Below are 57,671 nucleotides of genomic sequence, written 5' to 3'. Positions count from 1 at the left end.
TGTTCAGCCGTTGGTTGACGCTTAGACACGACTTTAACGTCTTCTAGGTTCACCATGCCTTGATCGCGATCTTGTATTAATAAGCCACCATTAACGCGTTTGTAATCAAGTGAAGTTGTTTTTGTATTCCACTCACCACATTCTAGTAAACGCACGTTTGCTTTAGCGGCAATGATGTCGCGTGCGGCTTGGCTCACTTTAGGGGCAATGATGACTTCAACAAACTGGCGGTCAACAATGGCTTGCGCCGTTTGTGCATCTAACTCTTGGTTAAAGGCAATGATGCCCCCAAACGCTGATGTTGGGTCGGTTTTAAATGCGCGGTCGTAAGCTTCTAATAAGTTAGCGCCTAATGCCACACCGCAAGGGTTGGCGTGCTTAACGATAACGCAGGCAGGGCCTTCAAATTCTTTAACGCATTCAAGTGCTGAATCTGTGTCGGCGATATTGTTGTAAGACAACGCCTTACCTTGTAGTTGAATCGCGCTGGCAACAGACGCTTCATCAATTTGCGTGTCAACATAAAATGCCGCTTTTTGGTGGCTGTTTTCACCGTAACGTAAGTCTTGTTTTTTGACAAACTGACTGTTGAAAGTACGTGGGAACGTTGAATCGTCATGACATTCGTCGTTACTGTGCGCAGGCACCATAGTACCGAAGTAGTTGGCGATCATGCCGTCATAAGCAGCGGTATGTTCAAAGGCTGCAATGGCTAAGTCAAAACGCGTTTCTAAGGTGGTGCTGCCGTTGTTGGCTTGCATTTCTGCAATCACGCGGCTGTAATCTTTTGCATTAACCACAATCGTAGTGTCTTTGTGGTTTTTAGCGGTTGAACGCACCATCGTTGGGCCGCCAATGTCGATGTTCTCAACAGCATCCGCTAAGGTGCAGCCTGGTTTGGCAACGGTTTCAGCAAATGGATACAAGTTAACCGCAACCAAATCGATTGGCTTAATGGCGTTTTGTTCCATGACGATTTCGTCAATGCCGCGGCGAGCAAGAATGCCACCGTGAATTTTTGGGTGCAGGGTTTTAACACGACCATCCATAATTTCTGGGTGACCCGTGTAGTCAGACACTTCCATTACCGGGATATTATTGTCTGCAAGTAACTTTGCAGTACCGCCCGTAGACAAGAGTTCAACACCTTGTGCATGCAGCGCTTGTGCAAACTCAAGGATTCCAGTTTTATCTGATACGCTTAATAGCGCGCGACGAATTGGTCTGACATTATTCATGTAGGTACAGGTCCGCTAGTTTGATTTTAAGGAGCTTTAGTAAAACAGAGTCAATTAAAGTCTGCTTTACCAAAGTCCCTCATAGTGTTTTTTAGATTGCTTAACACCGTCGAGGCTTACTGTGTTGTGATCAGGCGGGCGTATTTTATCGTAAACCGCTTCTATTGGGTGTTTTTTCTGTGTGATTTCACAATATTGAAATAAGAACAAAGGTACGCAAAAATAATCACCCAATAACCCTTGACCTTGGATTAAACTCCAAGGTTTATACTCAGGTAAAATTCAGATGACGATGGTGAATTAACATATGTATCGAATAGGCGAAATTTCAGCCTTGTATGACATCAAAGCTGACACATTACGATTTTACGAAAAACATGGTTTACTGTCGCCATCAAGCCGATCTGATGCCGGATATCGGTTGTATAACCACAGCGACTCCGAACGACTTAAATTTATTTTACGTGCCAAAGCGGTGGGTTTCTCACTTAAGGATATCGCCGATTTGCTATCTATTGAGGTTGATAAGTCTAATAGAGCCTGTGCCGATGTTAAAGGTTTAGTCGATACTAAGCTTGAGCAAGTAGAAACGAAATTAGCTGAGCTACAACATTTTGCGACATCGCTAAAAAGTTTATCAAATACCTGTTGTGGTGGCCCAGATAGCGCCGAGCATTGCTCGATACTCGAAGCGTTAGAGTCGTCAGACAAGCATATTATTGCTAAAAAAGAACATCATCATTTTGCTAATTTGGGTCATAAGGATTAAGTATGTTATTGACCAATTTCCTTCATTTATTTTTAGAGTCTGCCCCTTGGTTGTTACTGGGCTTAGTGCTGGCAGGTTTGTTAAAAGTATTTGTGCCGATGGCATGGATGCAAAAGCAACTCGGCGGTCATGGAATGAAAACGGTGGTGAAGGCGGCATTATTAGGTGCGCCTTTACCTTTGTGTTCGTGTGGCGTTATTCCGGCAGCAGTAGGTTTGCGTCGAGCTGGCGCCTCAAAAGCCGCGACAACCTCTTTTTTAGTGTCTACCCCAGAAACTGGCGTTGACTCAATTACCGTATCCTATGTTTTACTCGGGCCTTTTATGGCGATTGTGCGCCCGATTGCGGCGATTACCAGTGCGATAGTGGCGGGTTTATTAGTGGGCCGAGATGACGATGATGGTATTCCTGCGTCAGCATCTGCTAAAGCGAAAACAGCCACTGATTCATCAGTGGGTGCCAAGCAGGTGTCATCATGCTGCGCAGCTAAATCAACTGCTAGCTCAGACGCCAGCTCTGAAGCGACATCAACATGTAAAACAACCGCGGGTACAATGCAAAATGCTAGCGTAAAAATGACTGCGATTAAATCGGAACCCGTTAAGCATGAGTCTGTATTAAGCCCGATGGCGCCAGCGCGTACATTTTCAACTAATACTACAGAAGCAAAGCAGAGTTGTTGTGGCAGTAAAACTGCAGATAAACCTGCTGAGTCTGCACCTGCTGCGTGTTGCAGTACTACATTAAAAGACGATGTAAAAGACGATGTAAAAGATGAGACAAAAGCTAAAACCGTTACATCAAGTTGCTGCAGTAGCAAAGCTGAGGTGCAAGCTGAAGTAGCAGCAACAAGCAGTTGTTGCGCATCGACTCAAGATATGGCAACAGAGTTGAAACACAACAGTGTATTTAGCCGTGTGTTATCGGGTTTGCATTACGCCGCCACAGATTTAGTCAAAGACACCACCTTGTGGTTATTAGTCGGGTTATTTTTTGCCGCCATCGTGCAGACTTATGTGCCGGCTGACTTTTTAGTTAAGTGGGGTGATGGCATTCTGGCGATGTTAGTGATGGTCCTCGTGTCGATCCCAATGTATATCTGTGCCACCGCTTCAACCCCCATTGCTGCAGGATTGCTATTAGCTGGAGTATCACCAGGTGCTGTACTAGTCTTTATGATGGCAGGCCCTGCGACCAACATTGCAACTTTAGGTGTGGTAACTAAAGAGCTAGGTAAGCGTGCATTATATGGCTATCTAGGTGGCGTTATCGGTGTGGCGTTAGTATTTGGTGTATTGGTCAATTATCTAGTTGATACCTTTGGTTTTGAAGTGATGCCGCAGATTGGTGAAGAGCATGCCTTATTACCTCAAGGTGTAGTGGCGGTTTCTGGTATCGTACTAGCGGTGTTAATGGCCAAAGTATTGTGGGACATGATCCCAAAAGGCAATAAAGAGAAAGGTTGTTGCTCGTAATAAGTTAAACCAAATGTTAACCATAGCGAGTTAACTAAAGCTTTTTAGCTAAAGCTTGTTAACCATCGCGAATTAAGCACATAAAAAAGCCAGTGATAAATATCACTGGCTTTTTATTAGGCTAAAACATTATTAATTCACAATATAGTGTCAGTCGAAACGAGTACTGGTAAGCAATAACGCTAGTCAGAAAAGTGCTAGTTAAAAATAGCGTTGAGTTTTTCAGCCAATCTAATGCCAGCTTGCTGCAATCGCTGCTCGATAATGGGTTTATGGGTAAATACATAGTTAAAACGTAAATCGTCTTCACCTTGATAATTCTGTTCGAGCTGGTAAGCCCTTTGCCTTAATGCTTTCGACTCATCAGCCCATTGATAATAGCTTTGACCACTCCACATTTTGCGTTGTTGTTCGCTAATACGCGTTAAAAAATCACTGTACTCTGTAAAGCTTAACTGCTGCTGTTCAATTAGTTTGCTGTCCCACACAGTATGCAAATTTGTGTGCTCACCAAACCACTTGAGTTTAATTGTATTTCCACCTTTATCATGGCTGTGACCCACATGTAGTGGTTGATGAATGTCGCCGACAAAATGTACGTAAAATGCCAATGCTTGCCATTTCTCTTGTTGGCTGGCTTTAGGGTTTACTAATATTTTTTCAAATCGTTGCAAACTTTCGATGATATCGCCATCAGCATTGCGCTTAACCGTTTTCCACGACTCATCGTCTTCAATTGAAATGTAATGCCATGGCGCAGCGCGATCCCAAGTGTTGTCGGAGCGGATTTCATCTGCCCAAGTTGACATTTGCGCTAGGCTTTCGCCACCTGTCAGTTGGTTTATTTTCTGTTGAGCTGTCGGGGATAAATTGGCTTGAGCGATTTGGCCTACAATTCTGTGGCCTAATTGACCAAATGCTTTGGCAGGTAGGCTGAACGTTAAGGTGAACAATACACTGCCCACTAGCAATAACATGTTATTCAGTAAAACAGACGATTTCATAAAACTTCCAATTCATTGTTGTTAAGGCAATAACAGCGTCTTTAATGTGCCAGCGTATGAAATTATTGTTACATGACACAGACTTGAGTCGCGACTATATAGCAACAATATGACATTTATGTGTTACTCCAAAGTTGTTTTGCGGTTAATTTTTTCGTTTAAAAATGACATTAAAATGCAACATATCGTCCTTAGACTTCGCCCTGAAGTTTTTGCTCTATTGATTTACTAAGCCCGATAAACGGGTAACTAAACATTAAAATATAAAAATATTCAGGGGTTTGAAATGTTGCTTAATCATAAAATCAGTCGTCTCGCGCTCGCGACATGTTTTGCTATGGGAATTGCTTTACCTGCAATGGCGGCAGATACCGCATCTGATATTCGTGGTCAGATTATAGGTCCTGCTGGTAATGCTGTTACTGATGCAAAAATTACTATTATCCATCAGCCTACCGGTACCGTTACCGAAGTTCCTGTTTCTGCTAATGGGCAATTTACTGCCCGCGGTTTACGTGTCGGTGGTCCTTACATTATTAAAGTCGATTCTGATGTGTTTGCTGACACAGTTGAAGACAATGTCTACTTAGGATTAGGCGAAACATTCCGTTTTAACCGCACACTAGAAGCCACTTCTACGATGGAGCGTGTTGGTGTCGTTGGCAGTACAAGCTTTCATCGCAGCGCCGGCGGTAACAGTGACTTTGGTGAGCAAGATATCGCTAACGCACCCGGTATTAGCCGTGATTTAAAAGATGTGTTGCGCCAAAACCCAATGGCTGTTGTGGGTACCGACGGTATTTCAATGAGCGTGGCGGGCATGAACCCACGTTTTAACACTTTTGTGGTAGACGGTATTTCTCAAAACGATGATTTTGGACTTAATTCAAATGGCTACCCAACTCAGCGTTCACCTATTTCTATCGATGCAGTGGAGAGTGTAGCGCTTAACGTATCGCCTTACTCTGCTCGTAGTGGTGGTTTTACCGGCGCACAAATTAATGCAGTAACTAAGTCGGGCACCAATGATTTATCCGGGACTGTTTTTTGGGAAACCACCAACGACAGCATGGCGGGTGATGGTAAAGACCAGGACTCTGGTGACACCTTAACCCAAGATTTTGAAGAGACCACATTCGGCGGCACGGTTGGTTTTCCTCTGATTAAAGACACTTTGTTTTTCTTTGGCTCATATGAAAACTTTGATGCACCAACGTCGGCAGAGTGGGGGCCAAAGGGCGCTGGTTTTGCCAATGAGTCAGATGTGACCTCAGAAGATCTAATTCGAATAGAACAAATTGCTCAGTCTATATATGGTCTTGATAGCATTGGCGGTTACACCACCTCACCACAAGAAAAAGATGAAAAAATCTTAGCTAAAGTGGATTGGAATATTAACGACCAACACCGTGCCAGTTTTACTTATCAATCGACCATAGGTAATGTAACCAACAACATGTCATCAGGTGATTCGTTATTAAAATTATCAAGCACTTGGTATGACAAAGAAGAAACTTTAGAAACCTACGCGGCCAACTTATACAGCGATTGGACTGACGATTTTAGTACTGAAATCAAAATCGCTTACAAAGATACCACCACTAAATCGAAAACCATTGATGATTTAGGCATAGGTATGGTGTCGGTACAAACCTTCGAAAAGTCAGGTGACAAAGTCATTTTTGGCACTGACAGTTCTCGCCAAGCAAATGAATTAAATAACCAAAATCTTGAGCTACGTTTTGTGGGTGATTATTACCTAGGCGACCACGATATTGGCTTTGGTGCTCAGTACAATAGCGTTGAAATATTCAACTTATTTGCTCAAGATGTGTTGGGCAATTGGGAGTTTGATTCTATTGATAACTTAGCGGCAGGCGCCGTCGATAGTTTCCGTTATCAAAATGCGGCTTCGGGTAATCCAAATGATGTGAGTGCCAGTTTTAACATGGACACCTTGGCATTATTTGTTGAAGACTCATGGGATATTACGGCCGATTTAGAGCTCACGTTCGGTATGCGTTATGAAACCAATAGCATGTCAGATACTCCAGCCATTAATGAAAACTTTGTTAATCGATATGGGTTTGCTAACAACGAAACCTTAGATGGCCAAGATATTTGGTTACCTCGTGTAGGGCTTAAATACCTATTAAGTGATGATGTGACCTTATACGGTGGTGTAGGCCGTTACAGTGGTGGCTCACCATCTGTTTGGATTTCAAATAGCTTTTCAAATGATGGCAACAGCTTATTAAGCTATAACGAAGGTTGGAACCCAGTATGGGGCACTCCAGATTTTGGCAATGTTCCAGCAGATGCTCAAGCGGGTTTAGTGGGTGGCGACGGTAATGTTAATGCCATCGACCCTAACTTTGAGTTACCTTCAGACTGGCGTGCAAGTATTGGTTTTGACAGTACGTGGGATTTAGGTGCCTTAGGTGATAATTGGTTTGTGGGTGGTGAATTTTTATACATTCAAAAAGAAAACGACTTAGCATGGGTTGATTTAGCCCGTCGCCAAGTGAAAACCGATGCCACTGGCCGTGTGGTTTATGAAACCTGGGACCCATTAGCAAATAATGGTGCTGGTGGTAATACCGAGCGTTATGACCTCATGTTAACCAATGCTGAAGATGATGGCTCCAGTAAGACGTTAAGTTTGTCGATTGCCAAAGAGTGGGATATGGGCCTTAGCATGCGTGCAGGTTATGCTTATAACTCAGTTGAAGAAGGCAACCAAGGCTCGTCGTCTACTGCAACGTCTAACTATCAATATACCCCAGTACAATATGATCGTAATGGCACCACTATGGGCACTGGCTATTATGAAACACCGCATCGCTTCACCTTTAGCTTGGGTTATGACGTAGAGTTTGTTGCAGGCTACAACTCTAGCTTTAACTTATTCTACGAAGCGCGTGAAGGTAACCCATTAACGTGGACACTAGGTTCATATCGTGATGGCAATTTAGGTGACCAAAGCAAGTTTGCTGGCGCATCATATTATCTACCTTACATTCCAACAGGTGCTGATGATGCTAATGTTGAGTATGCTGGTGGATTAACTTATGAGGAGTTTAAAGCGGCAATTGATGAAATAGGTTTAGGCCAATATGCCGGTGGTATAGCACCAAAAGGCACCGACAACCAACCATGGATACATCAGCTAGACTTCCGCTTTACGCAAGAATTACCAGGGTTTACTGACGAGCATAAAGGTATTTTATACTTCGATATCAAAAACGTACTTAACCTAGTTAATGAAGATTGGGGCGTGGTTGAATACCAAAGCTTTAACAGCGCTAAGTTGGTTGATCATGACTACAATGCGGCGACGGGAGTTTATACTTATTCTGTTCCATTTGGCCAAGATGGTATTGAGACTAACAATTACGATACTTATGACATCAACAAATCAGCTTGGCAGCTTAAAGTGGGCGTGAAGTACAAGTTCTAATACTTTGTTAAGTAGAGTGCTGGTGCTGTATCTAGAGTGCTAATCAATAGGTTCCAAACAAAAATACCGAGCAATTAGCTCGGTATTTTTATGTGCTCAATATGGTTACATCAAGCTATTTATCCGCTAAACGACGTATAAATTATTTGATTTTACTGGCAAAATTTTCAGGTGAATTTTTCGACTGCTTAACCGCACGTTTCTCTTTTAAAGATAATGCCGGCTTTTTCTTCGCTTCTTTTGAATTATTACGTTCTTTGCTCATTTGTATGACTCCTAGCACGCATAATGCGTAACTAATAAATGGTAATTTTTGTTGTTAGTATCGAAGGTGCTAATGAATCAGCCACTTAGTACTTACTTAGCCTTTGAACAATTTACTGAACCAAACTTATCATTGATATTGCGAATTAATGATGTGCGAGAACTTACCTCTATGATCTAAATTAATCACCTTATTAAGTTGATACTAGCACCTAGTCAGTTAAAAATATCTATTTATTCTATAGATTATTTTGTGCTTAAAAACTCATCTTTAATTATGATTGCTTTGTTGGACAAAATCGGGGATCTCAAGTACACCTTCGCCCCAATGCTCAAACAAGGCGGCGTATAAAAACTCTACAAACACTCGGTATTTACGGGGTAAATATACGCGCTGTGGAAAACTCAGGGTGACCTTGGTTTGCATCATTGGAAAGTCTTCTAATATCGGTATCAGTTGCTTACTGTCGATGGCTTCTTGTGCAATAAAAACCGGTACCGCAGTAATGCCTAAACCTTCAATAGCAGCCTCTCGGGCAAAGGTGACATTATTGACTTTTAGCTGTGCAGGGGGATCGAGATCAAGCCATTGGCTGCCATCAAAAATACGCCAGCCACCATCAATGTGGGCCGACTGTAACTTAATTGCGGTGTGGAACATTAAATCTTGCGGTATTTGTGGTGTGCCATGACGCTTAAGGTAATTTGGACTTGCCATTAACAACCGGCTAGCAGTGACTAACGAGTAGCTTTGCAGCTTAGGATCACGTTGTTCGGTAATTTGAAATAGAAAATCGACCCCTTCTTCAATCACATCAATTTTACGGTTAGTCAGTTCTGCATCGATGGTGATATTAGGGTAAGCCGCCAGAAACCGCGCAAGAATACGACCTAAAAATAATTGTCCTAGCTCGATAGGGCAAATCACTTTTAAATTGCCTTTGATGTCTTGCTGGCTCGCACTGAGAAGATCTTCGGCATTTTGTAAATCTTGTAGAATTTTACTAATGCGATGGTAATAACTTGAACCCGCTTCAGTGAGTTTCAATGACCTTGTGGTGCGAAACAGTAATTGCACACCGGCATCGGCTTCTAGATCTGCGATTTTACGACTCACAGTGGCTTTGGTTATTCCCAGTGCTCTGGCTGCACCGGTAAAACTACCTTGTTCTACGACTTGCGAGAATATTTGAACGCGATTGAGATCCATATTGTTACACCTGTGAAACAGTGGGTTGAATTTTTACTATCTAATAAACTTAAGGAAACAGTAGTAAACTAGAGCAGAATAAATTAGGAGTCAAATATGTCTATCAATAAGCGGTTAGTGTTAGTGCCAGGTATTATCGTTGTGTTAGTTGTTGCAGGCGTTTATTGGTGGTCACAAGTTCGATATATCGAGTCAACGGACAATGCGTATGTTGAGGCTGATATTTCCAATATCAGTGTAAAAGTTCCCGGCTATATTGTGCAATCTGCTGTGGTTGATAATCAACACGTCAACAAAGGTGAACTGCTGGCTCAATTGGAAGACAGCCAATTTGTTGCCAAGCTAGCTCAAAGCAAAGCTGTGTTAGCGAGTACCCAAGCAAACTTGCAAACTCTAGCGGCAAAGGTTGATTTACAACAGGCATTAATTAATCAAGCGAAGGCTACCGTTGTGGCTTCACAGTCAGAGCAGTTAATTGCGCAACAACAATTGAAGCGTTCACAGAAATTAAAAATCAGTAATTACAGTTCACAAAATGATGTTGACCAACTTCAGGCAGGTTTCGATTCAGCATCGGCTCATGTCGATGAGGCGCAAGCTGCATTAGTGGCTAAACAGCGTGAATTGTCGGTATTTAATGCGCAATTATTACAAGTACAAGCGGATGTCGATCAGGCAATGGCCAGTGTCGAGTTGGCTAATATTCAATTGGTGGATACACGTGTTACTGCACCTTTTGCAGGGATTATAGGTAAGCGTGGTGCAATGGTGGGCCAGTATGTTCAACCAGGGCAAGCATTGTTTAGCTTAGTGCCAGATGCACAAGTGTGGATTACGGCTAACTTTAAAGAAACTCAAATTGAGCACATGCAAGCCGGACAAGCCGTTAAGGTGAGTTTAGATGCTTATCCTGATGATGTGTTTAGCGGATTTATCGACAGTTTAGCACCTGCATCGGGTTCTAAATTTAGCTTGTTACCCGCAGAGAATGCGACCGGTAACTTTACCAAAATTGTTCAACGTATTCCGGTGCGTATTCGTCTTGAACGTGATCAACCCTCATCAGCTATTGGGCGTATTTTACCAGGATTAAGCGCTGTGGTTGAAGTCGATACTGAGTCTGCAACCCAATCTCACGAACTCGCTAAGGCAACAGCTGGTCAAGCAATGTCTGTGACTGCAGGGCATTAATATGAGCCAGTCAGCCACTGAGGCAGATGTATCACCAGTCGGCCCTATGAGTACTGTGAGTGATAAACCGACGGGGTATCAGCGCGGTAGCAAACGTTCTTGGATAGCTGTTGCGGGCGGCTTAATCGGTGCCTTTATGGCTATTTTGGATATTCAAATCACCAATGCGTCGATGAAAGAAATTCAAGGTAGTTTAGGCGCCACTTTAGAAGAAGGCAGTTGGATTGCTACCGCTTATTTAGTGGCTGAAATGATTGCCATTCCTTTATCTGGTTGGTTAAGTACTGGGTTATCGACTCGCCGTTATTTACTGTGGACTACCGCTGCCTTTATTGTGGCCTCTATATTGTGCTCAATGTCTTGGAACCTTGAGTCAATGATCGCTTTTCGTGCCTTGCAGGGATTTTTTGGCGGGGCATTAATTCCGTTAGCATTTCGATTAATTCTTGAGTTTTTACCCGACAATAAACGCGCCATGGGTATGGCTCTGTTTGGGGTAACCGCAACATTTGCACCTTCCATTGGACCGACGCTAGGTGGTTGGCTAACCGAACAATTTAGCTGGCATTATTTATTCTATATCAATGTTCCACCAGGCTTATTAGTGATGGCGATGTTGGCTTATGGTTTAGAGCGCAAACCAATCATTTGGGATAAGTTAAAAGACGCTGATTATTCAGGCATTGTCACCATGGCGTTGGGTATGGGCTGTTTAGAAGTTGTGCTAGAAGAGGGCAACCGTAAAGACTGGTTTGGCTCTGATCTTATTCGTAACCTCGCCATTGTTGCCGCGATCAATATCAGCTTGTTTATTTGGATCCAGTTACGTAAAGCTCAGCCATTAGTGAATATTCGTCTGCTTGCGCAGCGAGATTTTGCCTTATCTACGGTGGCGTATTTTTTACTGGGAATGGCGTTGTTTGGGGCGATTTATATGATCCCGCTGTATTTATCACAAATTCATGATTATACCCCGTTAGAAATTGGTGAAGTGATTATGTGGATGGGCTTTCCGCAGTTGCTGGTACTGCCATTAGTGCCTAAATTAATGCAGAAGTTTGATCCGCGATATTTGGCTGCACTTGGGTTTGCTTTATTTGCGACCAGTTATTATATGAATAGCCATATGACCATGGATTACGCTGGCGATCAAATGATTGCTTCGCAAATAGTACGAGCGTTAGGACAGCCGTTTATTTTAGTGCCTATTGGTATTTTGGCGACAATGCATCTTCAAGCACATGAAAATGCCTCGGCATCGACAGTGCTCAATGTGATGCGTAATTTAGGTGGGGCTTTTGGTATCGCGCTGGTGGCAACGTTAACCGATAATTTGGCTCGAGTTCATTTGGCCCATATTAAAGAGACGTTGCCAGCAGTCAGTGCCCAAGCTTATAACTATATTCAGCATACCAGTTCGATACTGCAAATTGCGGGTTCTGATGCGGTGAGTGCTAACTCACAAGCCTATGCTTTACTTGCTAAAAACATGTCACAGCAGGCATATATTCAAGCCTATAATGATGTGTTTCTTATAATGGCATGTTTTCTATTGATTGCAGTTGTTGCGGTTTTATTGATCCGTAAACCCGTGGCGAAAAGTGATTCAGATCAGCCTAATGAAATGCATTAATCATGTTAGTATTATCTTAATTGATAGCAATAAATTAAGGTGAGAGATGACATTAACGTGGCTAGATGTTGGTTTTACTGAGCTGTCTTTAGAGCAGCTTTATGGCTTATTGCAATTGCGTGTAGATGTCTTTGTGGTTGAACAAAATTGTCCTTATCCTGAATTAGATGGAAAAGATAAACATCCGCAAACCAGGCACTTATTGGGAGTGAATGAACAGGGTGATATAGAGGCTTATAGCCGCGTGTTAGCGCCCGATATTAGTTACCCTCAAGCGAGTATTGGCCGTGTTGCCGTTGCAAAATCTGCCCGTGGTCAGGGCGTGGCCAATCAATTAATGCAAAGTGCCATAGCCATTGCAAAACGGCATTGGCCAACAGACAATATTCAGATTGGGGCACAAGATTATTTACGTCATTTTTATCAACAACTTGGTTTTATTGTCAATTCAGATGTGTACCTTGAAGACGGCATTGAGCATCTTGATATGTTGTTAATCTATAATTGCTAATTGCTAATTGCTAATTGCTAATAGCTAATAGCTAATTGGTATGAGTAGCGTTGGATTCAGAGATAATATAATCAACTCTGCGTTAAGCCGCTATTTCTTTGGATTTGGGTAGATTTTATTAAGGAAAAACGATGTCAGATTATGTAATTAATACCCAGCAAATTGTGTGTGTCGCTCAATTTGTGGCGAAAGCAGGAAAACGTGATGAGTTAGTGGCGGTATTGGCAAGCTTGATCCCTGATACTCGTCGTGAATCTGGCTGTATTCGTTATGAATTGAATGTCAGTATTGATGACGACAACAAAGTTGCCTTTGTGGAAAAGTTTGTCGATCGTGCTGCGTTTGATCAGCATTGCGCTAAAGATGCTATTGAGCATTATTTCCACAATGTAATGCCTGAGTTGGTTGAGTCACATCATGTTGAAGTGTTTAATCAAGTGATTGCTTAATTGGCGGTTGCTGTTAAGTGCGGCAATTTCGATAGCTGTAATTTCAAGTGCTGTAATTTCAAGTGCTGGATTTCAAGTTCTGGATGTCACGATTAGATTTGAAGCGTTAGAGCTCAACATTAGATTACAGATACAAAAATGCCAATCTAAACAGATTGGCATTTTTAATCATTTATACTGTTAAGCCGAAGCTTTTATATCAGAATGATTAGAAGTCGTAACGAGCACCGACAGTGAAGATGTTGTCATCTTCTAAATCAACAGTAGCTGTACCCACTTTATGGTCGCCTTCATACATAGCATAGTGACCATAAACTAAGGTTGACTTAGAGATACGGTAATCAGCACCCACAGTAATTTGAGTGATGTTTACGTCAGTACCAGTCGCTTCTTTAATATTTTTGTAGTAGCTACCAAAACCAGCTTCATCTTGACCGTATTCAGCTTTTAAGTTTACGCCGTTTAGGTTGTAAGATACGTTAAGGAAGAAAGAATCACCTTCTTGATCAGATGTTTGGCTTTCAGTGTTTTGGTATAAACCACCAAGCTTGAACTCACCTAGCTTAACTTGTGCCACACCACGATAAGCATCAATACCACCAATAGTATTATAAGCTGCAGCGACATAGTAAGGTTGTGCTTTAAGGCCTTTATCACCAATAGTTGCACTTAATGCATATTGATCATCATATGATTCTTTACCAGCATCATCTGTGTAGTTGTCTTCCATTAAATAAGTTGCGTTTAATGTAACTAAGCCACCAATCACTGGTGAATAGTACCAAATACCGTCAGCTTTACGTAACTGGCCACCAATCATACGATCGATATCTGCGTTGAAGTTACCAAATAAATCAATGCCACCTTCAGACTGTTTAAATACAGTATCGTTACGGCCGATTAACACTGTACCTGCGTCACTTTTTAAACCTAAGAATGTGTTACGCGCTTTAAATACAACTTCGTCACTGCCATTTTTGCCTTCAGTTTGAGTGGTATTTTCAACTTGGAATTCCATTTGGTATAACAGTTCAATACCGTTACCAAATTTTTCGCTACCTTTTACGCCTAAGTTAGAAAAGTTGTTTTCTAATACTGTGCCTTCTTTACCATTTTGAGTTGTTGCGCCTTTATCAGAATTAGTCACGGCTAAATCTAAACGACCATAGAAACTTGGGCCTTCAGCAAGTGTAGCGAAAGAAACTAATGTAAGTACAGATGCTACCGATGCAGAGATTAAGGTTTTTTTCATCTTTCATGCTCCCTAGAACGTTATGTTCTATATTCCATTTTTCATGGTTTTAGTTAGTGAAGTTTGTCGCAGATTCAATTCTGTAACAATCTGGTGCAGATTTTTACAGATTTGATACCTTCAGAGTGTGGCCTAGATCAAATAAACAAGGCCTACTTGAAATTTTGTGTATAAATCTGTGATAACTGCGACCATTTGTATAAAAAAATCACCATATGGCGTGGATCTACCTCTTTAGGGATATTCCTATTCGATTAAAAATAGGCTAGCGCACAACCATAAAAAGTTGCAGAATTGTATGTTAGCCCATGTTAATTTAATCATTGTGAATATTCGATGTTAATTTTTATATCTTTAGTCTAATAAGGTTATAAATTAAGCATATTTTAATGTTTGTTGTGATAGACACATTAGCGCTAGGACATAAAGACATTTAGCTCAATCTGCCTCTGCTGAGTAATAGATTGCTATCAAACGGCTCTTTATCCTGCTATCTAGATGGTATGGTTTACCATAGATGTAGGTACACTATTGACGTGTTAATCCTCCGGCCAGCTTGATCTGTTAAGCTGCAATAAACCGATTTTATTACTTTATCCCACATCCCATGTTTCATATCTCATATACCAAAACGAGTGAGCAGAATTACTCGCTATAAATACGAACATGTGATGCTTGTTATTAAACCAAAATGCACCCTTAACCAAATTCATCTAGAGTGAATCGTGACAAACGTTTAGCTTTGAGGATAAATCATATAAAATTGGCCGCGAAAATAGTCGTTAATTAGGGCGTAACCCATGTTGTCAGAATCTTATACTCATCGTTTTGCTGGTGTTGGCCGTTTGTATGGTCAAGCCGCACTAACGACTTTTTCGCAAGCCCATGTTGTGGTTGTTGGTATTGGCGGTGTAGGAACATGGGTTGCCGAAGCATTAGCAAGAAGTGGGATAGGGCAGATTACGCTAATTGATTTAGATGATATTTGTGTTACCAACACCAATCGCCAAATACATGCATTAATTTCGACTATTGGCCAATCAAAAGTTGAGGTTATGGCAAAACGCATTGGCGAAATTAACCCAGAGTGTGTGGTTAATGAAGTAGAAGATTTTATTACCTTAGATAATCTTGCTGAGTATTTTAAGCCGGCCTCACAAGGTGGCAATATTGATTATGTGGTTGACTGTATTGATGCTGTGAAGCCTAAAGCAGGTTTAATCGCTTGGTGTAAGCGTAATAAAATTCCGCTAGTGACCATAGGTGGTGCGGGCGGACAAACCGATCCGACTTTAATTCAAGTGACTGATTTGGCTAAAACAGTACAAGATCCATTATTGGCAAAAGTGCGCAACATATTACGCAAAGATTACAATTTCACTAAAAATATTCAGCGCCGTTTTGCTGTAGATGCGGTGTTTTCGACCCAACATCTCGTCTATCCTCAAGCTGATGGCAGTGTATGCAACACTAAAGAAAATGCAGAAGGCAGTATGCGAATGGATTGCGCCTCCGGTTTTGGCGCCATTACTATGGTAACGGGAACGTTTGCGTTTGTTGCGGTTAGTCGTGTGCTGACTAAATTAGCCGCTAAACCCGCTTAACATTGTAGTGTAAATTTGTCGGTTATCTCGGCACACTAATCACGAACATTGGCCCTCCTAGTGGTGACGTAGCAACATAACAGATATTACCCTTGAGCTGAGTCACCGCGTTAAACGCTGCCGCTAGCCCTAAACCTACTCCTCCTTTGTGACGAGCTGTGGTGAAGAAGGGTTCGAAAATATGTTCGACGATGTCATTAGGAATAACCGCGCCATTATTTTGAATTTCGATTTGGATACTGTCTGGCTCAGCAACGACATTGATGTAGATTTTCGCTTGCGAAACATCCTTAAACGCATGCAAAAAGGCATTTGATACCACATTAGTGATAGCTTGGCTTAATAAACTGGCATTATTATTAAGTTGCAACTGCTTATCCAAACTGGTGGTTATTTCGACGTCTTGCGGTGAAAATATCATTAATGTTGAATCAGTAATATCGCGTAATAGATTGCTCAAATTAAAGACGGTGTTTTTCTCGTGGCTTTGTTCTGCGGCAATAGATTTAAATTGTTGGATCAAATAACTGGCACGAGTGATATTACTGACGATTAACTGACTGCTTTGTTGGTATTGCTCTAAAATCCCATTAATTTGTTCTAAAGTGGCATCATCGCTATGGATTAATTTGATCAACTCTTCTATGTGAGACAATTGCGAGCTGGCAGCCGTTAAGCAAATACCGATAGGGGTATTAATTTCATGAGCTACGCCGGAAACTAACCCACCTAGTGCCGCCATTTTTTCTTTTTCAACCAGAACTTGTTGTGTTCGTTTTAACATTTGCAATGATTGTTCAAGTTCTCTGGTTTGTTCTTTTACCTGGCGCGCGAGCTCATCTTTATAGCTGCGTTCTAATAGCAGTAAGCGATCGCGATCTTCAAGTGCGTGCTGAAGATCGATTTTTGATTGGTGCAATGCTTGATAAGAGCCTCTTATTTGCCGTTGCATGGTATTAACCGCATCGGCTACCAAACTGAATTCATCAAGTTGCGGCTTACGATTAAAATCCAAAGGAGTAAAGTCGTGGTCTAAGCTAATATCATCGCAATATTGGCTTAGTTGACGAAGATGTTTGGTCACATTGAACCACACCAGAAGCAAGATAAAGCCAGCCACTAAGAAGGTTTTGATCGCGTTGGATAATAAAATCAGTATTGCTTTATCATACAAACGATCATATATGACATTTAGATCAGCTTGTACGATGAGTGTCCCAACAGGAATATGTTCATTATTGGTATAAATTAATGGGTATTGTTTCTCAATAACAGCCGTTTTCTTATATACACCAAAGTGCCATTCTTGATTCGTGTCATCACGGATAGAAATATAGTTTATGTCAGGTAATTGACTTAAACCACGGAGCTGCGTGTCGATTAAATGTTCATCTATTACCCATATACTGGCTGCCAGCACTTCTAAATTTACCGCTTCTATATTCGAAAAAACGCGATCAATTCTACTTACATCACTTTGATAATCACTTACGAGCTGATAAGCCGTCGTCACGAGGGTAATTAAAGAACTAAAGATCACGATAGAAAGCGTCAGTTTTCGAGCTATTGGACTTCGCAGTAACTGTTTTATGGATATCAGCATAGTTTCTTCATTGTGATTTATAAATAGGGAGGATCTACCGATGAAAGTATTTATTCTACAATGCATTTCGCCAGTGTTAGTTCGGGTTTCATACCTTGGTTCAAGCATAGCCTGATAGGCCATATATAGTATGAAAAAATAAATAAATATCAGCTAATCAATTATTTTTTCTGGCATATATTTTGCTTTGCCTTAGTAAGCTCAAAAATCTGACACTGCGGGTAAGCTATGATGAAAATGAAAGTAGGTTCAATAAAGTTATTGAATAGTAAGCGTTTGTTCGTAAGTTCTATGTCATGGCTTATTGTAACATGTGCTAGTTTATTGTTTGCGCCTAAAGATTTATTGGCGTTTTTATCGTTAGACCAACTCGTTAATCAATATGGTCAGTTTATTGGCTTAGGGTTGATTATGGGAGTGGCATATTTTTTAAGCCAGATTTTTGCCTTTGTCGTCGATGAGGCCATCGTATATTTACGTCAAAAACGTACCGTAGAAACTATTGACGCAAAAGTGAAACTACTGGACCCTGCTGAAAGAGCCTTGCTACGGGAATTCTTTTTACAAGGACAAACTATTTTAACCTTGCCACAAAATGAATTAGCGGTTAAAAATTTAGTTAATACCAGCATACTTGAAATGCTTGGAAACGAGCGTCACTATGCGATTCAAGGGCCAACGGCTGAATACAAAATTTCGATGCAAGCACGTAATTATTTAAATCGTGATGTACTCCGTTTACCAGCGGGTGAACCCAGTGCAGAAGAAATGAGTTACCTGATTAAAACGCGACCACATTTTATTAATGGATTGATTCAATCACGTAAGCATGCAGTGTAATACCAATCTCATTAAATATCTGTTCAATTCAGAGTCTCTCAGGTTTTTCAATTCAAGGCGTATTGATGTAGAAATGGTTGTTCCCTTTTTAATCGATACAACACAGAAGTGGAATACCTGAGAGACTCCATTCTGGCGGGTTTCAAAGTCCTTTATGCTTCGTTAGATGTTTTCAAAATAGAATCACTATTCGCTTCAATCATCTGCCTTGCCTACAACACTTTGAACTCCCGCTGAAAGATCACATATTTAATAGGATTGGTATAATAGCGCGGAAAATAGTGCTGTAGATGAATAAAAAAGATGGGGGCGTATAAAGCCCCCATTCTGGCATAAAAACACATCATGTGTTTTGTCGCCAATGTATCATTCACAAGGAAGTATCCATATTGGATATGAATAATAAGCAGTAAAAAACTTAACCTATTAAGAGACTCACTTAGTAGGTGCAGACTTCACAATAAACATCCACATTAGATAAGACATTATTCCAAAGGTACAAAAAATTACCATCATAGAAAGTAATCCTATTGCGTTACCAAACATTAAATCTAACCAAAATGCCATGATATTTATCCTTTAGGTTGTGAAGACGTGATCATCATAAAGTCAAAATAACGTCGTTATACTGATCTTGATCAATCTTCAGCCGTCATGATGTTAACTTAGTGTAAAATTGCTAATTAGCTCACAAAAAAACACAATCCATCTCAATAGAGGGTGATGAATGACTTTTGACCAATTGAGTGTTTTTTATAGAAAATAATAGGTAAAGGGCTTGCCATTATTAAATGCAACGGTATAATCGCCAGCACTTAATTGTCACAATGATTGTTACGACAAGTATTGTTTGGTTAGCATTAAATAGAGTACTTGCAGTTAGGATTAAATTACGAGTATTGTTTTGCAAAGATATTTGGATTTCTCAGATTACTTTGCAAAGCTAACATAGCTACTAAGTCTTTGCCTGAGTGATGAAATTGGTATACATGGGGGATTCAAAATCCCCTGCTTCGCGGCGTGTCGGTTCGAGTCCGACCTCAGGTACCATCATTTGAAAGCCCCGTCCTTAATTGAACGGGGCTTTTTTTATGCTTATAATTCAATGGTAAGTGATACAAGTTTGTTGCTGTAAGCCGTTAGAGTGCGAATGCATTCATTTAAGCTTGAGCTGATAGATTTTATCCAGCGGTTAAGTCTTTTATTGTAGATGTATTTCCATTTTCCATTACTGAACGTATGCCATTATCTCTACCTGAAGTGCTCGAATACATTTGGCTTGTGCCAATGATTTGATGATTAGCCGCTTTTAGGTTGAAATAAGGCTTATCGTTCTTTGCTGTTTCTTTAGCAAGGATATTTTGGCTGTGAGAGTTTTTATGCTGACTCAATACTATTCTTTACGCCACTTTTAACTGTTTAAAGTTCGCTTGTCAGGGTGACTTCTCCTTTTCTGTCTTTAACTCAATTTGAACTATAATGATGAATCATTATAGGGTTTCTTCGCATTATCTCATTCCATTTCTGTTTAAGATAAAATGGCTTAAAAATGTGAGTTGATTCATTTATAAGCTAAATTAATATCATATAAACAAAGTTTAATATAATTGTTAATATATTTAATTTTTAATAAAGCATTATAAATCAAATTGTTATGTTTATTCGGTGGTCTATCGGTATGACATTTTTTGTTTTTGCTCTTATACAGTATTGCGATTGCACATGTTGGGTATTAGTTTGACCTATCTTCGTCACTTTTTGACGCTTATAAGAAGGAGTTTCCATGCAAGCACAATTTAATGTTCAAATTGGTTCTTTTCGTAAAATCAATAAGATCCCGAATGCTTGGTCAAATGAAGACTACCTTCAGTTGATGGCTATTATGGGCTTAGATGATGGCCTAGAAGGAATGGAGGCTACTGAACTTAGAGAAATGTGCATGATGTCTCTAAATGATTTAGAGGCCAATGAAGCAGCTAAAATCATCTTGACGCATTTATTCAGTGAATTAACTGAAGGTAAAATTGATCAGTTAAGTAATGACATGATCGGTGACAGAATGTGGGAAGAATATTCTGATTGCTTGCTCCATGAAGGTTTTTTTAGCGCTTATGCCTTATTGAGAGAAGCATTTAATGGTGTTTTTGCCGAGCCTACCGGTGTTGAGTTTATGGTTAATGTCACAGCAACTGACGCTGCAGAGTTAACTATTTTTGATGCGTCATTACATGCCTCGATGGTACGTCTTCTCGCATCTGGGTTATCTCCTGATGCACTATTGCATCGATTATATGAAGACCAAATTACCGGGACACAATTTCCAGAAGCCTTAGGGATATTGTGGAAGCTAGAATTAGTATCAAATGAAGGTTTATCTCGTCAGTTTAAGATGGTGAGTTCAGACTTCTGGTTTGGACAATTGGCGAATGTAGAGCTGTTTGAAGCTTCTGCTCATGCTGATGAATCGGATGAAGATGAATAACTAAGGTTATCTAGTTTGATATTTTTACCCAATAAAAAAACCAGCTGATAACAGCTGGTTTTTTTTACATCATTTAGGCTATGCCAAATTAATGATTACTATTATGAGTGCTTACGACGACGTAATGCAGCTAATGGTAGTAATAGTGCAGTTAACCAACCCATAGAACCACCAGAAGATTGCTCTACTTCCTCGGTAACATTAATGGTTGCAGTACCTGGTGCACTTGTCAGCTCACCGTCAGATGCAGTTACTGTGAAAGTGAAGGTGTCATCACCTACTGGAGCAGTAAACAGAATTGATGGACCACCGTTGGTAAAGCTAACACTCTTACCACCAGTTTGAACCCAATTATAAGTTAAAGCATCACCATCGATGTCTTTACCGTTTGCTTTTGCTGTTACTACAAATCCACCAGCGCTATTCATTCCTGAAGGCGCAACCGTTGGAGCATCATTAACGTTATTAACAGTAATAACGACTTGTGTAGGCGTGCTCAAATTCCCTTCTTCATCAGTTGATGTATAAGAGAATGTATCCGTGCCAGTGAAGTCAGCTGTTGGTGTATAAGTAAATGCACCATCTGCTGCTAACGTCAGTTCGCCATTAGTCACTTTATCAACAAGAACAACAGTGTCTAATTTTCCAGCAGGAGACACATCGATTAAGCGTTGAGCCTTAGCCGTCATGCCATCACCCGTTACTTGAGTACGAGCTACTTTTTGGTCTGGCTTAGTATCATTATCTAATACATTACCTTCCATAGAAGTATCTTCATCAAGTGAAGGGGTGTCAGTTTGGCCGAAGCTAAACTCAGTAACCATTGCTTTATAAGCAAGTTCAACACTACCTGCAGTTGTTGATCTTACTTCAACCCAGTCATCATTAGTAACAGATGTGCCTGCACCGTTAAAGTAATGAGTTGTACCTATGCTACCACTGATGTTTTCAGCGCCAATCGTTACGTTAGCTGGCATACCAGGAATATCGTAATAATTGAATGTGACTTCTTCAGTATCGCCAGTTTTTAACCACACGCTAAAGCTATACTGATCACCTGAAGGATCGCCCCAAAGTTGCGCATCATTCCATTCAACAACTAAGAATGAAGCTGTTCCAGTGCTCACAACACCAAGAGAGATTGCTCCACCACCAGTATCGCCAACTGTACCATCACTTAAATCAAAATCTGACCAGAATGGTGCAAGGATATTATTTGGATTTGAGCTATCAGGTAGTTCTTTATTAGCATAAGTGCCTGCAGTTGAACTATTACCAGGAATGACTATGCCGTTATCCGAAATAGTGATTTCTGTATAAGTTTGTCCATTGTACTTATAAGCTGGAACTGTAAATACAAATGTAGTTTCATCACAACCGTCTAAACAAGCAGGTGTTTGACTTAAGCCAAGAGCGGTAATATTAGGATATGTACCTGTGCCACTAGTCGTGACCATTTCAGGTAAATCCATTGAACCAACCCAAGTGACTACGCCAGTGTTTTCATCAACAGATAGACCATTTTGCGAGGCGCCGTTCAGGACCACAGATACATCATCTTTTGATGTAAGCTTAGTGCCTTTAGGAGCCGTAGCCGTAAGAGTTACCGTGTTTTCAAACATAGTGTTATTCACAACAGATTTTATTGTGAAAGGATCAGCAACAGAAATATCAGTGTCAGTTGTAAAAGCTGATATTAATGATGAATCACTTGACTCTTTAGCGAGTACAGCCAATGGAAGATGAGCATTTTGCTTTCCTTCAGTGCTGCTAATCATCACATTACCGAATATCCAATCACCATATTCACTAAATGTTGAATCAACAGTGACAGTGAAGGTTGCTGATGCACCCGCTTCAAGTTCAAGTGTTGATGGTGAAATCATTAGACCAGCAGTACCAGAACTTGCAGAAAGCGCCCAAGATGATTTTTCATCACTCTTGTTGTAAACCGTACGAGTAAAGGTACAGATACCGACACAAGAGTCTGCTGCAATTGAAGGCTTATCAAATGTTAATACTGCTTTTGCTGCAGCATCAAGATCCATGCGACCCGCACCCATATCAAAAGGAGTAGCCGGAGTTGATGCATCATAATCTAAAATACCATCAATTGTAGATGTGGACGTTAATGCTGTTTTAATGTCAATTGATGACCAATCTGGATGTAACTGGCTTAATAAAGCAGCAGCACCCGCCACATGTGGGCTGGCCATACTGGTACCAGTAATCATGTTAAAGTTTTCTCCACCATCGTCTGGTGAGAAAGCTGATAAAATATCTGTTCCTGGAGCTGCTAGATCAGGCTTAAGAATATTTTCATTACCATTTGGGCCACGAGAGCTAGACTGATTAATTGTATCTGCTAGGTTGCTTGCGACAATACGTTTAATTTCAGAACCAATAGTACCTTGAGTCGCTGTATCACCCATTGAATCAATAATTGCCATGGCATCATCTTGTGAGATCATAGCAGAAGGGAATGTAATGCCTGGAACTGACATAGATATTGGAGCACCAGCACGGTTGTTATAAACAACAACGGCAGTTGCGCCGGCAGCTTCAGCGTTGGTCACTTTATCGCTAAAGTTACAAGTACCACGTGAAATTAGTGCGATACCATCTTTAAATGAATCTGCAGCGAATGGATCACAACCTTCAAAGTTTTCGGCATCAATATTGAGTGCTGAAATAACTGGAGCAGTAATATCCATTTCAATAATGGTATCAGATCCTGGAATCGCTAATAAATCATCACCACCAACATTGAAGCTGTTAGCAAAATAACGGCCAGTCGTGCTGTTAGCTACAGTGATACCAGATTCAATACAACCAGGACAACCTACTGATTTAGCTGCGTTACCATCGTTACCAGCAGCACTTACTACAACAACACCAGCAGCTTCAGCAGCTTCAAACATTGTTTTATATGGGCTGCTTGCTGGATCTGCACCGGCTCCACCACCCCATGAGTTATTGATTACGTCTGCACCGTCATTAACAGCATGCTCTAATGCTTCCATCAGCATGATGTTAGAACCGCTGCCACCAGAACAATCTTCTGTAGAATACAGCGCTTTATAAGCCATTAAATATGCGGCTGGAGCAACGCCTGATAATGTAACATCAACACCTTGGAATGTTGTTTCTACCTTGTTGCCTACAGCAGTACCGGCAACGTGAGTACCATGACCACCAAACCCTAATGGGCTCATGTATTCATCTGCACATACCGCAAATGTTGGTTGTGACCAACGTGCAACAATTAATTTGTCGTTACAAAATGAACTATCAACAGTTGAACAGTAGTCATCTGTTGGCATCATCCCTGTTGGCGCTTCAAAACCTTCGCCTGAGAACATTGGGTTTTCAGGACGAATACCACCATCAATAATGGCAACACGAATACCTTTACCAGCATTTTCCATGCCCTCAACAGCATTCCACATAGCTTCACTGTTGATTATTTCATGTGAAGCATCCATGTTAGTGCTGTACATAGCTTCAGGGTATACAGAGATAACCCCTGGAATAGCCATTATTTGTTCAACAGTTAACCCTTGGCCAACAATAGTGACACCGTTAAATAATGTTGTAAATTGACGTTCAACTTTAGCATTTGAAGCAACCTTTGAAAGGGCCTTTGTAAATGCAGCTTGCTCGGCCTGCAGATGAGACACATAGCTTTTAACTGGAGCTGATTGAATGTCTAATTTGCTATTTTTATCTTTAATCGCGGTAGAAGCATAAGTTGAAATACCACCTTGATATTTTGCAATAGCAGGTGATTCTAGTTCAATAATATAACGCTGAGGAGCTTTGACATCGTTAATTTTAACCGCAGGTTTTTTGTTATGGTCAGTAGAAAGCAGTTCAATGCCTGCATGGTTAGAGCTATATTGAGTATTTGCATAAGTAGCACTTGATATTAGTGCTGCCGAAATGGCTAGGGCTAATTTTGTCTTCACAACTTCTTCCTTGTTTTTAGACACCACTCAATTTGAGGGGGATATCGCTGTAACACGATGAATATTAAGTGATGGTGTTTATAATATGTTCAGTTTTTTGCTGCACTCTATGGCACATCAGTAGCATTTGTAGCACAAAGATTTAACAAAAGTAATACTGTAACTTAAAAAAACGGCAATCAATTGTTAATAAGTATGTGCAGGTTTGTGATTGAAGTTGTGTTATTCACTAGTGGGAGTTGACAATTTAGGGGTTGATGCAGGGCTTGAGGGCTACTTAGCCCTCCATGATCTAGGGCTTTACCGATCTTACGATGGGATTTTGTAGGCTGATAAGTGTTTCTGTAGACTGGATTTCATCAATAGACTGAATACGATTAATCAGCACATGCTGCAATCCATCGATAGATTGGCACATTACCTTTACAAATACCGAGTAATTTCCGGTGGTGTAATACGCTTCCACTACTTCTTCTAATTCATTTAGCTTGGCAATAGCAGCCGGATAATCACCAGCACTCTTTAAATTGATGCCGATAAAGCAGCAAACATCGTAACCGAGCGCTTTGGGATTTACGGTAATTTGTGCGCCAGTAATAATGCCAGCTTGTTTCATTTTTTCAACGCGAACATGGATCGTTCCAGCACTGACATTAAAACGTTTCGCCAGTTCCGCAAAAGGTGTTCTGGCGTCTTGCATCAGTGCGGTAAGTATATGATTGTCTAATTCATCACGTTGAAATGAGCTATCCACGGTATAAAGCCTAATAAACCATTAATTGGTCATAAATCTACGACTTTCATTGCATAATAGCTACTAAAATTAGCATGGTTATTAACAATGTTTAATTTTGTTATTGATCCGCCGTAGGGGCCATGAACGTGACGGGAGACTCAAAATGCATTACTTGTTGAGAGTAGGGGTGAGTTATCGATAATGCCGCGGCATGAAGGAGTAACCTAGGTGATAAGCTTTTTGCTAAAGCATCGGCATAAAATCCATCACCAAGGATAGGGTGGCCTAATGCCATCATATGGACTCGAAGCTGATGCGAGCGTCCAGTAATAGGAGTGAGTTTGACTAATGTTGACTTAGCACCATAGCTTACGACTTCAACTAACGTCACCGAAGGCTTACCAACTGTGTGGTCTACTTTTTGTTTGGGTCTATTAGGCCAATCACAAATTAGCGGTAAATCGACTTTAGTGATACTGGTTTTCATATGACCAGCCACTCGAGCAAAATAGGTTTTGGTTGTTTCTCTATCACGAAATTGACGTTTTAATTCTCGTTCAGCACTGCGTCGTAGTGCGACGACAATAACCCCTGAGGTAGCCATGTCTAATCGGTGTACAATTTGCGCATTTGGATGTTCAGCTAAAACCCGAGAATAAATACTGTCATGATAAATAGCCTCTCTTCCTGGAACCGATAGTAGTCCAGAGGGCTTGTTTGCGACCAGAATATCCTTGTCTTGATACACAATATCTAGCCAAGGAGTGGTGGGTGGGTTGTAAATGAAATCAGCCATAGTTGCTCTCGTGAGTCAATTCGCGGCAAAGATACCGCTAGGGCTTATGATGTGCAAGTATAGAATGGTATTGCTGAAAGACTAAAACGACGATTTAAGAGAATGCATTGCCGTTGACGTGCATGATGGTGAATGTCCACACTACAAACGCAAGTGGGATATGTACCAATGCATAAAAGCATTGATCAAGACGACTCATACCTTTTGCTTGCCAAATTAAAAAAAGGTGCGCACCAATGACAGTTGGAAAGAGTACTAATAATGGATAAAGTGAAAATGGGCTAGCATCGGTGAAAATGGCGTGACTCATCAACGCCCAAGCCACCATAAAAGCGGTAGTCAATGGCGGCATAGCAATGCGATATTGGTCTGGGTAAGGGAACATCCCGTGTCCTTAGAGTCATCTCTGTTGTGGTGTATTAACCTTTTATTTCTTTTTTGCTCTGGATCACTTTTCGATGAACTATCGAGTAATGGCGTAATCCAGCGGGTCCATGAGATACAATAACAGATAATAAAATAATAAAGATGACTAATTCAGAATGACACTGACTTATTTGAATAAAAAATCCTAGTAGGATGACTTTTAGTAAGGTTAACACTCCTTTGAGTTGTATTAGCCAGCGCCAATCTCTAATGATCTCCCAACTCATTAGTAATACACCGGATACGATTGCAATAAGCCAATAGTTAAACCACAGAGATAACTCAAGATTGAAGATAATGCCACCACCACTGCCCACTACACCAATAATGTGCAGTGCTCTGAGTGCAGTTTTGCTTATCCGTTCAATCCAAAATCGGCGGTTTGATACTGGCAAATTCTTTTTCTGATTCATAGTGTCGTTGCTAGGTTAACATTGCGGTAACATTAGCAATTTTACCCCGTTAAAACAGTGATGGGTACAGCAGTTTTTTTTATTTTCAATATGATTATTCAATTTAATTAATGAATGCCTTAAGTAGATGTTCTTTATCATGTGTTCTAGCTTACTAGGTATCTCTTAAGAGCGTCTCTACTCTAGATTATTTGAAGTAGAGTGAAATGAGAATATGTTGATGAACAAATGAAATCGACATTCGCTATGTTTAGTTTCCGGCTGTATCAAGGCGTCACGAATGTGGCTCCAGAGAACTTGGCTAAATCCGTGTTGATATGGGAAAGAAATGGATGAGGTTTATAACGCTAAAAGGATGTTTTTTGTGGGCGTTACAAGCAAACTATACTGCAGAGTGATTATTGTTGTCGTTGCTATTAACAAGGGAGAGTCTGGATCACAATTTCATCTTTATCCCGTGTGATATTGACGACAATAACTGTTAATTCACATACAATTAGCCTCTGTTTTGAGCGTGACTATTGCATTCAATAGTAGTAAACGATCGCGATAGCGCCATTAACGCATTTGGAGCCTTATGAGAATTGGATTTTTTAGCGCAAAGCCTTACGACATTCGCCATTTCAATAGTATTAACGAAACCTTTAAGGTTGATATTGAATTCTTTGATTACCGACTTTGCATGCAAAACGTAAAATTAGCAGAAGGCTATGAAGTCGTGTGCGCGTTCGTCAACGACTCTTTATGTGAAGAAGTGTTAGTTGAGTTGGAAAAAGGCGGTACAAAAATAATCGCCATGCGTTGTGCTGGCTTTAATAATGTCGATCTGATTGCTGCCGAGCGATTAGGGATGAGAGTCGTTAACGTACCAGCATATTCACCTGAGTCAGTCGCCGAGCATTCAGTGGCCTTAATGTTGACCTTAAATCGTAAAATTCATAAAGCTTATCAACGCACTCGTGATGCCAATTTTGCGTTGTCGGGTTTAGTCGGATTTAACATGTTTGGCAAAACCGTTGGGGTGATTGGTACGGGTAAAATTGGTTTGGCCACCATTAAAATTTTATTAGGTTTTGGCTGTAAAGTGATCGCCCACGATCCTTATCCAAACCAAGCGGTAATTGATCTTGGCGTCGAATATGTCTCATTAGAAAGCCTGTATCCTCAATGCGATATCATTAGTTTGCATTGTCCGTTGACCAAAGATAACCATCATTTACTCAACAAGGTCAGTTTTAGCCAAATGAAGCAAGGTGTGATGGTGATTAACACCAGCCGCGGCGGACTATTAGACGCTTTTGATGCGATGGAAGCGTTAAAAGATGGCCAAATTGGCTCGTTAGGGCTTGATGTATATGAAAATGAAAAAGGATTATTTTTCGAAGATAAATCAAATGAGATTATTCAAGATGATATCTTCCGTCGTTTGTCTGCTTGTCATAATGTGATTTTTACCGGTCACCAAGCCTTTTTAACTGAAGAGGCATTAAATGCGATAGCCTCAACAACATTAACGAATGTGACTCAGTTGACCACAGGGCAAACCTGTAATAATGAGCTATTTTAATTCGTACGGGTTAACCGGAATATTTACGAGTACATAGACTATAATCACACTCTGCCCAGCTTGATAAATCTTAGGCGTAGTGCAAAATAAATGGAACATTATGATTACAACAACTGAAATTCACGACATTAAAACGGCTACGGGCTTAATGCGTACCACGCTTTATCGTCCAGACACTAAAGGCCAATTTGCGACCATTATTTTCTACTCAGAAATATTTCAGCAAACCGCGCCTATTGCTCGCTCAGCGGCAATCTTAGCCGGTCATGGTTTTGTTGTATTAGTACCAGAAGTGTTTCATGAGCTAAATCCTATCGGAACCGTGTTGGCTTATGATGAAGTCGGTAAAGATAAAGGTAATGCAGACAAGTGGGCCAAGCCTTTGGAACATCATGACAGTGACACTTGTGCGTTAGTTGACTTTGCACGGGCACAGTCATTTTGCAGTGATAAAGTCGGCGCTATGGGTGTTTGTATCGGTGGTCACTTAGCTTACCGCACCGCACTTAATCCAGACATCAGCGGTGCTTTTTGTTTATATCCAACCGACATTCATTCAAACACATTACCTTGCCAAGAAGGCAATGATTCATTAACCCGTACTGGTGATATAAAAGGCGAGTTAGTGATGGTGTTTGGTAAGCAAGATCCGCATGTTAGTAAAGAAGGGCGAAAGCTTATTTACCAAAAGCTTGAACAGGTAAATGCAAACTTTACTTGGCAAGAGGTCAATGCACAGCATGCCTTTATGCGTGATGAAGGCGAGCGTTACGATGCTGCTTTGGCTTTGCAAATGTATTTACAAGCGGTGGCATTTTTTCATCGAGTATTAAACTAGTTTTATTGCATGTCTGCGTTGAGCTTAAGTACACATATACCCAAGCCACTTCAACATGCTCGCTTCAGAGCTCCCGTAGGATAACGGAACAAGGCAGTGATTGAACAGAATGGTGACGCTCTGTTTAAGATCACTATTTCTAGGTTCTAGGTTCTAGGTTCTAGGTCGCTTCGCGGCTAGATCCTATAAAATCTTAGCAGCGAAGCGGTCCCATCCCTGAGCGCAGCGTTCGCTTGTTATCGCTTGTTATCTCTTGCTATCGTGTCTGAAACAGCCCGTAGGCACGCTATTCCTAGACCCTTGAACTCTGTCACTTCTGGGCATGCACAATCTTGTATTTCGAGGTCGTTTGGGTATAAACCATCAAGTGGCTGCCTGGGGATTACTTTAACCACCGCGCTCGGTTTGCATTAATCTTCGCTTTAGTTTTGTTGCTTGTTGAAAGCGCGCTTGATGTTCGAGGTTCGGGTAATTTAATCACCGCTTTTTGTAGCATTAAGCTATTAGGGTAAGTCATTACATCGCCGATATCTCGTTTGATCAATACGTGAAACAAACTAATTTCAACAATAATGCCACTCATATCTTTTTCTTTATCAACAATTTTTATTCGATCGCCAATACGATACGGAAATGCAAAAAAGATTAATACACCAGCAGTGATGTTGCTCAATATCGACCATTGAGCAAATAGCGCCACGCCTAATACCGCAAAGGCTGAAGACACAAATAGCGACACCTCTTGATAGCCTAACCCTAATGACACCGCCATGACGGATATCGTCACAAAAAACAACAAATAAGAAATCAAACGGGTAATTAAACGGCTACGTACTTCACTGACTTGTTTCTTTTCAGCTTGCAAATGGATCCATTTATTAACCTGACGTTGGGCAAAAAAGAACACCGCCAAATAAATAAAGATCATCAATAAATGGTTAAACATGTCAATTCCCTATCTCGTAATGATAATAAAACATTGTGTTACATACGCTATTTGACGCGAACTTCGGCCAGCATTCTGGGGTATAATAGAGTTTTAAAGTAGAAAAATCTTGCTGTCGTATATTAAGCAAGACTCCTCACTGAGTGAAGTATGTCCGATTATAAAGTATTGCACGTCGACGGTGATAGATTTGGTGATTTTTGTGTACTCGACGATGGCGATTATCGGGTTTTATCATTTGGTGATAATGATGAACAAAGTAAAATGGATAAGAGCCAACCACATGTACCGCAACATACCTATGTTCAAGCCATGTTGGCTGTGTTGTTATTTTCGCAACCGAAAAGTGTCATTATTTTAGGCTTAGGAGGCGGGGCATTAGTGCATTCTCTGAGGCATTTTGATGCGGCAATTAAGATTACCGCCGTTGAATTGCGCCAACAAGTTATTGAAGTCGCTAAGCGCTTTTTTCAATTACCCTTGAGTAAAAAGCTCACTGTATTACATCAAGATGCGTATGAGTTTTTAGCCCAAGCAGAGCACAAAAAAGTGGATGTCATTTTTGCCGATATCTACAGTGACAAAGGCGTAGATAAACAACAACTGTCTACTCAATTTATTGAACAAACAAAACAGCTACTCAAAACCGATGGTTTTTTAGTGTTAAATTGCTGGAAAGAACACAGCCGTGATTTACAGTTACGTGACACACTTCATGCACATTTTAACCAAGTCTTTGCATGTTTAACTGGCGGCGGAAATTGGGTGGTGTTTGCCACTAATAAAGCGAATTGTTTTTCTGCTGCTAATAATAAGCAGGAGCTCCAAACGCTTTCACAAAAACTTGAAATTAATGTCAGTCGCGTACTGACAAGATTTGGTCCATGGGAATAATTCCCGCCTGTAAGTATCATTAAGCGAATACCGACCTATGTCGGTATTTGTTTTTTACGCTCTAGGATTTATCTAACCAGATAGTTCAATATGAAAAACCGATTAAGGTGATAGTTTTTATCCGTTATACTTAATTGATGTCGATCGCTATTATGACTACATCAGATGACGAGCACAGTTTGTTTGCCATCACCGAAACCATATTGGTATCGGGTTTAATGTAAATCTAAATGGAGCATGACATGACACAATCTATCATCAATAGCACTATCAAACCTTTCAAAGCAACTGCATTCCACAATGGTGCTTTCGTTGAAGTTACCGAGCAAGATTTATTAGGCAAGTGGGCAGTAGTATTTTTCTACCCAGCTGACTTTACTTTTGTATGTCCAACTGAATTGGGCGACATGGCTGACCATTATGAAAAGTTACAAGCAATGGGCGTTGAAGTTTACTCAGTATCAACTGACACTCACTTTACCCACAAAGCTTGGCATTCAAGTTCAGACACAATCGGCAAAATTACTTACCCAATGATTGGTGACCCAACTGGTGTTATCACTCGCAACTTTGGTGTAATGATTGAAGAAGATGGTTTAGCACTTCGCGGTAGTTTCGTTATCAACCCTGAAGGCCAAGTTAAAGTCGCTGAAATTCATGACCTAGGTATTGGCCGTAGCGCTTCTGAACTAGTTCGTAAAATTCAAGCTGCACAATATGTTGCAACTCACGATGGCGAAGTATGTCCAGCTAAATGGCAGCCAGGTGAAGAAACATTGGCTCCTTCAATTGACCTAGTGGGTAAAATCTAACCACTAAGTTTACCCTTAGGTTAGTAATATCATCTCCAGCTAGTCGGTGTTCCCCCCCCGGCACTGACTAGCACTTTTAAAATTATCGATTATTACCCATTTTTTAGGAGTTGTTATGTTAGATGCGAATGTAAAAAATCAACTGAAAACCTATCTGCAAAACCTCAAGCGCCCAGTTGAACTTGTCGTATCTGCAGATGACTCAAACAAAGGCAAAGAATTAACCAGCCTAGCCCAAGACATTATTGACTCATCAGACTTAGTTTCAGTCACGTATCAGCAAGGTCAGCGTACACCAAGTATGAGTGTGATTAACCCACAAGCTGCAACCAACATTACCTTTGCTGGATTGCCAATGGGTCATGAATTTACCTCCCTAGTGTTAGCGCTATTACACAGCGGCGGACATCCGATTAAGTTGGATGCGGATATCATTGAACAAATCCGCCAATTGCCTGGTGAATTCCATTTTGAAACCTATATTTCGTTAAGTTGCCAGACCTGTCCTGAAGTGATCCAAGCACTGAATATGATGGCGGCAATTAACCCAAATATTACTAACGTGATGATTGACGGTGCGCTTTTCCAACAGGAAGTGAGCGATCGCAATATCATGTCAGTGCCATCAGTATTTTTAAACAGCGAAGCCTTCTCTGTAGGTGCTATTAGCGTTGTTGAAGTACTGAATAAGTTAGATAAAAATGCTGCAGGCAGACAAGCTGAGCAGTTAAACCAAAAATCAGTTTTTGATATGTTAGTGATTGGTGGCGGCCCAGCAGGTGCTGCAGCGGCAATTTATTCTGCTCGTAAAGGGTTAAACACCGGTATCGTAGCGGAGAAATTTGGCGGCCAAGTTGCCGAAACCGTAGGTATTGAGAACTTTATTTCAGTGTCTAAAACCGAAGGCCCTAAACTAGTTGCTAACCTTGAAGCCCACGTTAAGGATTATGAAGTCGACATTATGCAAAACCAACGAGCGTTGAGTTTAGCTAAAAATGGCCTGCTTGATGTGACCTTAGAAAGTGGCGCAACGCTGCGCAGTAAAACGATAATTTTGGCAACTGGTGCACGTTGGAGAGAAATGAACGTTCCTGGTGAACAAGAGTACCGTAATAAAGGCGTAGCGTATTGCCCACACTGTGACGGCCCATTATTTAAAGGTAAGCGTGTTGCGGTTATTGGTGGCGGTAACTCTGGTATTGAAGCGGCTATCGATTTAGCCAATATCGTTGAACACGTCACCGTACTTGAGTTTGACAGTAAGTTACGTGCCGATGAAGTGCTACAGCGCAAAGCTAAATCAATGGGTAACATCACCATTATTACCCAAGCGATGACCACAGAAGTAAAAGGTGATGGTACCCGTGTAACCAGTTTGATCTACACCGATCGTGCAACAGGTGAAAGCAATACCGTTGTCTTAGCCGGTATCTTTGTCCAAATTGGTTTAGTTCCTAATACTGAATGGCTAAAAGGTGTGGTTGATATGACCCCTCGCGGCGAAATTATAGTCGATGAGCGTGGCCAAACATCTATCCCTGGTGTATTCGCCGCAGGTGATGTAACCAATACCCCGTTTAAGCAAATCATTATTGCTATGGGCAGCGGCGCAACAGCATCACTGGGTGCATTTGATTATCTGATCAGACATTCAGAAGAAGAGGATGTAAAAGCTGCATAGCAGATTGTAAGATTTGTTATATGTGGTTTTATATCAACCACCGAATAAAAATAGCCTGCATTTTGCAGGCTATTTTTTTGTATTTTCATTTACAACCTTACATTGTATGGATTGGTTGTTTATCAATAACGGATAAAGAAATTGATATATTAGAAAATTTTCAAGTATATTGAACTTAGGTCGATAGCCTTTACGTACACCTTTACGTACACCTTTACGTAAATATAAAAATAGATAGTCATTTACACATGAGCTTTATCTCGTTAGATAGTATTTTTATAACAATAAAATACTATCAGCTGTAGTGAATTGACTAAGGGTTGATGTTAAACGGTATCCGTCGCAACACAATAATAGCCTCAAGGATTGAGACTCGGTATCACGGTTCTCAATAGCAATATCTCTGTAGTTGTATTGATAAGCTCTACATTTGTTTTATCTTCATTTGATTATCGCTTGGGGGCGGAATATGAATTGGTTTAGTAACATGTCAATCTTCAAAAAGGTTGGATTGATTTTTGTTTTATCGGTTATTATTTTTGCCGTTAACCTTGGTATTAGCACCGTTGCGATTAATAAAAATCGCGACACCTTGTCTTTCATGGAAACCAAGGTGGCAAACCGGGTTGAACTTGCAAACCAAAACGTCATTTATGTACAACGCTTAGATGAGTTATATACCCAAGCGGTATCGTTTGCAGATGAAGATTTGCTCGAAAACGCCAATAAAACGTTTGTTTCACTTAACGAGAATTTAACCGACTTATCAACTACCGATAAGCAAGAGACTGCCGCTTTATCGCAATTATCTAACAGCCTCAATGAATACAATACCATGACACTGTCATTGGCAAGAGGCATGCTTGATGGCACGATCGATATGGCAGATGTGGGACAAATCAGTCAGAAAAAAGCTAAAATTTTCGATAAACTGACCAACGGAATTACTGTTTATAAAGCCGACAAAGTGGATGAGTTTAGCTCTACCATTAAAGAGGCTGGCGACCGTTCAGAACAAAGTTTATATCTTTCATTTAGTATCGGTATCGCATTATTGGTGTTTATGGCGCTTGCTACTATTTCGATTGCTCGTTCCATCAGTGGTTCTGCTGGTGATGTGGCAAGTTCATTGGGTGAGTTAGCAGATGGTAAAGGTAACTTGCGTCATCAATTGACGGTTGCAGGTACTGATGAACTAGGACAAGTATCAAGCAATTTTAACCGTTTTTTACGTTTATTGGCGGACTCTATACAACAAGTCGTCAGTGTTACCAGTCCATTATTAGACAGTGCGTCATCGTTAAAAGAACGTATGGCTGTTGCGACTAAGGCAACCAAGCAACAAAGCCACGATGCTAAAGCCGTGCATATGTCGATGGAAGAAATGCGCCACTCGGTGAATGACATTTCACACAGTGCACAGCAAGCGGCAGAAGCGGCACAAGTTGCTGAGCGAGAAGCTACAGAGGGCTTAGCTGTAGTACAACGTACAGTGAGAATTTCTCAAGAACTCAACTCAGGTATTGAGTTGGCATCGAACTCAATTCATGAGTTAGCTAAAGACACCGAAAGTGTCGGCTCAATTTTGAACGTGATTACCTCTATTGCAGATCAAACAAACTTATTGGCGTTAAATGCCGCCATTGAAGCCGCTAGAGCGGGTGAGCATGGACGTGGTTTTGCTGTTGTTGCTGATGAAGTTCGCGCACTGGCGTCTAAAACGGCAGACGCGACTAAAGAAATCCGTGGCGTATTAGAAAAGCTTAAAATCGCAGCTGAATCATCGGTGAGCACTATGGATGTGGCGATTACTAAGTCATCAGAAAACGAGCGTTATGCTAAAGACACCGGTGAAGTCTTAAGCTCAATTCAATCTAAAATTGTCAGTATTAATAGTATGAATACTCATATTGCTTCAGCGACTGAACAACAATCTTTGGTAGCTGCACATGTGGCGAATAATGTGATTGAAATGAATGCATCATTTGAACAAACACTGGGAATTCTTGCCGAAGTGCAGGGCATTTCAGAAGGGTTAGACGGTTTTGCTAATGAGCTTAACCACGCTACCTCACAGTTTAAATTGTAATATTGCTGACAATTCAGATCCAAATGTGAGTGGTACACGATAAAAAAACGCACAGAGAAATCTGTGCGTTTTTTATTTTATCCAGCACCAAAAAGCCTTCTGCTCCGCAGTGTTTATCCTCTCTGCCTGACGACATATGTTGCACATAAACAGTTTCTGGCTGTTTGCTGCATTGTTAGCCGCCATTTTTGAATTATTTAGCGTATTATAAAGCCAATTTTTGTGGGGGAAAATTGCCTCCAGCCTGCATTTGTTTTACTTTATTTAAATTGAATAAATAGACGTTATTTTTTCATCCGTATTTTGCTTCTTTGTCACTGCAATGTGAGCTGTTTGGAAAAGGATTATCATGCCAAGCTTGATTAGAATCGTGTTAATTAATACCCACCTACCCGGTGTGGTCGAACTGTTATTAAATGGTCACACTAATATTTGTGGTACCAATGCCTCTGGTAAAACAACCTTACAACGGTTAGTGCCGGTATTTTATGGCGAGTACCCTAGCCGTGTGGTGCCGTCAACGCGTGACAGTTTCGAACGTTGGTATTTACCCCATGACTCAAGCTACATTATCTATGAATATCAAAAAGATGATGGTTTACTTTATCAAGCTGTTTTAGCCTCGGCGGGTGACGGTAAAGGGGTAAATTACCGCTTTATTGGCCGTGCTTTTGAGTTAGAGCATTATATTAAGTCGCGTAATGGCGACACCATCATTTGTCATTCAATGGCAGAGTTGGGCCGTGAAGTAAAACGTGATGGCGTAGCCCATACAAACTTGTTAAACACTCGCGAGTTTCGAGCGATAATTCAGAACGATCGTAGCTTATTAAATACCGGCAGTAACCGCAATGAGCTGCGGACTTACGCGCGTCAGTTCTCGTTGTGTGACGGCGAACATAGCTTGCGTCATATCGAAAAACTCGCTAAAGCCGTGCACTCGAAAGAGGGCAAAATGGAAACGGTTAAATCAATGATCGCGGCCATTTTAGAAGAAGATGGGGTAAACCCACCGACGTCTAGACTGAATCCACAACGAGTAGAAACGTGGATCCGTGAAAGTCAGCTGGTGCAAGGTTTTGAACAAATCCGCCCCGAATACGAAAAGCTCGAACAAGAATTTAATCAGCTATTAAGCGCAGAGTTACGCTTAGCCAGTTTATCGCGCGGTTATCGCGCCGATGAAACCTTAGAAGCTGAGCGTCAAGATCGTAACCAAACTCATGGTAAAGAATTAAACCTCAAGTTGCGTTTATTAGATGATGAGTGGAAAGATGTTCGTGATGAGTTAAACCAGGAATTATCTGCCGCTAAAGGTGACGCTGGCAAGTTTGAAGATGAACTTAATGCCATTGAAGACCAGCATGCTGCTTTTTTAGATGCCGACATTGAACAAGCCAAAGCTGATTTAGATAATTTGCCTAATTGGCGCAGTGATGTTGAAAACCTTAACGAGCGTCATAAATTACAAACCGAAAAACACCAAGATATTGAAGCCGCCTTTAATGCCCGTCGTAGTAAAATTGCTGAGCAATTACATCGCGAACTTGAAACGCTACATCTTGAGCAAGACACCCAACGTGAAGCGCGTGATAAGCAACGTGAGCTTGCCAATGACGATATCGCTAAGTTAGAGCTGCAATGGCGCGAGCAAACCGATGCCGGTAAAGCTAAATTTAGCGAACAAGAATATCAACTTAAATTAACCGCTGCCGAGCTTAAGCATCAAGTTGATGGTGTGACTTACACCGAAGATGAAAAAATGCGTTTAGCGATTTTCGATGAACGCATAAGCCTAGCTGATGAAGAGCAAGAAACCTGTAATCAAAAGGTCGATCGTTTAACCACAGAAGAGCGTAAACAACGGGCCAAGCGCGACCAAGCTAACGAAGCGCTGCGTATATCGAGTATTCGCGTTAGTGATAGAGAAAATGCCAAAGAAGAACTGCACCATATGTTGTTCCCACAATCGCATACCTTGTTGGAGTTTTTGCGTAAAGAAGCCCACGGTTGGGAGCACACCTTTGGTAAAGTTATCGCGCCAGAGTTGTTACATCGCAGCGATCTACACCCAAGCCTAACCAAAGACAGCAGTGAAGCATTATTTGGGGTTAACCTCGATCTTAAAGCCATTGATGTTCCAGAGTATGCTGCCACAGAGCAAGATTTACGTATTCGTTTAGCTAAAGCAGAAGAAGCACTAAAAAGTGCGCAAGAAATGCATGCCGAAGCGGAAGATCAACTAGTTGCTATGAATACGGCGCTCGATAGCATCACCCGCGAACTGACCTTTGCCCGTACAGCGTACAAAAATAGCCGTGAAGACTTACGCCGTCTGTTTGACGAGAAGCGTAACGAACAACAAAAAATCAATCAAGCTGTGGCAGATCGTAAAGCCGATTCGAGCAAGCGATTAGTACAACTTGATAATGAACTTAAGCTGCTTAGCAATCAGCACCTTGGTTGGTTAAGCGAGCAAAAAGAGCAGGCGCTTGAAGCGCACATGGAAAAAAATGCCTATTGGCAAGAAGTGGTCGGCGCCATTGATAATCAATTAGGCCAGATTAAAGCCAATATCGAACAACGCCGTACAAATGCAAAAACCGAGCAAAAAGCAGGTGAAACCTGGTACAAAAATGAGCTTAAGTCGCGTGGTGTTGATGAAGGCACCATTTTGGCGCTTAAAAAACAGATCCGCGATCTTGAAGCCTGCATCAGTAATGCAGAACAACGCCGCAGTGAAGTGCTGCGTTTTGATGATTGGTATCAACATACCTGGCTTGTTCGAAAGCCTAAAGTGCAAACTCAATTAACTGATGTTAAGCGCGCTACGCTGGAATTGGAGCAACTGCTAAAAGCGAAAACGGCAGAAATAAAACACCGAAGAGACAGCTTAGAAACCGAACGTAAAGCCTGTGATGCAGCCCAAGTAGAGGCGTCTGAAAACCTCACAAAGCTGCGCGCCGTGATGCGCAAGTTAGCTGAACTCAAATTGCCGGCTAATAACGATGAAGCGATGGGCAGCATTGGCGAGCGTTTGCGCCAAGGTGAAGATTTATTGCTAAAGCGTGACTACTTAATGGGTTCTGTTAAACAATATGTTGAACACTTTGACTCGGTCATTGCCAGTAAATCTGGTTCAAGTTTGGCCGAATTTTGGGAGCGGGCCCGTGATGAGTCGAGCTTTGTGAACGACAAAGGTATTCGCCTTCTCGACTATCGCAAGTTAGTCCCACAGCTTGAGCAGTTACTCAATGTGATGGTGCCGCAATCGTTAATGGCGATTCGCGAACAAGGGCGTATTTTTGGTATCGACTTAACCGCATTCTATGATGTATTAACCGATATTGACCGCCGTATTGCCAGTCAAAGTGCGCGTATTACCCGTGAAGTGGGTGAAGAGCTATTCCTCGAAGGAGTATCAGAGTCGGCAGTGCGAATTCGTTCACGTATTAGCGAACTGGAGTTTTGGCCTGAACTTGAAGTGTTTGTTAAAGCCTTTAAAGCGTGGAAAGCAGATGGTTTCAGCCAACTACCGGACGAGCATTACACTAACTCAATGCGCCGTGCATTAGACATTATTGGCCGTGCAGCATTAACCGGCGGTATTGCGAAACTGCTAGAAATAGAACTGCGTTTAAAAGAAGGTAACAGCGACTTAATTATTCGTACCGACCGTCAGTTAAACGAGTCTTCAAGTCATGGTATGGCGTACCTTATTTTATGTAAGTTCTTATTGGCCTTCACCCGTTTATTGCGCGGCAAAGCCAATGTCACTATCCATTGGCCAATTGATGAGTTAGGTACGCTACATCACACTAACGTGAAGAAAATCTTCGATGCCTGTGAGAACAACAATATCAGTGTATTAGGGGCTTTCCCAAATCCTGAATCTGAAGTGCTAAGTCTATTTGCTAACCGTTACATCATTAATAAACAAACTAAAAAGCTGCAGGTCGTTAAACCTAAAGCCAACCCGTTAGCGGCCCGTTTATCGCAACGTAATACTAAAACCGAAATGCCTACGGCGGAAATGACTCGCGCTGAAACTGCTAAGGAGCACATCTAATGTCTGAATCGACTGAAACTATCTTAGTAGGTACTGGCGCATTAATAGAGCAATTGTTGCGTGGTGAGTTTATTTGCCGAGTGACCAATGAAGACGGTTGGCGGGCATTAAAAAACAACAGCACTCGCGACAGAGTTGAAACCTACCTTAACCAAATTAATCGCACCATTGCCAGTGCTGGTGAGGGTGAAGTCTTTTTTTGTGGTTATTTGCAGCTCGGCGAAGTTGAGCGCAAAGTTATTTCATCGCAATTTAAAGATATTTGCTCAGGCCTTATTCCATTAGTGGAATGGCTGGTATTAGTGCAAGAAGCCAGTGGCCAAGATGCACCGCTGAGCGAAGGCGCGCCGATCCGCTTAACCGATTTACAAGCGCGTATTGAAGATACGCCAGCCTTTAGAGAGCAACTCACTAAGTTGAGCCATTACCGATTATTCGGTTCAAGCAGTACTAACGTTGACGGCCAAATTAAGTTGGTGTTTAAGCGTTTAGTGGAACTGGGTTATTTAACCAAACCCAATAGCGAAAAACAGATTTATATCGCCACGGGTAAGTTAGATTATCTATACGAAGTGATCCGCTTTATTGATGAGACCGAAGGCTTAAGTCTTGAGGCTCAGGCAGAAACCGCGACCCAAAGGGACTTGATATGAGCAGTAACTTACACCAAGCCGGGGTAAAGCTGCTCAAACAACTTGGGCGTCATGCCGATGTTGTCATGGATGCATATTTGGCAGGATCGGTTAACGACACTGCTCATGATGCTGGCGTTATCGAAAAGCTGAAAAAAAGTGGCATTTTATGGCGACCAGAACCGGATCAAGAACTGCGCTTAAAGCGTTCGGTGCGGGCATTATTGGAAGAAGCATTAAGCGACGAACGTAATCGACAGATTGATGCCAACGTCGGCTCCGCGCTAGCCACAATAAAAACCTTAGCCGATCATTATAAAGAGGCGCGCCGTGATGTGGATTTTAGTGCTGCAGAAGCCTATTTAGCCGATTTAAATGAACATGTGTATAGCTTTACCGACAGTTTACGTTATTCAATTCGGGTGTTATGGAGCCGAATTAACAACGAATTTGGTTATGTTGGGACTATAAGTGCCAAAATTCGCGAAAACGAGTTAGCCCAAAGCCAGGTGTCAGAGCTACTAAACGGCTTAGAAATGTTTCAATTTAGCGAGTTAGGTGAAATTGCTGGCGATATTCGTGAACTGCGCCGTTTGTTGATGACCAGTTTGCAAGAAACCTTAAGTCAATGTACCCAAGAGTTGAGTATTGTCCAAGCGAGATTGTATGAGTTACTTGGGCGATTTAGGCAAATACAAGGGCGCACCCGATTACTAAAAGGTTGGTTACTGCACACCAGCATGCATCCTGATTATCAACCTGAAAACCATGTAGTGCATAAAGCAGTACCGGTATTATTTAATTGTGCTGAGGCGCTGATAGCCCCTGCAAGTGTTGATGTGTCTAACCCTCATCACGAACTAGAACTGATGGGGTTAGTGGCACAAGTTAAAGCCATTAGTCGCGACTCATTACCAGCGGCATTGCGTGAGCATAATGTGACCTTTGAAATGGGTGACAGTGAGGATTTTGATATCCCTGAAAACCCCCTTAAAATAGCCGTGGATGAATATTTTTGTGAAGTGATTGATTCCGGTTTACGTCAATCGGCATTAAGCTATTTGCAAGAGAAGCAATTAACATGGGATGCTGAAAGTTGGCTTTATCAAGTCATTGGCGGTTATGAAGGCCTAGCCGATGAACATAAAAATTATTTTGAGCTTGAACCCATAGGAAAACCCGATCCGGTTTATAGCGGTAACTTTATCATTAACGATGTTGAGTTATGGCTAGCCTAAGCAAAAGACAGTTACAGCTAATGGAACACGCGGCAAAGCAGCGCTTGCCGCGGGTGAAGTTCACTGCCGATTGGAAAAAATTGTATCAATTGTGGCAAATAGGTGAGACCGATGGTACTGACAAATACCTGTATTTGACCGCCAACGATTATGTTTTACTGCGTAACATGGCCCAAATTGATTCGGGTTTAGATATTCTGGCCCTTGATTTTGATGTGCCCCGCCAGCAGATGTCACAACTCAGTGCTAATGAGAAATACGCTAATATCAGCCCTGAAGCTGACTATGTATTAATTAAGCTGGCACCTAGTTTATCTCAAAGCCTAGAGACTGATTTAGCGTCAGGTTCAGTTGCCGATTTATTATCTGTACATAATTGTTCACTGCGGTTAAAGGTCGACAGTGCAATCGCGCTTTGTCAGCGACTCAATCTAACGAACCTCATCGTGGTCGAAAATCTCGACAGTTTTGATCACTTTTTTGCCAACTTATTTACCTCAGAGTTACAGGCCTTCATCAATAACTGCATGGTGTTGTATCGAGGTAGCCATGACTATTCGCCAGCAGGCCGAAAGCGTTTTTTACACTTACTTGAATCACTCAATATCAATGTCATTGGCTTTACTGACCTTGATCCAGCAGGGTTAATGATTGCCAATACCCTTGAGTCTTGCTGCAGCATAATAGTGCCGCAACTTGCACTAGCGTCGCCAGATAAGTTATTAGCGTTAGCCCAGATAAATTCCACGGATGATTTTCATAAACAACACAAGCAATGGGCTTATCTTAATAATTTGTATCGAGATGCACATTCTGGCGATAAATCAGATTCTCAATTTTCCGCTTCATCAGTAATATATAATCCGCAATGGTTAGCGTTAGTGCAATGGCTCGGACAACATTGCGTGAGCATTAAACAGCAGCACATGTTAGCTAAATCGATGTCACTGACGTTGCTTAATATCCACTGTTCAGAATAAAACCACTCTTCATAATAAAACCACTCTTCATAATAAAAAAATACTACGCCGATTTATTAAACCGAGTTGAGCTCACTTAACCGCCAAGTAAAACCTTCAAATTGATTGTTACTCTCGCTGTCTGCTTGATTTTTATCGCTATACGCACAGATTTTAGCCGTTTCCGTCCTAAATCTATTACTGGTTATACCATCGTTAGTGATTAACTAAGTCTATAATCTATTGTTATTTTTAGCTTTTATATTGCATGCTTGTTAAGCGACGATTAAGTCATCACTTTTGTTCATAAGGTGATTGAAATATATTGCGCAATGTCTCAGTATTTCAGCGCTCGAAAAGAATAAGCACCAGGATTGGTATAACAATAATTAGCAACAGAAGTTGCCATTTCGAAGGGAAATTTATAGATGACAAAATCACTTTCAGCACGGATCTTTATCGGTCTATTTTTTGGGGTTCTGCTTGGTAGCATGGTGCAGTTTTTACTGGCCGATAATGCTTTTTTTGGTGGCACGTTAGTTAGCCTAGCAAGTGGTATTGGCACCATGTTCGTCAATATGATTATGATGCTAGTAGTTCCACTGGTGTTTGTGAGTATTGTGTGTGGTGTGTGTGAGTTACAAGATTTAAAAAGCTTTGGTCGTTTAGGGGGTAAAACCTTTGGGTTTTATATCATTAATACCATGGTCGCGATTTTAGCTGCTTTTACCGTCGCAATGATATTTGAGCCCGGTAAAGGCGTGGATATGTCGAGCAACGGTTCACTGGATATTACCGCGACAGAACTGCCTGATTTAATGTCGTTAATTGTGAGTATAGTACCAAACAATCCGTTTTCAGCTTTTACCTCTGGCAATATGTTGCAAGTGATTTTTATGGCGCTATTAATGGGCGGTGTCATTAAATCAATGGGGCAATCGGTTGAGGGAGCAGTTAAAGGATTTCAAACCGCCAATAAAATCATGATGCGCTTAATTTCAGTGGTAATGAGTTTAGCGCCATACGGTGTATTCGCCTTAATGTTTAAATTAGGCGCAACCTTAGAACCTGAAATTTTTGTCAGTGTTGTTGAATATTTAGTGCTTATTTTGGCTCTGCTATTGATTTGGATTTTTATCGTATATCCATATTCGGTCAGCCTGTTCACTCCTATTTCAGCGAAGACTTTCAGAGAAAAAACTCAAGAACAAATTCTCTTTTCATTGTCTACCGCTAGCTCAAACGCCACTATTCCGGTAACCATGCGTACCCTTACTGACAAGCTAGGTGTGAGCAAAGCGGTGGCTGGTTTTGGTGTGCCACTGGGTGCAACCATGAACATGGGCGGGGTGTCGATTTATATTACTATTGCGATTTTCTTCGTTGCGAACGCCTTTGGTATGCCAATCAGTAATGATCAAATTCCATCGTTATTGTTTAGCGTATTTTTACTGTCGGTGGGTGCTGGTGGTGTTCCTGGTGGTGGAATGGTGATGATTGGGGTATTGATTTACCAATTAGGCTTACCAGCAGAAGCATTTGTGATTGTTGCTGCATTAGACCGTATTATTGATATGGTGTTAACCTCATGTAATGTGGTCGGTGATACTGCGGTATTAACCATTGTTGATCAAACTGAACAAGCGCATCAGCTTGAGGCTGCAAAAACTACCGCTGAGGAAGTGTAAGATCCGTTTAGCAGTATGAATAAAATGGCCTGCATAGCAGGCCATTTTTATGTCTAAGGTGTTTTTTTTAAGGCCTCATGTTTAAGGCCTTCTGTCTAAGATCTTATGTCTAAGGTCTTATGCCTAAGATCTAAGGCCTTATGTTTAAGGTCATATGCTTAAGGCTTTAAATTGACGAACCTGTTGTGTCGAATATAGTAGATGCTATCTATGCTGCATTTTATTTTCTATCTTAGTCATCAGCTTGAAAGTCGTTTTTTCTAAATCATCTAAACCGCGATGAGCGACCTGTTCATAAGAGCGATTAATATAGCGATAAGCTTGTGGGTAGTTAAACTCAATCACCTCAAGTTCAGCCAATTCATTCAGCGCCTGTGTTTGCCCGATGGGATAGTTCATCATTTGATGATATTCAATGGCTTTTTTAAACTGCTCTCTGGCTTCATCATTGCGACTTATGCGCTGGTTTATCATGCCGGCAAGCTGTGAAATATAACCCAATGTTAGCCAGTCTTTCACTTTAGCAGCATTGGTTTTGGCAATGGTAAGTACACCTAATGCTTGTTCTATCCTGTCGGTTTCGGTATAGCTTTGCGCTAATAACAATCTTAGTCTGGCTAGCTCTCGCTCATCTTGCTGATGTGTAGCTAGATCGATTGCTGCTATCAATGTGGTATTAAGCTGTTGATATTGATGTTGCTGCAATTGGTTGCTGGCTAGCAGACGTATGGCAACTAAGTTATCGGGTGTGGATTTTATGAGCTTGGATAAGTGCTGCTCAGCAGCTTTAATGTCGCTAAGTTGTAGTTGTGTCATTGCATTGAACAACAGGGGGGAACTAAGACGTGAATGGTATTGAGTTTCTGTCTTGTTATCTTGTTGATTCTGTTGTAAATTATTTTGTAAGCTGTGTTGTGGATTGAGCCGCTGAGTAATCATCTTTGCTGCAGCTGATAATACTTGCTCGATGCTTGAAGCGTTAATGACTCCTGCTTCTGTATGATGCTGCTGATGTAATGTAAACGCTAATTGATATTGATTATTGGCGCCGGTAATACTGGATTCAATCACCAATCCTGCACCAGAGACGGCCATTAATTGCTGAATGTCCACAGTTTTGCTCAAGTGGTCATTAGCGATAAGCGAGATGATATTTATAATATCTTCGGTTTGCAGTAATGGGTAACTAACACCGACATTTAGCTGATGGATAAGCACATCCATTGCGGCATAGCGATTCCATTGCGAGTCTGTGTTGTCTGTCGCGAGTTGCACCGGAAGTACTAAAATAGTGCCAATTTCTATTGCAGGGGCTTTAGTGGACATCAGATAAGCATAAGCACTCATGCTAATAAGCAGTAAGAGTAAAATAGCCGCAATATATTTTTTTTTATTCGATGGTTTGGCGGGCGGCATCGTTATAGTCCTTAATTAATATCCTGAAAATAACTTAGTGGGTATTTAAGTTATTGTAAAGAAATGATTCTTTACTGGTGCCTAATGATTCAAATTTGTATTTTGGTTAACTGTGTTTATTCGCGTCAGTTAGATCATCAATGAGCTCAACTGCAGCGCATAAATGAAAAAACCGCCAAAAGGCGGTTTTTTTACAGCATAATCAATTAATCAATTGATGGCTCTTCGCTGTAATCAATACCGTGATAGCTCAAGCAAGTATCAACTTCGTTTGCGCTACCTAAAATTACCGCAACGCGCTGATGGATTTCGGTTGGCTGAATGTCCAAAATAGTTTCATAACCTGTTGATGCTTTACCGCCAGCTTGCTCAACTAGTAATGCCATTGGGTTGGCTTCATACATTAAGCGTAACTTAAACGGTTTGGCTGGGTTTTTATTGTCTGTCGGGTAAGAGAAAATCCCACCACGACACAATACCCGATGCACATCACCTACCATTGCAGCAATCCAACGCATATTAAATGATTGCTCTCGAGGTCCTATTTCTCCGAGTAATAAATCGGCAATATAGGTTTGCATTGGTGCTTCCCAAAAACGCTGGTTTGACATATTAATGGCAAACTCGGCGGTGTCCGGGGTTATTTGCACGTTATTGTCGGTCAGAAGAAACTCTTGGCTGTCTGGAGCAAGAGTATAAAACTGAGTGCCTTGACCAGTGGTTAGCGCCATCATGGTTGATGGGCCATACAACACATAACCCGCAGCAACTTGTTTGCGGCCAGCTTGTAAAAAGCTTTGTTCGTTTAACTCTCCGGTAGGTGCTGGTAATACCGAAAAAATAGTGCCCACTAATGAGTTGATATCGATATTTGATGAGCCATCGAGTGGATCAAAACACACTAAGTATTCACCTTTAGCGTTCACCTCAACCACATAATCTTCTTCTTCAGACGCTAAACCACGTACATTGCCATCGGTTTTAAGGGCATCTTTAAGCATGTCATTGGTGATCACATCCAGTTTTTTCTGGGTTTCGCCTTGAATGTTTTCTTGCTCTGTTGCACCCAAAACACCCGCTAATGCACCGTGACGAACCGCACCACTAATGGCTTTTGAGGTGTCAGCTAAGGTTAATAGTAGTTGTGTTAAAGACGCGTTTACGGCTTGTGCGCTAAGGGTTTGTGCCAAAGTCTGCATGATTTTTCCTATGAGATTTTGCGAGGTTAAGGTCGATGTTGTTAATTCTTATCAGTTATGTGCAAATCATACCCCACAATGGCGCTAATTTCAGCGATTGTTATCTGGGGTTTTGGTTTTACTGTAAATTGAGGCAAAATGTGGGCGGATTGAATTGCCCCAAGGATTAATAATGACAATAACATGGAAGCATCATGCTTTAGCGGCAGTGTCTGCCGTGCCACTCCTTTTTACTAGCCCGGTTTTTTCAGCAACCGCTAAAGGCAGCATCATGAACTCATCAACCACCGCAACACTGACTGCAATCAACGGTAGCACTACACCACTGACCATTGAACGTATTCATGCGTCACCAGCCTTAGCGGGTTCTAGCCCCCGCGGGTTGGCATTATCGCCTAACGGAAAACGTGTAACTTATTTATCAAGCCGTGCTGATAATCAGCATTTGTATGATTTATGGCAAATGGATATCGCGACTGGTAAGCGCAGTGTACTGATTAATGCTGATCAATTAGAGGCAGGAGAACTGTCTGATGAAGAAAAAGCTCGCCGAGAGCGCCAACGAATTTATGGCCAAGGGATCATGGAGTATTTCTGGTCTGAAGACAGCCAACATATTTTAATCCCTGCTGCGGGTAAGTTGTATTTATATGACGTTGCCAGCAATAAGGTGGCTGAGCTTGCAACCGGTGACGGTTTTGCAACCGATGCGCGTTTGTCTCCAAAAGGTCACTTTGTGTCGTTTGTGCGCGATCAAAACTTATTTGTATTGTCATTGGATAGCCAAAAAGTAACGGCACTCACCACAGATGGTAAAGGGCCAATTAAAAATGCCATGGCAGAGTTTGTTGCCCAAGAAGAAATGGACCGTATGACAGGCTATTGGTGGGCGCCCGATGAGTCTGCTATCGCCTTTACTCGTATTGATGAAACGGGTGTGGAGTTAGTGACTCGTAATGAAATTTACGCCGAGGGGATTAAATTAACCGAGCAGCGTTACCCTTATGCAGGTAAAGCCAATGTTGAGATCGCACTGGGTGTCGTGACCTTAAAAGATCGCACTATTAGCTGGATTGATTTGGGCAAACAAAAAGACATGTATTTACCTCGCGTAGATTGGCTACCCGACAGCCAGCATGTGTCGTTCCAATGGCAAAGCCGCGATCAACAAACGCTGGATTTACGCATTGCTGCAATCTCTCAGCCGACACAAGCTAAAACGGTGATTGAAGAGCGCAGCAAAGCATGGGTAAATTTAAACAATGATTTACACTTCCTAAAGCAACAAGCGGCTTTTATTTGGGGCTCTGAGCGTGATGGATTTAATCATCTGTATTTATTTGACTTACAGGGCAAACAACTTAAGCAATTAACCCAAGGTGATTGGGCTGTTGATGCGCTTGAGTATGTCGATGAAGCAACGGGTTGGGTATATTTTAGCGGTCGTAAAGACAGTGTTGTTGAACGTCATTTGTATCGAGTTAATCTTAATAAAGGCATGGACTCCATTGAGCGAATTAGCCAAGCATCGGGTATGCATGAAGCTGTATTTGCGGATAAAAAGCCCGTTTATTTAGATTACTTTAGTAGTTTACAGCAGCCGCCGCAGATAAGTTTACACAATGATTCTGGCAAGCAGTTAGCTTGGGTTGAGCAAAATGACATTGATAAAAATCATCCGCTTTATGATTATGCTGGTTTATGGCAAATGCCTGATTTTGGTCAATTAACAGCTGAAGATGGTCAAGCATTACAATACAGACTGTTTAAACCGGTGCCTTTTGATGCCGCTAAACAGTATCCGGTTGTGGTGCGCGTATATGGTGGACCGCATGCTCAGTTAGTAGTCAACAGCTGGAGCGAGGCAGATTATTTTACTCAATATTTACTGCAGCAAGGCTATGCGGTATTTCAATTAGATAATCGTGGCTCAGCGCACCGAGGCACGCAATTTGAACATGTCATTTATCAAAACATGGGTGATGCTGAAGTAAACGATCAAAAAGTTGGCGTTGATTATTTACGTAGCTTGCCGTTTATTGATGGTGACAATGTTGCTATTTATGGTCACAGTTATGGTGGTTATATGGCGTTGATGAGTCAGTTTAAGGCGCCGGGTTATTTTAAAGCGGCAATATCGGGTGCGCCAGTAACGGATTGGCGTTTGTACGACACTCATTATACTGAGCGTTATATGGGGAACCCGCGAACCAATAAAAAAGGTTACGACGCCAGCAGCATTTTACCTTATGTCAAAAATTATCAATCGGGCTTATTGATGTATCACGGTATGGCTGATGATAACGTTCTGTTTGAAAACAGCACTAGAGTATATAAAGCGTTGCAAGATGAGGGTAAGTTATTCCAAATGATGGATTACCCAGGGTCTAAGCATTCAATGCGTGGCGAGAAAGTGCGTAATCATTTATATAAATCATTAGCGGCATTTTTAGATCAACAGCTGAAGTAATCACTATTGTGTTAAAGGATTAACGAAAAAGCAGATATAAAAAAACCAGGTGATTCACCTGGTTTTTTATTGCGGTTAACCTTAAAAGATTACGCTTCTAAGTCACCACAAAAACGATAGCCTTCACCGTGAATAGTCGCGATGATTTCTGGTGTATCAGGCAAGCTTTCAAAGTGCTTACGGATGCGACGTATTGTCACATCAACGGTGCGGTCATGAGGCTTTAATTCACGGCCAGTCATTTTTAACAACAAGTCAGCACGAGTTAAAATCTTACCTGGGTTTTCAACAAAGTGAAGCATCGCACGGAACTCGCTGCGTGGTAGCTTATAAGCTTCACCTTGTGGGTTAACCAAAGAACGGCTATTGATTTCTAAGCTCCAACCGTTAAAACGGTAATACTCAACAGAACCTTTTTCTTCAGTTTCTGCGGCAGCATTATTAACGCGAGTTAATAGGTTACGAGCACGGATCGTTAATTCGCGAGGGTTGAATGGTTTAGTGATGTAATCATCTGCACCAATTTCAAGACCTAGAATCTTATCAACTTCGTTATCACGGCCAGTCAAGAAAATAAGACCGATGTTATTAATTTCACGTAGCTCACGAGCTAATAATAAGCCGTTTTTGCCTGGTAAATTAATATCCATAACAACAAGATTAATCTTATTGTCTTGCATGGCTTTATGCATTTCTGCGCCGTCGTTAGCTTCAGTGACAACATAACCTTCAGCTTCAAAAATACTGCGTAATGTATTACGAGTTACAGCTTCATCTTCAACAATTAAAATGTGCGGATTTTGCATGATATTTACCTGATTTTATAAAATTCGATTCTAGCCACTGTTTGCGAACTGTGTGCTAATAGATTGCAATAGCGCTTTAGCTAATGCGCTAAGATTCCGATATTTTTTGGTGTTTATCTATGTCTACCCTGAATTAAACACTCTCTATAAACTCTATTATGTAACACTTAATACTTAATACTGGTTACTGAGTCTGCTTACGTCGATTAATTACCACTACGCCAAGGCACGCGTTTGCACTTATTCATGATGGTGTAAAATTTGTTGCACTTAAGCTTACTTACTATGAATGCCATTTAGAAAGATAGTTCCTTCTATTGCAAACTTATTTAATCGTATTAATGTTTTATCAAATGTAGAACAAATTTAGTACGACTGTAAACTTTACATCAAAAAATCATCACACTCACAACAACATTTGCTGAGTTTTTGAGGTGTATGTAGCTAACTTTGCTACAGTGATTTAATAGTGCGTAATGGTTATTGTACTCGTTTTAGGCATTTGTTAACAAATTAAATGTTAAAAAATTAATATAACACTCGAGTATATGAAAGATTAACCTTGCTAAGATGATAATAATTAATGGTTTTCTAATATAGTACTGCTGATTTAGATCGTAAACCTTTTAGAAATCAAACCTATCTGCTAGACTAATTCTGGCTTAATTGACGAAAATTTATTATGGAAAATGTTATAGATACATTGTGGAATGAGTATCAAAGTACTCATTTTTTGTTTACTCAACGCCTTTCTCATGATTTCCCATTTGCTATTGTTACTGCCCATAACCCCCGTGGTTCAAGACTCTCTCCTAGTCAAAATCGCTTACTCGATCGTCAGCTTCAATTTAAAATTCAACAATATAATCGTCCCTATCGTGCGTTAATCGGTGCAGCACCTGATTTGTCGCATATGGAAAAGAGCTGGGCTATTTTTATTGATAAAGAACAAGCTGTTGAGCTTGGTCGAGAATTTAATCAACATGCAATTTACTACGTTAATCAAGGTTTGCTATCTTTGATTGCATGCCTTGATAGCATCAAACCTGAAGTTGATATGGGAATTTTTAATCACCGATTAAGGATGGTGAGCGAGTTGCCAGAGATAGGTTCGTATAACTGGGTAAATAATGACGTAATTAAAACTGCACAGCTGCGATAAAATAATTAACACATTATTTTGAGACAATACTTACTAGATTGTCTCGGTAATTTGCGGTTAATTATGTTTTTTGGATATTTATGGGCATTTTTTCGTAATAGAGAACAATCATTGCTCTGAAGTCGCAGCTGCATAATATTTCACTGCAGCGATATTTTTTATCAAAACAGTGTATTTTTACTGTGTTTGCTGATTGACTTGATAGGGTATTTTTTGCTATTTTCAACTCCCTCCTTCGGGAGGAACAGAAGAGGAGCGTTAACTAGGTAGTAAGTGAGAGGATGCCAATCCGATGACCACTTATGATGGAGATTAGCGCCGAGGTATCAGTTTGTTTGGCAAACATTGATATCGGTCGATTAGGCTGAATCCTAACGATTGTCACCTATTTTTTTGGTGGAGAGCTTCTGGTGATGATTGCTGTTTCCCTTCTATAAGGGTGCGTTATCTTAGCACCAGGCTCTTCGAACGTAGTGTGTTCGGAGCGTATATCATGTTAGTAAATCACATCTTATTTTTGAGTCTTTCGCAAACAGCGGAGGCATCAGTATGAGCTTTGTTCAGTCTGAAATAGATACCCCAGAATTAGTCGTTGCCAAATTTGGCGGCACCTCAGTTGCTGATTACGCCTCTATGAGCCGTTGTGCAGATATTGTGTTGGCTAATCAAGCTACTCGCCTTGTGGTAGTAAGCGCCTCCAGCGGAGTGACCAATTTATTAGTTGAGTTAACTCAAGCTAATGTGAATGACGAGCGTCGCTTGGTATTGCTTAAGCAAATTGCTCAAATTCAATATGCGATATTAGATGAACTCGGTCGTCCGCAAGACGTGGCAGCCAGTATTGATAAAATACTCAGCCGGATGTCAGTACTCAGCGAATCGTTAGAGCTGAATCGCAGCAAAGCGGTTATGGACGAGTTACTGTCGACGGGAGAGCAATGTTCATCGATTTTATTTTCTGCGGTTATTCGGGAAAAGGGCACTGCTTCAAATCATTTTGATGTGCGCCAAGTATTACGTACCGACAGTCACTTTGGTCGCGCAGAGCCACAAATTGAAGCTATTTCAATGTTAGCAGGTGACTTTTTACAGCCATTACTTGCGCGTTACGTCATCGTTACCCAAGGCTTTATTGGTGCAGATGAAGAGGGACGAACAACAACATTAGGCCGTGGTGGTAGTGACTATTCGGCGGCATTACTTGCCGAAGCGCTTCGTGCTACAGCGGTTGAGATTTGGACCGATGTGGCCGGTATTTATACCACTGACCCACGCCTTGCCCCCAATGCCCGCCCGATTGCTGAAATTAGCTTTAATGAAGCGGCTGAGATGGCGACCTTTGGCGCTAAAGTATTGCATCCCGCCACCATCTTACCGGCAGTAAGACAAAAAATTCAGGTGTTTGTAGGTTCAAGTAAAGCGCCTGAAATGGGCGGAACTTGGATCCGTCATCAAGTTGAAGATACCCCAGTGTTTAGAGCGGTGGCGTTACGCCGCGATCAAACTTTACTTAACTTGCATAGCTTGCAAATGTTACATGCTCAGGGCTTTTTGGCAGAAACGTTCGCGACCTTGGCGCGACACAAAATATCCGTCGATTTAATCACGACCTCGGAGGTTAACGTATCGTTAACCCTAGATAAAACGGGTTCAGATTCAAGTGGCCAGGGCTTACTCAGTGAGTCGTTATTACAAGAGTTATCGCAACATTGTCGTGTAAGAGTCGAGGAAGATTTAGCGTTAATCGCCATCATCGGTAATCGCATAGCATCAACGGCTGGCATTTGTAGTAGGGTGTTTAAAGTGCTTGAAAACCATAATGTTCGGATGATTTGCCAAGGCGCAAGCCCACATAATTTATGTGTGTTGGTAGCAGAGTCGGAAGCGGCGCAAGTGGTTAATGCTTTGCACCAAAACCTGTTTGAGTAATCATATGACTAAAGCAATACAATCGTCAGTTCAAGTTGGAGAACTGGCGACAGGACACGCATTGACCGTTCCAGTATATTCATTCATTGGTAGCGAGAGTGTTGCGCCTAGCGTGTATATTCAGGCCAATGTTCATGGTGCTGAAGTGCAAGGTAATGCGGTGATTTATCAACTGATGACCTTATTGGAAGGTTACCAGGTTTTAGGTGATATTACGCTTGCCCCCTTAGCCAATCCTTTAGGGATTAATCAAAAGAGTGGTGAGTTTACTCTAGGGCGTTTTGATCCCATTACAGGGGTTAATTGGAACCGCGAGTACTTTGATCATCAAGTCGATATTCAAACTTGGTATGCCGAGCACCAACGTTTAACCAATAGTGAGCTGTTTTGCGCCTATCGTTCAATGTTGGTAGAAACTTGCCTGGCGCGCCTAACTCATTCTTTTGGGATTTCAACAGGTCATCGGTTAGCAGTAAATTTACAGGCTATGGCACATCAAGCAGACATAGTGCTTGATTTGCATACCGGCCCTAAGTCGTGCAAACACTTGTACTGCCCTGAGTATGATATTGATGCGGCGAGATTTTTCTCGATCCCGTATACCTTGGTTATCCCCAATAGTTTTGGTGGCGCGATGGATGAAGCTACCTTTTGTCCTTGGTGGCAGTTAACCGAGTATGCAGCCAGTCAAGGCCGTGAATTTTCGGTACCTGTGTCAGCATTTACCTTAGAGCTTGCAAGCCAAGAACGGATTGATTTAGCTGACGCGTTAGAGGATGCCAAAGGCATACTGGCTTATCTAAGTCATCGCGGCGTGATTGCTGAAAAAGTTTATCCAGCCAGTATGGAAAGGTTTGGGTGTTACTTGAAGGATTATAAGAAGTTTCATGCACCTAAAGCTGGCTTAATTGAATATTGTGCCAGTGTCGGTGAACCATTAACCGCAGGCAAACCTTTAGCGAACATTTTACGCATAGATTTGTATGGTACTGAACAGGCTTACCAAGCCATTAGTTTACCCATGGATTGTGTGCCTATTTTGCATTTTGCTTCTGCGTCGGTACTCCAAGGCACAGAGTTGTATAAGGTGATGACTAATGTGTTTCCATTACAGCCTAGTTGATTAACTGCTTTGGCTAAGTAAAACAAAAACGCCTGCAATTGCAGGCGTTTTTGTCGATGCGTAAATTGCAATTAACTGCCTAAAATCTGTAGCGGAATCGCTAACATTTCGTTACCAGAAGCAGCAAAATACCAAATAATGCCCACTAAACTTGCTACCGTGAGTAAATACCATACGGTAGAGAAAATTTGCCCGTAACGATCTAACGGCAATAAATGGCTTTGATGGCGACCGCGCCATTCAAATACAATTTCTACACTGCCGATCAGTAACAAAAAGCCCAGCAAGGCGAGCCCTAAGCTATAGCTAATGAACACACCGATAGCGGCACCAGCAATACAAGCAACTAGACCGACAACACTATTCATTGAAAAGCTGATGCTTTTTAAAATATGACCGCCATCGAGAGGTAAAATGGGCAGTAAATTAAACAAATTTAGCAGCGCATTGAATGTTGCTAATCCGGCAAAGAATATGTTGCCTGTTAGCCAATAAAGTCCAAGTGAGATAATCGATAAAATGAGTCCAAAAGTCGGGCCCATAATCGAAATATACACATCTTGCCAGCGGGTGTTGATACGTTCATCACTTAGCGCTAAGCCTCCCACAAAAGGGATTAAATAGATCCCTTTGGTTTTCATGCCGAAATGTTTCATCGCTCGAATATGGCCATATTCATGAAATACTAAGCAGCCGATGAGGGCTAAGGCAAATTCAAATGAAAATAACCATGAATAGGCCGCAACACTGGCTCCCGCAAAAAGGACTTTAACCACCTTGGCACTTTTTAGTAGCTTAAAACCTAATGATGCCAGTCCAACAACACTGAGCTTTTGGTTTTTTACTGCTGCAATTTCAGGTGTTTGACGCTCAATATCTTCAACGGTTCGTTGACCTTGGGTTATGGATTCATCATCTATTAATAAACAATAATCCAGTTGAAACGGTTGCCAGTTAACATCGATTTCTAATCGTACCGGTAGTGAACCAATATTGGGTTTAACGGGTTCGTCGTGGTTGATATTTGTTTCAGTCGGTACCGACGTTTGAGTGGTCAGTTCAAATGAATGAATATGAAAGGCTTGGTCGCTAGCGCTTGCAGACTTTTGTGATACCAGTTGATTGTCCCAATAAAGTTGCTGCCAGCCCGCAATCGAGCCTTCTAGTCGCAGACGTTTACCTAGACATTCAATATTTAGTAATTCCATTAAGGATTCTCAGGGTTTATGGACAGTGAGCATAGAGGCATTTTGCCAGAGCTGTGTGTGTTGCTCAATGGGTTTTACCATTATATTTGTTAATCATTAGCTTAGATTTATGATTGAGTGATTAAGGTAAGTAACATGAGTCTGTTGTTGGTAAATTGAAGGTTAGTAATGCTAAAAAAGGAGGTGTTATGTGCTGTTAATCTTCAGTCTGAATACGTTGTTAATAAAGCTGTTCTAATTCAGCCACGGTCGCAATACCTTGCTCTATGGTGGTAAAGACAATTTTTGCACTGCAGCAATGTCCTTGAAACTGACCATACTGGCGTACCAGTGGCAGTAACTGTAACACGCTCATATCTTGACTTAGCTTAACCAGTACAGGCAGTTCAGCCACGCTGGGATCCTGTGGCGGATGTTTCTGGATGCTATACACATGGCCTGCATTGTCGATGAGTTTATCTTCAGCGTGGACGGTAAATTGGTTGGCGCAAATAAAGCCCAACCAATCTTGATAGTTAACCAGATACATTAGCTCATCATCTTGATCAAACTGGAGTATGGCCGGCCAATGTATCTGTTGCATAGTTATCTGTTTGTCCACTTTTTATTGTCTTACCAACTGATTGTTATCGATTACTGTAATCGAATGATACTTCTTGATTGACGTTTTTTACAATACACGGCCCATGTTCACGTTGGCTGCGATTGAATGCCGCACCTATATGAATTTCGACGTTGGTGAAAATGTGTTTTTCAGCTTTGATGACGTAATTATTATAGTAGCCTTCAACTTCGTTAAGATGTTGAGTGTATTCTAGTTCTTCTTTCATACGTTCTTCTGCCATTTGATTTTTTTGCTCGAGCATCATTTTGACTTGCTCAATCATGCCGGCATCGCTTTGCCATTCCGTTTTGGGCGGTAATTTACGTAATCTTGCTTCTATTTCTAAGCCCGCAACAACCATGCCTTTAATACTGTCATCTAACTCTTTAAGTTCTTGCTTTAATTCACCATGATGCATGGCACAAAACAATTCCGTTTTAGTGCCGCCGGTAGCACCAAATGCAATGGCTCTAATGCCTTTTGCTGCAGTAGCAATGCCGCCGATTAAGTCACCTCGTCTTGCTTGGGCATCACTGACGGTAATAGTGTCACCTGAGGTTGAGTGACTGTGAAGTAACTGCTTGGTGACTAGAATATTGCCTAGGGCCTCTAAATGGGAATACTGCACAAACTGGGCACAAATTTGTCCGGTAGCTTTTATTTTAGTGCTGAGATCGTGCTCTTTAATTAAACGGCCAATAACACCTTTACTGACAATGACATCACCTTGAGCTTCAATAGACGCGGACTCAACAAAGCCCATTACCGTTACGTCACCGCTAGCTTTTACTTCCATACCTTCGTGCACATCGCCAGTGATTAAAACACTGCCTTTAAAATTAACGTGGCCATAGCGAACGTCTACATCTTTAATTTGCAGCATATCGTCAACTTGCATACCGCTGCGATTTTCAACTGGCTGACCAGACACTGTGGCGATGAGTTTATGTTGATCTTTAGGGTGTAAGCTGGTGCCTGTGCCTGGTTCCATTGGTTTATCTTTACCAGGAATTTGTT

Annotated in this window: 45 protein-coding genes, 1 tRNA gene and 1 riboswitch (2 of these 47 cut by a window edge); of the genes, 26 read left to right on the top strand and 20 right to left on the bottom strand. The window is 41.3% G+C overall.

Translation table 11 applies throughout. The features are described 5' to 3' along the window. Nucleotides 1-1,238, bottom strand: partial view of a bifunctional phosphoribosylaminoimidazolecarboxamide formyltransferase/IMP cyclohydrolase gene (purH, locus tag HNW13_RS11625; RefSeq protein WP_182743523.1) — the 5' portion only. 352 nt of this gene lie to the left of the window's left edge; the window shows 1,238 of its 1,590 coding nt (coding positions 1-1,238); it begins with the start codon at nt 1,236-1,238; its stop codon lies beyond the left edge, outside the window. Between the two features lie 307 nt (nt 1,239-1,545). Between purH and zntR the strand changes: the two genes are divergently transcribed. Both zntR and HNW13_RS11615 read left to right on the top strand, forming a co-directional pair. Then, complete coding sequence (gene zntR / locus HNW13_RS11620) at nt 1,546-2,007, top strand: Zn(2+)-responsive transcriptional regulator (protein WP_192115399.1); 462 nt, start codon at nt 1,546-1,548, stop codon at nt 2,005-2,007. A 2-nt stretch (nt 2,008-2,009) separates the two neighbouring features. Then, the gene (locus tag HNW13_RS11615; protein ID WP_192115400.1) at nt 2,010-3,482 is read left to right on the top strand and encodes an SO_0444 family Cu/Zn efflux transporter; all 1,473 of its coding nucleotides are present in this window, start codon (nt 2,010-2,012) and stop codon (nt 3,480-3,482) included. A gap of 197 nt (nt 3,483-3,679) precedes the next feature. Here the strand turns inward: HNW13_RS11615 and HNW13_RS11610 are convergent, their stop codons facing one another. Continuing rightward, nucleotides 3,680-4,486 (bottom strand): S1/P1 nuclease, encoded by an 807-nt coding sequence (locus tag HNW13_RS11610; protein ID WP_162022233.1) that lies wholly within the window; start codon nt 4,484-4,486, stop codon nt 3,680-3,682. 286 nt (nt 4,487-4,772) lie between these two features. Between HNW13_RS11610 and HNW13_RS11605 the strand changes: the two genes are divergently transcribed. Continuing rightward, the gene (locus HNW13_RS11605; protein ID WP_182743526.1) at nt 4,773-7,946 is read left to right on the top strand and encodes a TonB-dependent receptor; all 3,174 of its coding nucleotides are present in this window, start codon (nt 4,773-4,775) and stop codon (nt 7,944-7,946) included. A 142-nt stretch (nt 7,947-8,088) separates the two neighbouring features. On the opposite strand, the gene HNW13_RS23635 is transcribed toward HNW13_RS11605, so the two are convergent. Both HNW13_RS23635 and HNW13_RS11600 read right to left on the bottom strand, forming a co-directional pair. Then, nucleotides 8,089-8,211, bottom strand: a complete 123-nt coding sequence (locus tag HNW13_RS23635) for a hypothetical protein (RefSeq protein ID WP_011635985.1) — start codon at nt 8,209-8,211, stop codon at nt 8,089-8,091. 270 nt (nt 8,212-8,481) lie between these two features. Next, entirely contained in the window at nt 8,482-9,420 is a 939-nt protein-coding gene (locus tag HNW13_RS11600; RefSeq protein ID WP_101086231.1) for a LysR family transcriptional regulator, read from the bottom strand. A gap of 96 nt (nt 9,421-9,516) precedes the next feature. Here HNW13_RS11600 and HNW13_RS11595 point away from each other — a divergent pair, with 96 nt between their 5' ends. From HNW13_RS11595 to HNW13_RS11580, 4 genes are all read left to right on the top strand, one after another. Beyond that, nucleotides 9,517-10,611: an HlyD family secretion protein gene (locus tag HNW13_RS11595; RefSeq protein WP_101086230.1), complete on the top strand. Its 1,095-nt coding sequence runs from the start codon at nt 9,517-9,519 to the stop codon at nt 10,609-10,611. Between the two features lie 46 nt (nt 10,612-10,657). After that, a complete protein-coding gene (locus HNW13_RS11590) occupies nt 10,658-12,244 on the top strand; it encodes a DHA2 family efflux MFS transporter permease subunit (protein WP_192115782.1) in 1,587 nt (528 codons plus the stop codon). 46 nt (nt 12,245-12,290) lie between these two features. Continuing rightward, nucleotides 12,291-12,755, top strand: a complete 465-nt coding sequence (locus HNW13_RS11585) for a GNAT family N-acetyltransferase (RefSeq protein WP_192115401.1) — start codon at nt 12,291-12,293, stop codon at nt 12,753-12,755. Nucleotides 12,756-12,886: 131 nt separating this feature from the next. After that, nucleotides 12,887-13,204: a putative quinol monooxygenase gene (locus HNW13_RS11580; RefSeq protein ID WP_101086228.1), complete on the top strand. Its 318-nt coding sequence runs from the start codon at nt 12,887-12,889 to the stop codon at nt 13,202-13,204. Between the two features lie 208 nt (nt 13,205-13,412). Here the strand turns inward: HNW13_RS11580 and HNW13_RS11575 are convergent, their stop codons facing one another. Then, nucleotides 13,413-14,456 carry a porin gene (locus tag HNW13_RS11575; protein ID WP_101086227.1) on the bottom strand — a complete coding sequence of 348 codons (1,044 nt, stop codon included), beginning with the start codon at nt 14,454-14,456 and terminating at the stop codon, nt 13,413-13,415. A gap of 800 nt (nt 14,457-15,256) precedes the next feature. Here HNW13_RS11575 and tcdA point away from each other — a divergent pair. Next, nucleotides 15,257-16,060, top strand: a complete 804-nt coding sequence (gene tcdA / locus HNW13_RS11570; protein ID WP_174839622.1) for a tRNA cyclic N6-threonylcarbamoyladenosine(37) synthase TcdA — start codon at nt 15,257-15,259, stop codon at nt 16,058-16,060. A gap of 22 nt (nt 16,061-16,082) precedes the next feature. Here the strand turns inward: tcdA and HNW13_RS11565 are convergent, their stop codons facing one another. After that, on the bottom strand, nt 16,083-17,663 hold the full coding sequence (locus HNW13_RS11565; protein ID WP_192115402.1) for an ATP-binding protein: 1,581 nt from the start codon (nt 17,661-17,663) through the stop codon (nt 16,083-16,085). Between the two features lie 228 nt (nt 17,664-17,891). Here HNW13_RS11565 and HNW13_RS11560 point away from each other — a divergent pair, with 228 nt between their 5' ends. After that, entirely contained in the window at nt 17,892-18,503 is a 612-nt protein-coding gene (locus tag HNW13_RS11560; protein ID WP_101086225.1) for a superinfection exclusion B family protein, read from the top strand. Nucleotides 18,504-18,938: 435 nt separating this feature from the next. Here HNW13_RS11560 and HNW13_RS11555 read toward each other — a convergent pair whose 3' ends face one another. After that, nucleotides 18,939-19,070 carry a DUF3149 domain-containing protein gene (locus HNW13_RS11555; protein ID WP_101086224.1) on the bottom strand — a complete coding sequence of 44 codons (132 nt, stop codon included), beginning with the start codon at nt 19,068-19,070 and terminating at the stop codon, nt 18,939-18,941. Nucleotides 19,071-19,468: 398 nt separating this feature from the next. Here HNW13_RS11555 and HNW13_RS11550 point away from each other — a divergent pair. Further along, nucleotides 19,469-19,553, top strand: a tRNA-Leu gene (locus HNW13_RS11550). 131 nt (nt 19,554-19,684) lie between these two features. Here HNW13_RS11550 and HNW13_RS11545 read toward each other — a convergent pair. Then, nucleotides 19,685-19,894, bottom strand: a complete 210-nt coding sequence (locus HNW13_RS11545) for a YegP family protein (protein ID WP_194956137.1) — start codon at nt 19,892-19,894, stop codon at nt 19,685-19,687. A gap of 392 nt (nt 19,895-20,286) precedes the next feature. Here HNW13_RS11545 and HNW13_RS11540 point away from each other — a divergent pair, with 392 nt between their 5' ends. Beyond that, complete coding sequence (locus tag HNW13_RS11540) at nt 20,287-20,985, top strand: hypothetical protein (protein ID WP_192115403.1); 699 nt, start codon at nt 20,287-20,289, stop codon at nt 20,983-20,985. Between the two features lie 101 nt (nt 20,986-21,086). Here the strand turns inward: HNW13_RS11540 and HNW13_RS11535 are convergent, their stop codons facing one another. The 5 genes from HNW13_RS11535 to HNW13_RS11515 all read right to left on the bottom strand — a co-directional run bounded on the left by HNW13_RS11535 (nt 21,087) and on the right by HNW13_RS11515 (nt 27,324). Further along, nucleotides 21,087-24,953: a S8 family serine peptidase gene (locus tag HNW13_RS11535; protein WP_192115404.1), complete on the bottom strand. Its 3,867-nt coding sequence runs from the start codon at nt 24,951-24,953 to the stop codon at nt 21,087-21,089. Between the two features lie 292 nt (nt 24,954-25,245). Next, nucleotides 25,246-25,707, bottom strand: coding sequence for a transcriptional regulator AsnC (gene asnC, locus HNW13_RS11530; RefSeq protein WP_011636002.1), 462 nt, complete (start codon nt 25,705-25,707; stop codon nt 25,246-25,248). A gap of 100 nt (nt 25,708-25,807) precedes the next feature. Then, nucleotides 25,808-26,485: a bifunctional tRNA pseudouridine(32) synthase/23S rRNA pseudouridine(746) synthase RluA gene (gene rluA / locus HNW13_RS11525; RefSeq protein WP_192115405.1), complete on the bottom strand. Its 678-nt coding sequence runs from the start codon at nt 26,483-26,485 to the stop codon at nt 25,808-25,810. A gap of 94 nt (nt 26,486-26,579) precedes the next feature. Continuing rightward, on the bottom strand, nt 26,580-26,870 hold the full coding sequence (locus HNW13_RS11520) for a hypothetical protein (protein ID WP_101086220.1): 291 nt from the start codon (nt 26,868-26,870) through the stop codon (nt 26,580-26,582). A gap of 34 nt (nt 26,871-26,904) precedes the next feature. Continuing rightward, nucleotides 26,905-27,324 carry a hypothetical protein gene (locus HNW13_RS11515; RefSeq protein ID WP_101086219.1) on the bottom strand — a complete coding sequence of 140 codons (420 nt, stop codon included), beginning with the start codon at nt 27,322-27,324 and terminating at the stop codon, nt 26,905-26,907. Nucleotides 27,325-27,901: 577 nt separating this feature from the next. On the opposite strand from HNW13_RS11515, the gene HNW13_RS11510 reads away from it, so the two are divergent. Next, entirely contained in the window at nt 27,902-28,891 is a 990-nt protein-coding gene (locus tag HNW13_RS11510) for a 2-hydroxyacid dehydrogenase (RefSeq protein WP_101086218.1), read from the top strand. Between the two features lie 100 nt (nt 28,892-28,991). After that, the gene (locus tag HNW13_RS11505) at nt 28,992-29,729 is read left to right on the top strand and encodes a dienelactone hydrolase family protein (RefSeq protein WP_162022242.1); all 738 of its coding nucleotides are present in this window, start codon (nt 28,992-28,994) and stop codon (nt 29,727-29,729) included. 382 nt (nt 29,730-30,111) lie between these two features. Here the strand turns inward: HNW13_RS11505 and HNW13_RS11500 are convergent, their stop codons facing one another. Then, nucleotides 30,112-30,675, bottom strand: coding sequence for a mechanosensitive ion channel domain-containing protein (locus HNW13_RS11500; protein WP_192115406.1), 564 nt, complete (start codon nt 30,673-30,675; stop codon nt 30,112-30,114). 150 nt (nt 30,676-30,825) lie between these two features. Between HNW13_RS11500 and HNW13_RS11495 the strand changes: the two genes are divergently transcribed. The 9 genes from HNW13_RS11495 (at nt 30,826) to HNW13_RS11455 (ending at nt 44,737) form a co-directional block, all read left to right on the top strand. Continuing rightward, nucleotides 30,826-31,569, top strand: coding sequence for a fused MFS/spermidine synthase (locus HNW13_RS11495; protein WP_101086215.1), 744 nt, complete (start codon nt 30,826-30,828; stop codon nt 31,567-31,569). Between the two features lie 242 nt (nt 31,570-31,811). After that, nucleotides 31,812-32,381: an alkyl hydroperoxide reductase subunit C gene (gene ahpC / locus HNW13_RS11490; protein WP_101086214.1), complete on the top strand. Its 570-nt coding sequence runs from the start codon at nt 31,812-31,814 to the stop codon at nt 32,379-32,381. Nucleotides 32,382-32,496: 115 nt separating this feature from the next. After that, complete coding sequence (gene ahpF, locus HNW13_RS11485) at nt 32,497-34,062, top strand: alkyl hydroperoxide reductase subunit F (RefSeq protein WP_192115407.1); 1,566 nt, start codon at nt 32,497-32,499, stop codon at nt 34,060-34,062. Nucleotides 34,063-34,549: 487 nt separating this feature from the next. Then, a complete protein-coding gene (locus HNW13_RS11480; RefSeq protein WP_243756247.1) occupies nt 34,550-36,151 on the top strand; it encodes a HAMP domain-containing methyl-accepting chemotaxis protein in 1,602 nt (533 codons plus the stop codon). Between the two features lie 349 nt (nt 36,152-36,500). Continuing rightward, nucleotides 36,501-40,220 carry an ATP-binding protein gene (locus HNW13_RS11475; RefSeq protein WP_192115408.1) on the top strand — a complete coding sequence of 1,240 codons (3,720 nt, stop codon included), beginning with the start codon at nt 36,501-36,503 and terminating at the stop codon, nt 40,218-40,220. Beyond that, nucleotides 40,220-40,873, top strand: a complete 654-nt coding sequence (locus HNW13_RS11470; RefSeq protein ID WP_162022246.1) for a hypothetical protein — start codon at nt 40,220-40,222, stop codon at nt 40,871-40,873. Before HNW13_RS11475 ends, HNW13_RS11470 begins: the two co-directional genes overlap by 1 nt. Then, a complete protein-coding gene (locus HNW13_RS11465) occupies nt 40,870-42,090 on the top strand; it encodes a phosphoenolpyruvate carboxylase (RefSeq protein WP_182743532.1) in 1,221 nt (406 codons plus the stop codon). Before HNW13_RS11470 ends, HNW13_RS11465 begins: the two co-directional genes overlap by 4 nt. After that, nucleotides 42,078-43,070 carry a hypothetical protein gene (locus tag HNW13_RS11460; RefSeq protein ID WP_192115409.1) on the top strand — a complete coding sequence of 331 codons (993 nt, stop codon included), beginning with the start codon at nt 42,078-42,080 and terminating at the stop codon, nt 43,068-43,070. The genes HNW13_RS11465 and HNW13_RS11460 overlap by 13 nt, the downstream gene beginning before the upstream one ends. A gap of 407 nt (nt 43,071-43,477) precedes the next feature. Next, nucleotides 43,478-44,737 (top strand): dicarboxylate/amino acid:cation symporter, encoded by a 1,260-nt coding sequence (locus HNW13_RS11455; RefSeq protein ID WP_101086208.1) that lies wholly within the window; start codon nt 43,478-43,480, stop codon nt 44,735-44,737. Between the two features lie 204 nt (nt 44,738-44,941). Here the strand turns inward: HNW13_RS11455 and HNW13_RS11450 are convergent, their stop codons facing one another. Together HNW13_RS11450 and HNW13_RS11445 are read right to left on the bottom strand one after the other, a co-directional pair. After that, complete coding sequence (locus HNW13_RS11450) at nt 44,942-46,153, bottom strand: hypothetical protein (RefSeq protein ID WP_192115410.1); 1,212 nt, start codon at nt 46,151-46,153, stop codon at nt 44,942-44,944. Between the two features lie 206 nt (nt 46,154-46,359). Then, complete coding sequence (locus HNW13_RS11445) at nt 46,360-47,352, bottom strand: class 1 fructose-bisphosphatase (protein WP_101086206.1); 993 nt, start codon at nt 47,350-47,352, stop codon at nt 46,360-46,362. Nucleotides 47,353-47,524: 172 nt separating this feature from the next. On the opposite strand from HNW13_RS11445, the gene HNW13_RS11440 reads away from it, so the two are divergent. Next, complete coding sequence (locus HNW13_RS11440; RefSeq protein WP_192115411.1) at nt 47,525-49,822, top strand: S9 family peptidase; 2,298 nt, start codon at nt 47,525-47,527, stop codon at nt 49,820-49,822. An 89-nt stretch (nt 49,823-49,911) separates the two neighbouring features. On the opposite strand, the gene arcA is transcribed toward HNW13_RS11440, so the two are convergent. Beyond that, nucleotides 49,912-50,628, bottom strand: coding sequence for a two-component system response regulator ArcA (gene arcA, locus HNW13_RS11435; protein WP_011636021.1), 717 nt, complete (start codon nt 50,626-50,628; stop codon nt 49,912-49,914). Nucleotides 50,629-51,310: 682 nt separating this feature from the next. On the opposite strand from arcA, the gene HNW13_RS11430 reads away from it, so the two are divergent. From HNW13_RS11430 to HNW13_RS11420, 3 genes are all read left to right on the top strand, one after another. Then, the gene (locus HNW13_RS11430; protein WP_101086204.1) at nt 51,311-51,790 is read left to right on the top strand and encodes a DUF3293 domain-containing protein; all 480 of its coding nucleotides are present in this window, start codon (nt 51,311-51,313) and stop codon (nt 51,788-51,790) included. 240 nt (nt 51,791-52,030) lie between these two features. Next, a riboswitch (Lysine riboswitch) is annotated at nt 52,031-52,205 on the top strand. 134 nt (nt 52,206-52,339) lie between these two features. Further along, on the top strand, nt 52,340-53,719 hold the full coding sequence (gene lysC / locus HNW13_RS11425; RefSeq protein ID WP_182743536.1) for a lysine-sensitive aspartokinase 3: 1,380 nt from the start codon (nt 52,340-52,342) through the stop codon (nt 53,717-53,719). A 4-nt stretch (nt 53,720-53,723) separates the two neighbouring features. Beyond that, on the top strand, nt 53,724-54,842 hold the full coding sequence (locus tag HNW13_RS11420; protein ID WP_101086202.1) for a succinylglutamate desuccinylase/aspartoacylase family protein: 1,119 nt from the start codon (nt 53,724-53,726) through the stop codon (nt 54,840-54,842). A 71-nt stretch (nt 54,843-54,913) separates the two neighbouring features. Here the strand turns inward: HNW13_RS11420 and HNW13_RS11415 are convergent, their stop codons facing one another. From HNW13_RS11415 to HNW13_RS11405, 3 genes are all read right to left on the bottom strand, one after another. After that, nucleotides 54,914-56,050, bottom strand: coding sequence for a site-2 protease family protein (locus HNW13_RS11415; RefSeq protein ID WP_101086201.1), 1,137 nt, complete (start codon nt 56,048-56,050; stop codon nt 54,914-54,916). 220 nt (nt 56,051-56,270) lie between these two features. Beyond that, nucleotides 56,271-56,633, bottom strand: a complete 363-nt coding sequence (locus HNW13_RS11410; protein WP_192115412.1) for a DUF4144 domain-containing protein — start codon at nt 56,631-56,633, stop codon at nt 56,271-56,273. A gap of 43 nt (nt 56,634-56,676) precedes the next feature. Continuing rightward, nucleotides 56,677-57,671 carry the 3' portion of a FapA family protein gene (locus tag HNW13_RS11405; RefSeq protein ID WP_192115413.1) on the bottom strand. 673 nt of this gene lie beyond the right edge of the window, so the window shows 995 of its 1,668 coding nt (coding positions 674-1,668); the start codon falls outside the window, past its right edge; the stop codon is at nt 56,677-56,679.

The organism is Shewanella sp. BF02_Schw (assembly GCF_014596695.2).
GTDB lineage: Bacteria > Pseudomonadota > Gammaproteobacteria > Enterobacterales > Shewanellaceae > Shewanella.
This window is presented reverse-complemented; position numbering and strand designations above follow the sequence as displayed.

Coding starts and splice junctions, on each gene's coding strand:
- zntR (WP_192115399.1), top strand. CDS start 1,546: ATGTATCGAATAGGCGAAATTTCAGCCTTGTATGACATCAAAGCTGAC.
- HNW13_RS11615 (WP_192115400.1), top strand. CDS start 2,010: ATGTTATTGACCAATTTCCTTCATTTATTTTTAGAGTCTGCCCCTTGG.
- HNW13_RS11610 (WP_162022233.1), bottom strand. CDS start 4,486: ATGAAATCGTCTGTTTTACTGAATAACATGTTATTGCTAGTGGGCAGT.
- HNW13_RS11605 (WP_182743526.1), top strand. CDS start 4,773: ATGTTGCTTAATCATAAAATCAGTCGTCTCGCGCTCGCGACATGTTTT.
- HNW13_RS23635 (WP_011635985.1), bottom strand. CDS start 8,211: ATGAGCAAAGAACGTAATAATTCAAAAGAAGCGAAGAAAAAGCCGGCA.
- HNW13_RS11600 (WP_101086231.1), bottom strand. CDS start 9,420: ATGGATCTCAATCGCGTTCAAATATTCTCGCAAGTCGTAGAACAAGGT.
- HNW13_RS11595 (WP_101086230.1), top strand. CDS start 9,517: ATGTCTATCAATAAGCGGTTAGTGTTAGTGCCAGGTATTATCGTTGTG.
- HNW13_RS11590 (WP_192115782.1), top strand. CDS start 10,658: ATGAGTACTGTGAGTGATAAACCGACGGGGTATCAGCGCGGTAGCAAA.
- HNW13_RS11585 (WP_192115401.1), top strand. CDS start 12,291: ATGACATTAACGTGGCTAGATGTTGGTTTTACTGAGCTGTCTTTAGAG.
- HNW13_RS11580 (WP_101086228.1), top strand. CDS start 12,887: ATGTCAGATTATGTAATTAATACCCAGCAAATTGTGTGTGTCGCTCAA.
- HNW13_RS11575 (WP_101086227.1), bottom strand. CDS start 14,456: ATGAAAAAAACCTTAATCTCTGCATCGGTAGCATCTGTACTTACATTA.
- tcdA (WP_174839622.1), top strand. CDS start 15,257: ATGTTGTCAGAATCTTATACTCATCGTTTTGCTGGTGTTGGCCGTTTG.
- HNW13_RS11565 (WP_192115402.1), bottom strand. CDS start 17,663: ATGCTGATATCCATAAAACAGTTACTGCGAAGTCCAATAGCTCGAAAA.
- HNW13_RS11560 (WP_101086225.1), top strand. CDS start 17,892: ATGATGAAAATGAAAGTAGGTTCAATAAAGTTATTGAATAGTAAGCGT.
- HNW13_RS11555 (WP_101086224.1), bottom strand. CDS start 19,070: ATGGCATTTTGGTTAGATTTAATGTTTGGTAACGCAATAGGATTACTT.
- HNW13_RS11540 (WP_192115403.1), top strand. CDS start 20,287: ATGCAAGCACAATTTAATGTTCAAATTGGTTCTTTTCGTAAAATCAAT.
- rluA (WP_192115405.1), bottom strand. CDS start 26,485: ATGGCTGATTTCATTTACAACCCACCCACCACTCCTTGGCTAGATATT.
- HNW13_RS11520 (WP_101086220.1), bottom strand. CDS start 26,870: ATGTTCCCTTACCCAGACCAATATCGCATTGCTATGCCGCCATTGACT.
- HNW13_RS11515 (WP_101086219.1), bottom strand. CDS start 27,324: ATGAATCAGAAAAAGAATTTGCCAGTATCAAACCGCCGATTTTGGATT.
- HNW13_RS11510 (WP_101086218.1), top strand. CDS start 27,902: ATGAGAATTGGATTTTTTAGCGCAAAGCCTTACGACATTCGCCATTTC.
- HNW13_RS11505 (WP_162022242.1), top strand. CDS start 28,992: ATGATTACAACAACTGAAATTCACGACATTAAAACGGCTACGGGCTTA.
- HNW13_RS11500 (WP_192115406.1), bottom strand. CDS start 30,675: ATGTTTAACCATTTATTGATGATCTTTATTTATTTGGCGGTGTTCTTT.
- HNW13_RS11495 (WP_101086215.1), top strand. CDS start 30,826: ATGTCCGATTATAAAGTATTGCACGTCGACGGTGATAGATTTGGTGAT.
- ahpC (WP_101086214.1), top strand. CDS start 31,812: ATGACACAATCTATCATCAATAGCACTATCAAACCTTTCAAAGCAACT.
- ahpF (WP_192115407.1), top strand. CDS start 32,497: ATGTTAGATGCGAATGTAAAAAATCAACTGAAAACCTATCTGCAAAAC.
- HNW13_RS11480 (WP_243756247.1), top strand. CDS start 34,550: ATGTCAATCTTCAAAAAGGTTGGATTGATTTTTGTTTTATCGGTTATT.
- HNW13_RS11475 (WP_192115408.1), top strand. CDS start 36,501: ATGCCAAGCTTGATTAGAATCGTGTTAATTAATACCCACCTACCCGGT.
- HNW13_RS11470 (WP_162022246.1), top strand. CDS start 40,220: ATGTCTGAATCGACTGAAACTATCTTAGTAGGTACTGGCGCATTAATA.
- HNW13_RS11465 (WP_182743532.1), top strand. CDS start 40,870: ATGAGCAGTAACTTACACCAAGCCGGGGTAAAGCTGCTCAAACAACTT.
- HNW13_RS11460 (WP_192115409.1), top strand. CDS start 42,078: ATGGCTAGCCTAAGCAAAAGACAGTTACAGCTAATGGAACACGCGGCA.
- HNW13_RS11455 (WP_101086208.1), top strand. CDS start 43,478: ATGACAAAATCACTTTCAGCACGGATCTTTATCGGTCTATTTTTTGGG.
- HNW13_RS11450 (WP_192115410.1), bottom strand. CDS start 46,153: ATGCCGCCCGCCAAACCATCGAATAAAAAAAAATATATTGCGGCTATT.
- HNW13_RS11445 (WP_101086206.1), bottom strand. CDS start 47,352: ATGCAGACTTTGGCACAAACCCTTAGCGCACAAGCCGTAAACGCGTCT.
- HNW13_RS11440 (WP_192115411.1), top strand. CDS start 47,525: ATGACAATAACATGGAAGCATCATGCTTTAGCGGCAGTGTCTGCCGTG.
- arcA (WP_011636021.1), bottom strand. CDS start 50,628: ATGCAAAATCCGCACATTTTAATTGTTGAAGATGAAGCTGTAACTCGT.
- HNW13_RS11430 (WP_101086204.1), top strand. CDS start 51,311: ATGGAAAATGTTATAGATACATTGTGGAATGAGTATCAAAGTACTCAT.
- lysC (WP_182743536.1), top strand. CDS start 52,340: ATGAGCTTTGTTCAGTCTGAAATAGATACCCCAGAATTAGTCGTTGCC.
- HNW13_RS11420 (WP_101086202.1), top strand. CDS start 53,724: ATGACTAAAGCAATACAATCGTCAGTTCAAGTTGGAGAACTGGCGACA.
- HNW13_RS11415 (WP_101086201.1), bottom strand. CDS start 56,050: ATGGAATTACTAAATATTGAATGTCTAGGTAAACGTCTGCGACTAGAA.
- HNW13_RS11410 (WP_192115412.1), bottom strand. CDS start 56,633: ATGCAACAGATACATTGGCCGGCCATACTCCAGTTTGATCAAGATGAT.